Below are 55,160 nucleotides of genomic sequence, written 5' to 3' on the forward strand. Positions count from 1 at the left end.
GACCTTGGCTTTAGGCATACGACTACTCCGCCGCCACCAGGGCGGCGCCCTGAACATGCGGCTTGCCCGCGCGATAGCTGGTGATCCGGTCCTCAACTTCATGGCGGAAGTTGCGGAACAGGCCCTGGATGGGCCAGGCCGCGGCGTCGCCGAGGCCGCAGATGGTGTGGCCCTCGACCTGGGAGGCGACGTCGAGCAGCATGTCGATCTCGCGCATCTCGGCCTCGCCGGTGACCATGCGTTCCATCACCCGCCACATCCAGCCGGTGCCTTCGCGGCACGGCGTGCACTGGCCGCAGCTCTCGTGCTTGAAGAAGCGGCTGACCCGGGCGATCACGCGGACCAGGTCGGTGTCCTCATCGAAGAGGATCATGGTGGCCGTGCCCAGGCGCGACTGCACGCGGGGCAGGTCGTCGAAGTCCATCAGGACGGTCTCGGCCTGTTCGCGGGTGATCATCGGCATGGAGACCCCGCCGGGGATCACCGCCTTGAGCTTGCCCCAACCGCCGCGCACGCCGCCGAAGTGGTCCTCGATCAGCTGGCGCATGGGAATGGACATGGCCTCTTCGACCACGCTGGGCTTGTTCACGTGGCCCGAGGCCGCCATCAGCTTGGTGCCGGCGTTCTTCGGGCGGCCGAAGCTGGAGAACCAGCCCGCGCCACGGCGCAGGATGGTGCCAACGACGGCGATGGACTCGACGTTGTTGATGGTGGTCGGGCAGCCATAGATGCCGGCGCCGGCCGGGAACGGGGGCTTCAGGCGCGGCTGGCCCTTCTTGCCCTCCAGGCTCTCCATCAGGGCGGTCTCGTCGCCGCAGATATAGGCCCCGCCGCCATGGGTGACGTGGAGGTCGAAATCCCAGCCGTTGAGGTTGTCCTTGCCGATCAGCTTGGCCGCATAGGCCTGCTTGATGGCGGCTTCCAGACGCTCGCGCTCGGCGACGTATTCGCCGCGGATGTAGATGTAGGCAGTGTGGGCGCGGATCGCGTAGCTGGCGATCATGCAGCCTTCGATCAGCAGGTGCGGATCGTTGCGGATGATCTCGCGGTCCTTGCAGGCGCCGGGTTCGGACTCATCGGCGTTGACCACCAGATAGTGCGGCCGCTCGCTGAACTGCTGCGGCATCAGGGTCCACTTGAAGCCGGTGACGAAGCCCCCGCCCCCACGACCACGCAGGCCGCTCTCGCGGACCTGCTCGCAGACCCACTCGTGGCTCTGACCCAGCATCTCGCGGGTCAAGTTCCAGCAGCCGCGCGCCTTCGCACCTTCCAGGCCCCAGTCTTGGAGCCCGTAGATGTTGGTGAAGATGCGGTCCTTGTCTTCCAGAATGCCGACCAAGACCCCCTACACTCCCCTTTTCGCGGACCGGACGCCCGTGATGAACCATATCTGCGCGCCGAACCCGATCAGGAGCGCGACGCCGAATACAAACAGCAGCCAGGACTGGCTGAACCGGAAGGCGCAGATGATCGCCGCGATGGCCACGAAGACGCTGGCCGCGGAAACCGCGACCATGACCGTGAACCGGCGCCTGGCGATCTCGGCCTCAGTCATGCAACGGGCGCCTTGGCCTTGCCCTTGGGCGCGGCGTTCGGCAGCTTCTTGATCCCCTTGGGGGCCGAGCCGTCATAGAGCTTGGGGTCGTTCAGCGTCGAGTTGCCGCCCAGGACCGAACTGCCCTGGCGGCCGATCTCCGAACCCGGAGGCGGCGTCTTGCCGGCGGCGAAATCGTCCAGCAGCTTCTCGAAGCCGGCCACCGTCAGGTCTTCGTAATAGCGGTCGTTGATGGCGGCCATCGGCGCGTTGGAGCAGGCGCCCAGGCACTCGACTTCCTGCCAGTAGAACTTGCCGTCCGCCGAGCGATGGCTGTCGGGACCAAAGCGCTTGCGGCAGACCTCCAACAGGGCCTCCGAGCCGCGCGACTGGCAGGCCGTGGTGCCGCAGACCTGGACCAGGGCGACCGTGCCCACCGGCTCCAGCATGAACATCGTATAGAAGGTGGCGACCTCGTAGACCCGGATGGTGGCCATCTTCAGCAGGTCGGCGACGGCGCGGATGGCGGGTTCGGAAACCCAGCCCTCCTGCTTCTGCACCAGCCACAGGATCGGGATCACCGCCGACTGTTGCCGGCCGTCCGGATATTTCGAGATCCACCACTGGGCCTGCTTCATCGTCTCCTTGGAGAAGGCGAAGCTGGCGGGTTGATCGGGGGAAAGGCGTCGAACGCTCACGGTCAGAGCCTCACTTCACGAAATCGACCCGGACGATCTTGGCGTCCGAGATGGTGTAGATGGCCGCGACCTCGAATTGGTCGCCGCCGGGCTTTCGGATGACCAGCTCGTGGTCGATCACCGTGTGGCCGATGGTCATCCGGGCCAGCAGCTGGACCTTGTTCTCCGGGAAGTCGGCGAACACCTGGGCGTACTTGGCGCGGAAGGCGTCGATGCCGGACATGGTCACCGCCCCGTTCAGGTCGGCGACGATCACGTCGTCGGAGAAGAACGAGCAGTAGGCCTCCAGATCCTGGGCGTTGTAGGCGTCCAGCTGAGCCTCGGCGACGTCGAAGGGCGAGATGCAGGCGGGCGCGCTCATCGGTCCACCTCGCCGAAGACGATGTCGAGGGAGCCGATGATCGCCGAGACGTCGGCGAGCATGTGGCCCTTGGCCATCCAGTCCATGGCCGCCAGGTGCGGATAGCCCGGCGCGCGGATCTTGCAGCGATAGGGCTTGTTGCCGCCGTCGCTCACCAGGAACACGCCGAACTCGCCCTTGGGCGCCTCGACGGCCGCGTAGACCTCGCCTTCCGGGGTGCGGAAGCCTTCGGTGTAGAGCTTGAAGTGATGGATCAGCGCTTCCATCGAGCGCTTCATCTCGCCCCGGCGCGGCGGCGAGACCTTGTTGTCCTCGGTCATCACGGGGCCAGGCGTTTTGCGAAGCCGTTCAACGCACTGGCGGATGATCTTGGTGGATTCACGCATCTCCTGCATGCGGCAGAGGTAGCGGTCGTAGCAGTCGCCGTTGAGACCCAGCGGGATCTCGAACTCCATCTCGTCGTAGCACTCGTAGGGCTGGCTGCGGCGAAGGTCCCAGGCGATGCCGGAGCCGCGCACCATCACGCCGGAGAAGCCCCAGTCGATGGCCTCCTGGCGGGTCACCTTGCCGATGTCGACATTGCGCTGCTTGAAGATGCGGTTGCCGGTGATCAGCTTGTCGATGTCGCTGAGCGGACGGTCGAAGGCCACGGCCCAGTCGTCGATATCGTTGATCAGGGCCTCGGGCAGGTCCTGGTGGACCCCGCCGGGGCGGAAATAGTTGGCGTGCAGCCGCGCGCCGCAGGCCCGCTCATAGAAGACCATCAGCTTTTCGCGCTCTTCGAAGCCCCACAGAGGCGGGGTGAGCGCGCCGACGTCCATCGCCTGGGTCGTGACGTTGAGCAGGTGGTTCAGAACCCGGCCGATTTCCGAGTACATCACCCGGATCAGCTGGCCGCGGATCGGCACGTCCAGGCCCAGCAGCTTCTCGATGGCCAGGCAGAAGGCGTGTTCCTGGTTCATCGGCGCGACGTAGTCGAGCCGGTCGAAGTACGGGATATTCTGGAGGTAGGTCCGATACTCCATCAGCTTTTCGGTGCCGCGATGCAGCAGGCCGATGTGCGGGTCGACCCGCTCCACGACCTCGCCGTCCAGCTCCAGGACCAGGCGCAGAACGCCGTGGGCCGCCGGGTGCTGCGGGCCGAAGTTGATGTTGAACTTGCGAACCGGAATCTCGGCTTCCGAGAGCGGCGTCATGGAGGCGTCGTCAGCCATCTACTTCGGAGCTCCCGGATGCGGACCGCCGGTCCCGGGGGACTTTTCATCGCCCGGCAGGATGTAGTCGGCCCCTTCCCAGGGCGAGAGGAAGTCCCAGTTGCGGAACTCCACCGACTTCACCGGCTCATAGACCACGCGCTTGAGTTCGTCGTCGTAGCGCAGCTCGACATAGCCGGTCATCGGGAAGTCCTTGCGCAGCGGATGCCCATGGAATCCGTAGTCGGTCAGGATGCGGCGCAGGTCGGGATGGCCCTCGAAGAAGATCCCGTACATGTCGAAGGCTTCGCGTTCATACCAATCGGCGCAGGGATAGACCCCGATCACGCTGGGAACGGCGGTGTCCTCGTCGGTCTGGATCTTCAGGCGCAGGCGCTGATTCTTAGTCAGGGACAGTAGGTGATAGACCACGTCGAAGCGCATCGGGCGCTCCGGATAGTCGACACCGCAAAGGTCGATGAGCTGGGCGAAGCCGAACTTGTCGCGCAGCAGGCTCAGGGCCTGGACCACGCGACCGGCCGGAGCCGTCAGGGTCAGCTCATCAAAGGCGATGGAGAAGCCGGCCACGGCGCCGGCGCTGTCGGCCACGGCCTGCTGGCCGAGCGCTTCCAGGGTGTGGATCGTGACAGGCCAGGTCATCGCTCGATGGTCCCGGTGCGGCGGATCTTCTTCTGAAGTTGCAGCACGCCGTAGACCAGGGCCTCGGCGGTCGGCGGGCAGCCGGGGACGTAGATGTCCACGGGCACGATCCGGTCGCAGCCGCGCACCACGGAATAGCTGAAATAGTAGTAGCCGCCGCCATTGGCGCAGGAGCCCATGGAGATGACGTAGCGCGGCTCCGGCATCTGGTCGTAGACCTTGCGCAGGGCCGGGGCCATCTTGTTGCAGAGCGTGCCGGCGACGATCATCACGTCGGACTGGCGCGGGCTGGCGCGCGGCGCGAATCCGTAGCGCTCCAGGTCGTAGCGCGGCATCGAGGCGTGCATCATCTCGACGGCGCAGCAGGCCAGGCCGAAGGTCATCCACATCAGCGAGCCGGTGCGCGCCCAGGTGATCAGGTCGTCGGCGGCCGCGGTGATGAAGCCCTTGTCGGCGAGCTCGGAGGAGACGCCGTCGAAGAAGGGGTCGTGCAGCTTGGGGTTATAGCCCTCGACGGTCGTGCGACCGGCCGAAAGCGCGGGGGCGGAACCCGCGGGAACGATTACTCCCATTCCAGGGCGCCCTTCTTCCATTCGTAGATGAAGCCGACGGTCAGCACGCCCAGGAAGGACATCATCGACCAGAAGGAGAACTGGGCCACGTCCTGCGGCAGGTTCATGAGCGAGACCGCCCAGGGGAACAGGAAGGCCACCTCAAGGTCGAAGATGATGAAGAGGATCGAGACCAGGTAGAACCTGACGTCGAACTTCATGCGCGCATCGTCGAAGGCGTTGAAGCCGCACTCGTAGGACGAGAGCTTTTCGGGGTCCGGCGCCTTGGGGGCGAGAACCGCCGAGGCGAGGATGAAGACGACCCCCAGAACCGCCGCGATGCCTAGGAAGATCACGATGGGGAGGTACTGCAGAAGGAACGCGTTCATGGAATCCTCGAAGGAGTCGCGCCCTTCTAGACCACGAATGGAACCGATTCAAACCGCACAATGACGCTGGCGCCGCACCCGCGAAAAAGACCGATGTTCGAGATGCGAATGCCTCTCAGGAGCGCGGAAAACCCACGCGAATGCTGTGGCCTGGCGCGCGGGAGGCTGCGTCCGGTCGGAGGGCCAGCAATGTGGGGGGAGAAGTGGCGCGAATGACGGGACTCGAACCCGCGACCTCCGGCGTGACAGGCCGGCGCTCTAACCAACTGAGCTACATCCGCATGTGGGCCGTGTGGGCCCGCGAGGGGCGTCTGATAGGTCCCGACCGGAATCGTGTCAACGGGCGAGTTCGATAAGTCGCACTTCACCCTGTGAATAATCCCGTGGCCGCCGCCCGGCCGGGGTCCCGGATCAGTCCGTGGTGTCGTCGATTTCGGCGTCAGGGCCGTTCTTCTTCATGGATTCGATGGCGTTCTTGGCCGAGGCCTTGGCGGAATAACCCTCGGTGGAGAACATGATCTCGCCATTGGGCGCCTTGAACTTCACGCGGAACTCGCCCGCCTTATCCTTCGAGATCTCGAACTTGTAGGGCATGTCGTCACTCCATCGCGCTTGAGTCAGCTATTCGACGCGGAAGGTTAGACCTGAGTCGTGACCGCCGCCACCCGGTCTCAGACCAGGAAAGAGCCGCGATCCTCCGACAGGGTGTTCTGGTTCACAGCGTCGGCGATCCGTTCGGCGCGCTGAATCGGGTGGGTCATATTGGTGGCCTTGCGGGCCAGGACGTAGGCGGCGATCAGTCTGGCCTCGTCGGCGGTCTTCCAGTTGGTGGGGTCCGTGGCGCCGATCCTGGCGATGGCCGCCGCCAGGGTGCCCGGCACATGGCCCGGCCGGTTGACGTGCTCGTCCAGCACCAGGGCCACCCCCTGCTCGGAGGTGAACCAGCGGCGGACCGCGAAACCGGCCGCCTTGGCGTCCAGGAACCGAGCCATGCGGCCGGCGGCGAAGCTCAACTCGCAGGCCCGCATGTCGTGATGGTGCCCCGCGCGCCAGAACCGGTAGGCCCAGGTCGGCCGGCGCAGCTGAAGCTTCCGCGCCGCGGTGTCGAGCACCACGCCATTCAGCACCAGATAGCCTGTCGTCGGCGCGGGCCCCGAGGTCTTCACATCCAGGCCGTAGCGGCCGAAGCAGTCCTGGAAGGCGCTGGGCGAGGTCCGCTTCAGCACCGCGAGCAAGGCCGGCAGCTCCCCCGGATCGGTGGCCGGGCCGCAGGTCCACTGGAAGACGCCGAAGGACATGTAGCTGTTGTCGTAGGAGTTGATCGCCTCCAGCAGCCCCTCATTGGCCGAGATGGCGCGGACCACTCGCACCGCCGAGGGCTTGAGGTCGGCTGGCGGCGGATTGCCCGCCAGCCAAGCGGCCAAGGAGGTCCGGCCTATGGTGTAGAAGCCGCCCTTGTGGACCGAGGCGAAGGCCCGTCCGTCCGGCGCGATGGCCTTGGACCCCACGACGGTCACCGGGTGGGCCGGGTCGTCGGGCATCGGCGGCGGCGCCGGGGCCGGAGCGGAGGGCATGACGACCGCCACGGTCTGGGCGAGGAACTGACTGGCGACCCAACCGCTGCGGACCGGCGCCCGCAGGGTGGTGATCCGCGTCCAGCCCGCCGTGGACTCGAACATCTCGACCCGGACGCCCTTGTCCAGGCTGGGGGCGACGGCCGCCCCATCCGGTCCGTCCCGCAGGCGCAAGCCCTGCACCGTCACAACGCCTTGGGTCATGCCGCCCTCCCTGCTCAACACATAGTTGAACATTGGGACGGAACGCCTGGCAACTGTCTAGCTTGGCGCGCGCAAGGTCTTGAGCGCCGTCGCCCAGCGCGCCAGTTCGCTCAGCATGGCGCCAGCGGCCTTGTCCTGCAGTTCCGGCGGCTGGAAGCCCGAGTCCGTCAGGTATTGGTTGAACATCGGCAGGGCGACCCCCTCGGGGATCGGCATCACCTTCACGCTGGTGAGAAGCAGCTTTTCCATCTGCACCGCCCGCAGCCCGCCCGAGGCGCCGCCGTAGCTGATGAAGGCCGCGGGCTTGTAGGCCCACTCCTGGACCAGGTAGTTGACCGCGTTGGTGAAGGACGGCGGCGGCCCGTAATTGTACTCCGGCGTCACGAACACGAAGGCGTCGGCGGCGTCGACGCTCTTGCTCCAGGCCTTGGTGTGGTCGTGGGCGTAGTCGCGCAGGCGGGGATGCTTGGGCTCGTCGAAAACCGGCAGGTTGAAGCTCGCCAAATCCACCAGCTCGGCGTCAAAGCCGTCGTGGCCCTGGGCGATGGCGTCGAACCATTGCGCGATCTTCGGACCCAGCCGGGTCGGCCGGGTGCTGCAGATGATGGTGTGGAGCTTGAGCGACATGGGACCTCACGGGAACGAACGCGTGGCCCCCATATAGCCCCCGAGCCCCCTACCCCGCCATCTCGCGTTCCCGCGACAGCAGGAAGTCCTGCGGGTCGGGCGCCAGGGTGGCGCGCCAGTAGTCCACCAGGGCGAAGGGCCAGTTCTGGCTGACCCGGCCCTTCTCGTTCTTGTACCAGCTGGTCACCTGCGGCGCCCCCCAGGCCATCAGCCTGTTGCCCGCGTCGACCTTGATGTTGAAGGCGTCGTGGACCTCCGCCTTGGGCTCCATGGCATTGGCCCCGGTCTCGGCCAGCAGCTTCAGGCAGCCCAGGATGTAGCGGACGCTGCACTCGGAGAAGAAGATGATCGAGCCGTTGACGACGATATTGGTATTGGGGCCGTAGATCATGAAAAGGTTGGGGAAACCGGGGGTGGTCATGCCCAGATAGGCGCGCGCGTCGCCATCCCAGGTGTCGTGCAGATCGGCCCCGCCGCGACCCTTGATCTTCATCGGATAGAGGAATCGGCTGGCGTGGAAGCCGGTGCCGTAGATGATCACGTCGAACTCGCGCGCCGTCCCGTCGGCGGTGACGATGCCGGTCTCGGTGATCTCGGCCAGGGCGTCGGTGACCAGCTCGACATTCGGGCGCTTGAGCGCGGCGATCCAGACCCCGTTGTCCAAGAGGGCGCGCTTGCCTCCCACCGGATAGGTGGGGATCACCTTCTCGGCCAGGTCGGGACGATCGGCGGCCTGCATGCGCAAGGCCTCGGCCACCATGGCGCGGAACATGGCGTTGGCTGCGCTGACCGCGGTTTCGTCGCCCTGCCAGGCGGGGTCAGCCCGCACACCGTCCAGCAGACCGTCGGTGACCATCCAGAACAGGAAGAACCTGTACCATTTGTCGTAGTTGGGGATGTGCTCCAGCAGCCAGTTCATCCCGGCCGGCACGTCCTCATGATAGTGCGCCGTGGGGAAGCCCCAGGGCGGGGTGCGCTGGAAGACCGTCAGGCTTGCCACCTTGCCGACGATCTCCGGCACGAACTGGAAGGCGCTGGCCCCGGCGCCGATCACCGCCACCCGCTTGCCGGTCAGGTCGATGTCATGGCGCCACTGGGCGGAGTGGAAGGCCGGGCCCTTGAAGCGGTCCCTGCCCTTCACATCGGGCAGGCGCGGGCGATTGAGCTGGCCCACAGCGGTGATCACCGAGGTCGCTTCGACCTGTTCGGTCCCCCTGGCGGTCTTCAGCGTGACCTTCCAGACCGCGCGGGCCTCGTCCCAGACCATCTCCTCGACGCTGGTCTCGAAGGCGATCTTCTTGCGCAGGTCGTAGCGGTCGGCGACGCCGCGGAAATAGTCCAGCAGCACCGGCTGGGTGGAGAAGTGCTGCGGCCAGTTGTGGTTCGGCTCAAAGGAATAGGAATAGATGTGGTTGGAGCTGTCGACCCGGCAGCCGGGATAGGTGTTCTCGAGCCAGGTGCCGCCGACATCGGCGTTCTTTTCGACGATCTCGAAGTCGACCCCGGCCTGGGTCAGCCTGATGCCGGTCAACAGGCCCGACATGCCCGCCCCGATCACCAGCACATGCATGCGTCGGGCGGCGGCCTTCAGGACCGGCGTGGTCCACTGCGGGTCCTTGCTGGACTGGCCGCCGATGGCCAGCTCGTCATTCAGGAAGTCGGCATAGTTCTCGGGGATGTCGGCGCCGGCCACGAAGCTCATCATCCGGCGCAGGGCGGCGGGGTCGGGGGTGATGGTGGGCGGCGAGCCCTTGGCGACCCAGTCGAGGATGGCGGCCTTGGCCTCGGCGCGGAACCTGGCCTGCTCGGCCTCCGGCACCCCGGTCTCGCCGCGCGACAGCGGCGTGTAGGTGGGAGTCCATTCCTGGCGCAGCCAGTGCAGATCGCCGGTCATCTGGACAAGGGCGGCGGCCAGGGCCGGCTGATGCGCCGCCTCCAGCGCCTGGTCGAGCGCACTCAGATCAAGCTTGGCCATGGTTTCCTGCCCTGATTTATCGTTGTTCTTGCAGGCAGACTACGCCTCTTGGCGTCCGGCGAAAGGGGCGCCCCGACGTCAGGTCGCGGCGCTTTGCGCCCGGGCGATCGCGGCCGCCAAGGCCGGGGGCAGCCCGCGGCCCGACGCTTCAAGATTGTCCAGCAGATGGGCCATCCGTGTGGTCCCGGTGACGGCGCAGGCGACATCGGGGTTGGCCAGGACGTAGGCCAGGGCCGCCTGCGCGCCGCTGATGTCGGGCTGCCGGTGCAGAAAGCCGAAGCGCCGCCCCGCCAGCACCTCGGCGCGATGGTTCTTCAGGGCGCGCAGGGCGTACCAGAGGTCGCGCGGCGCTCGAAGCTTCAGGACCTGGCCCCCGGTATGGCCCATGGCCAGGGGCATGCCCGCCAGCACCCCCTTCCCCGCCGCCGCCGCGCGGGCGATCAGCGGGCCGCGCTCCGGCCGCAGGACGTTGTAGTCCACCATCACCACGTCGAACTGCGGCAGGCCCGCCACGTGGTCGATAACGGCGGGATCGAAGCTGTTGACCCCCAAGGCCTGGACCAAGCCCCGCGCCTTCAGGCCCTCCAGGGCCGCCAGCAGGTCGTCGGTCAGGTCGGCGACGGCGGGACCATGAAGTTGCAGCAGCGGCAGGCGCTCCAGCCCCAGGTTGGCCAGGCTTCGCAGGACGCTGGCCTCGATGGCGGCCGGCGACATGTCGCGCACGATCCGGCGGCCGTCGTGGGCGGTGCCGGCCTTGGTGGCGATCACCAGGCCGTCGAGATCACGCCCCCGTAAGGCCCGCCCCAGCCGCGGCTCGGCGGCGCCGCCGGAATAGCTGGCGCCGGTGTCGAGGAAGGTGACGCCGCGGTCGAGGGCCGCATGCACCAGGGCGACGGCCTGGCCCTCGTCAAACGCCCTCTGACCCCACCAGCTGGCGCAGCCGAAGCCGATCTCCGAAACGGTCAGGCCGGTCTTGCCGAGGGGGCGGTAGAGCATGGGCTCACTTTGGTGCGGCGGAAGGACCTGTCCTGCGAAGCTCGTAGAGCGAAGCAGGATGGTGGGCGGCGAGGGGTTCGAACCCCCGACCCCCTGGGTGTAAACCAGGTGCTCTGACCAGCTGAGCTAGCCGCCCGTAGAAGTGGGGCGCGTCGGGGGGGCTTCCACTTAACCCTGACGCGCCCTTGGAGGCGGTTCTTAGCGCCCTCCCCGGCGCGCAGAAACCCCCATATGAAAAGGGCGGCCGCCTCCCCGGCGACCGCCCCTTCGGAATAGCTGTTGAGCCTGAGCGGCTTAGTTCAGCGAGCTCTTCAGGCCTTCGCCGACCCGGAAGCGCGCGGTCTTGGACGCGGGACGCTGCACGGTTTCGCCGGTGCGCGGATTGCGCGCCGTACCCGCCGCGCGGTTGACCGGCACGAAGCTGCCGAAGCCGACAAGCCGGACTTCTTCGCCGCTCTTCAGCGAGGCGGTGACGGAGTCGATGAAGGCTTCCAGCGCGTCTTTCGCCTGCGCCTTGTTGAGGCCCGCCTTCTCGGCGATCGCCGTGACGAGTTCGGCCTTGGTCATGTGGTGTTCTCCCAGCCCGTTATACGTCCGCGGACCCCCCGCGGTGTTCGCGAGATTACTTCGCGTCAGGGGATTATGGCGGTCTCGCGGCAGGCGTCAAACGAAGGCGGCGCGGGAATACCCCGCGCCGCCCAATTATTTGCAGTTAATACGGGATTCAGTGCGTCAAAACCGCCTCTGGATCGCTGTCATCGGCCACGACGGGGATCGCGGGCGCCGCCGGCTCTGTCCACTCGATCGGCACGAGCGGCTGGGTCAGGGCATGCGACAGCACCTGGTCGATGTTGAAGACCGGGATGATTTCCAGCCCGTTCTTCACGCTGTCGGGCACATCGGCGAGGTCCTTCATGTTCTCTTCGGGGACCAGCACGGTCTTGACCCCGGAGCGCAGGGCCGCCAGCAGCTTTTCCTTCAGCCCACCGATGGCCGTCACCCGGCCGCGCAGGGTGACCTCGCCGGTCATGGCGATGTCCTTGCGGATCGGGATACCGGTCAGCACCGAGACGATGGCCGTGGCCATGGCCGCGCCGGCCGACGGACCGTCCTTGGGGGTCGCGCCGTCCGGAACGTGGATGTGGACGTCGGTCTTCTCGAAGACCGGCGGTTCGATCCCGAAGTGCACCGCCCGGCTGCGGACATAGGAGTGCGCCGCCGAGATGGATTCCTTCATCACGTCCTTCAGGTTGCCCGTGATGGACATGCGGCCCTTACCCGGCATCTTGACCGCCTCGATGGTCAGGATGTCGCCGCCGAAGTCGGTATAGGCCAGGCCGGTGATGATCCCGACCTGGTCCTCCGCGTCGGTCTCGCCGTAGCGGTACTTCTTGACCCCGGCGTACTTGGCCAGGCGCTCGTCATCGACAGTGATGGCCAGCAGCTTCTCGCGGCCCAGGTCCCGGACGGTCTTGCGCGCCAGGTTGCCCAGTTCCCGCTCCAGCGACCGCACCCCGGCTTCCCGGGTGTAGTAGCGGATCAGGTCGCGGATGGTGTCGTCGGGGACGACGAACTCCACCGGCGTCAGGCCGTGGTCCTTGGTCAGCTTGGGCAGCAGGTGGCGCTTGGCGATCTCCAGCTTCTCTTCCTCGGTGTAGCCGGGGATGCGGATGATCTCCATGCGGTCCAGCAGGGGCTGGGGCATGTTCAGGCTGTTGGCCGTGGTGACGAACATCACCGGCGACAGGTCGTAGTCCACCTCGAGATAGTGGTCGGCGAAGGTGGAGTTCTGCGCCGGGTCGAGCACTTCCAGCAGGGCCGAGGACGGGTCGCCGCGATAGTCGGAGCCCATCTTGTCGATCTCGTCCAACAGGAAGAAGGCGTTGGTGGACTTGGCCTTCTTCATCGACTGGATGACCTTGCCGGGCATCGAGCCGATATAGGTGCGGCGGTGACCGCGGATCTCGGCCTCGTCACGCACCCCGCCCAGGGACACGCGCACGAACTCGCGGCCGGTCGCCTCGGCGATGGACTTGCCCAGCGAGGTCTTGCCGACGCCGGGCGGGCCGACGAGGCAGAGGATCGGGCCCTTCAGGGATCCAGTCCGGGCCTGGACGGCCAGGTATTCCAGGATGCGTTCCTTGACCTTCTCAAGACCGTAGTGGTCGTGTTCCAGGACGGCCTCGGCCTTCACCAGGTCGATCGGCTTGGTCTTGGCCTTGCCCCACGGAATGGACAGCAGCCAGTCGAGGTAGTTGCGCACGACGGTGGATTCCGCCGACATCGGGCTCATGTTGCGCAGCTTCTTCAGCTCGCTGTCGGCCTTGGTGCGGGCTTCCTTGGAGAGCTTGGTCTTCTTGATGCGCTTCTCGAGTTCGATCAGCTCGTCGCGGCTGTCGTCCTGCTCGCCCAGCTCGCGCTGGATCGCCTTCATCTGCTCGTTCAGATAGTACTCGCGCTGGGTCTTCTCCATCTGGCGTTTCACGCGGTTACGGATCTTCTTTTCCGTCTGCATGACGCTGATCTCGCCCTCCATCAGGGCGTAGACCTTCTCCAGGCGCTTCACGACATTGAAGATCTCCAGAAGGTTCTGCTTCTCGGCGATCTTCACAGACAGGTGCGACGCGATGCGGTCGGCCAGCTCGCCGGGCGAGTCGACCTGCGGCATGGAGGCGAGCGCCTCCGGCGGCACCTTCTTGTTGAGCTTCACATAGTTCTCGAACTGCTCGACCACGGCGCGTGACAGCGCCTCGGCTTCGGTCGAGGCCGCGCCGTCCTCGGTGATGAAGGCGACCTCGGCTTCGTAGAACTCGGCCTGATCGGTGAATTTCGAGATGCCGGCGCGGGCCTTGCCTTCCACCAGCACCTTCACGGTGCCGTCGGGAAGCTTCAGCAGTTGCAGGACCGACGCCACCACGCCGACGTCATAGATGGCGTCCGGCGACGGATCGTCGTCGTCCTTGTCCTTCTGGGTGGCGAGCAGGATCTGTTTGCCGGGGGCCTTCATGGCCTCCTCCAGCGCGCGGACCGATTTCTCGCGGCCCACGAACAGCGGCACCGGCTGGTGCGGGAAGACAACGATGTCCCGCAGCGGAAGAATGGGCAGAGTCTTGATCTCAGACATGTGCATCTACTCCTGGTGGACCCCCTTCCAAAGCAGGGCCCGTCCCATATTCCGACCGGGTTCCCCCAGACGATGAGTCTGAGTCGGTCGGCCCGTCCGCCCGGTGTGGGCGAATTGTCGGCCATTTATGTGGACGCTTTGGCCCCCTCTACAAGCTGAGCCAGGTCGTCCGCGACAATGCGTCTGAAACAGGTGACGCCCGAGACACAGGAAATGGTGCGCCGCGGCAACAGGTGCAAGAGCCTCCAGGCGCCAGGCGCCGTGACCCGAACGGAAACGACCGCGGCTTTGGGGCCGCGGTCGTTGACGATCAGCGATGCGTTGCAGCCTAGGCGGCGCCGCCCTTGTCGCGGCGCTCGGCATAGATGACCAGGGGCTGGGCCCGGCCTTCGACGACCTCGGCGTTGACCACAATTTCCTCGACGCCGTCATAGGTCGGCAGCTCGTACATGGTCTCGAGCAGGATGCCTTCCAGGATGGACCGCAGGCCGCGCGCGCCGGTCTTGCGGATGATGGCCTTGCGGGCCACCGCGTTGAGGGCGTCGTCGGTGAAGGTCAGGCCGACATTCTCCATGTCGAACAGACGCTGGTACTGTTTCACAAAGGCGTTCTTCGGCTCGGTGAGGATCTTCACCAGGGCCGGCTCGTCCAGATCGTCCAGGGTCGCGATGACCGGCAGACGGCCGACGAATTCCGGGATCAGGCCAAAGCGCAGCAGGTCGTCGGGCTCCACCTGACGGAAGATCTGACCCGTGCGGCGATCGTCGGGGTCCGACACCTTGGCGCCGAAGCCGATCGAGGTGCCTTGGCCGCGGGCCGAGATGATCTTTTCCAGGCCGGCGAAGGCGCCGCCGCAGATGAACAGGATGTTGGTGGTGTCGACCTGCAGGAACTCCTGCTGGGGATGCTTGCGCCCGCCCTGCGGCGGCACGGAGGCGACGGTGCCTTCCATGATCTTCAGCAGGGCCTGCTGCACGCCCTCGCCCGACACGTCGCGGGTGATGGACGGGTTGTCCGACTTGCGGCTGATCTTGTCGACCTCGTCGATATAGACGATGCCGCGCTGCGCCCGCTCGACATTGTAGTCGGCAGCCTGAAGCAGCTTCAGGATGATATTTTCGACATCTTCCCCGACATAGCCCGCTTCGGTGAGCGTGGTGGCGTCGGCGACGGTGAAGGGCACGTCGATGATTCGGGCGAGGGTTTGCGCCAGCAGGGTCTTGCCGGTGCCGGTCGGACCGATGAGCAGGATGTTGGCCTTGCCCAGTTCGACGTCGTTATTCTTCGAGGCGTGGTTGAGGCGCTTGTAGTGATTGTGAACCGCAACCGCGAGCACCTTCTTGGCGTGATCTTGGCCGATCACGTAATCGTCGAGGACTTCGCGGATTTCCTTGGGGGTCGGCACACCATCCTTGGACTTCACGAAGGAGATTTTGTGCTCCTCGCGAATGATATCCATGCACAGTTCTACGCACTCATCACAGATGAACACGGTAGGGCCCGCGATAAGCTTGCGGACCTCATGCTGACTCTTGCCGCAGAATGAGCAGTAGAGCGTGCTCTTGGAGTCCCCGCTGGCGGCCTTGGTCATGGTCGTTTCTCACTCTTTCGACGATCGGCCGGCTGGCCGGGACGTCCGTCCCCGGAGGCGTTCCTGACGCCATCGATGCAGGATACGCGCCGCAGGTTGTCTAATCCTTGACATTCCCCGATCCGACCAAGGATCACAAGCCTTTGGGGGACATCGCGACATTTGGCGGTCGGGGCGCCCGATGGCGGGCCAGTCCGAATCCCTAGATGGGTGTGCGCCAGTTCGGGACAAGCCTTCGGTTCCGGGCGCCGCGAAACGCCTCGCCCCCCAAGGCCCGCGCTGCGCCTGCCGATTGCTCCCGATAGACACGCGCCCTCAGGGGCGCGAGGGGGTGGCCATGGCGAAAAAGTCTCTGCGCGGCGGCGGCGCACCTTCCAACGAAATGCTCGACGATCAGATCGAGGACGCGGGCGTTGTGGCGTTCGACTTCGACGGCACCATCACCGTCCGCGACAGTTTCACCGAGTTCCTCAAATGGCGCGTGGATCAGGGCCGCTATATGGCGGGGATGACCCGGCTGGTCCCCGCGGCGATCTCCTATCTCGGTCACCGCAACCGCGGACGCATCAAGGCCGCGGCCGTTCGTGAGTTCCTGAAGGGCATGACCCGCGACGAGCTGGAGACCCAGGCCCGCGCCTTCGCCGAGGTCGCAGCTCCCAGCCTGCTGCGGCCCGACGCCCTGCAAACCTGGCGGCGCTGGCGGCAACGCCACGCAAAGCTGGTGATCGTCAGCGCCTCGCCCGACATGATCGTGGCGCCCTTCGCCCGGGGCCTGGGGGCCGATGCCCTGATCGCCACCGAACTGGCCTTCGATACTGACGATCGGGTGACCGGCGGCTTCCTGGGGTCAAATTGCCGCGGGCCGGAAAAGGTGCGACGCCTGCGAGCGATGTTCGGACCCGACTTCACCCTGAAAGCCGCCTATGGCGACACCAGCGGCGACCGCGAGATGTTGAAGCTCGCCGATCACCGCGGCTATCGTGTCTTCAAGGAACGTCCCTGAAGGTCTGACGCCAAGTGAAACACGCCGGTGAGATAGCCCTGGATCAGCTGGAACCCCTGTTGGCCCGCGTCCGCGCGCTGCCCGGCCTGACCGAGAAGAAGCGCGGGGTCTTCTACCGCAAGTCCCGCGCCTTCCTGCATTTCCACGAGGACCCCGAGGGCCTGTTCGGCGACGTCCGCGCCGCCGACGACAGGGATTTTGACCGCTTCGACGTGACGCAGGACGGCGACGCCCTGATCGCGGCCGCACAGGCCCGGCTCAGGGCTTAGCCGACCAAGGCTTGGTCTGACCTATGATGGTCAGGGGGCGATCGCTGCGGACGGCGTCCAGCACGCCTGCGGAGATCTCATTGTTGGTGAGCCAGCGAGATCCTGTGGGCTCGGCCTTAAAGCCTAGCACCACCTGGCGCAGGTCGCAGCCCGGCAGATCCTCGGCCACCCTCTGCGCCGTCTCAAGCCGCCAGGGATGGGACGGGTCGGCCGCCGCGCTGCCCAGCACCTGGAACAACCGGCCTTCGACGCGTTCCGCCAGAAGGCGCGGCGCCTCGATCTTCAGGGTGTGAAACCAGGCGACGGCGAGGTTGATCGGCCCCGCCCGCGCGACGGCGGCGTCGAGGGCGGCCGTGAAGGCTGCGGGATCGTAGTAATCGCAGGCGAACCCGTCGGGCCCGCAGGCCTGCCGCGACAAAAACGAAAGGCGCCCGCCGTCGCCGGCGAGCGCCTCGCAAAGTCCGGAAAGCATCCCGGTCCCGCCCACCACCAGGGTGTGCGCGACCATTGGGACTAGTCTTCCGAGCGATTGGCCTGGACGAGGTCGATCAGACCCCATTCCTTGGCCTCGTCGGCGGTCATGAAGGTGTCGCGGTCGAGCTTTTCCTCGACCTCTTCGTAGGACCGGCCGGTGTGCTTGGCGTAGATCTCGTTCAGCCGGCGCTTCGTCTTGATGATGTCCTCGGCGTGACGCTCGATATCCGAGGCCTTGCCGGAGTAACCGCCAGAGGGTTGGTGGACCATGATGCGGGCGTTGGGCAGGGAAATCCGCTGACCCGCCTCACCGGCCATCAGCAGGAAGGACCCCATCGAGGCCGCCATGCCCATGCACAGGGTGACCACGGGGCTCTTGATGTATTGCATGGTGTCGTAGATCGCGAGACCCGAGGTCACCACGCCGCCCGGCGAGTTGATGTACATCTGAATCTCTTTCTTGGGGTTCTCGGCCTCAAGATAGAGCAGCTGGGCGCAGATCAGCGCCGACATCCCGTCCTCGACGGGACCGTTCAGGAAGATGACCCGCTCCTTGAGGAGGCGGGAGAAGATATCGAATGCACGCTCGCCGCGGCTGGTCTGCTCGACCACCATCGGGACAAGGTTCAGGGCGGTCGTCGGCGGATCAAACATTGGGAGGCAGCCCTTCTCGATGTGAACGACTCTCGAACGCGAGCCGTGTACCCGTTGGATATCGCGTGCCGGTGTGGCCTGCGCAAGGTGACCAATAGCCCCGATAGCTCTTAAGAGTTGGCGAAATTGGTTTGGCGAGGCCTCAGTTCGGTCTCGCGGCGTCCAGAGCGGCGGCCAGGGCGCCGATTCCGTAGGGCTTGGTGAGCAGGGTGAGCCCCTCCGCGGCGGCGGCCGCGACGCCTGGGCTGAAGCCCGTGGTCAGCAACACCGGCAGGCTGGGCCAACGCCGGCCGATCTCGCGGGCGAGCGCAATGCCATCCATCTCGCCCGGCATCACCAGGTCCGAAAACACGATGTCGAAGGCTGGATTGGCCTCCAGGGCGGCGACAGCGCCCGCCGCGCAGTCGACGCGGGTGACGTTGTAGCCCAGTTCGGTGAGCATGCCCGAGACCAGGGTGGCGACACCCTCGTCATCCTCCACCAGCAACAGGTCGCCCTGCGCGCCCGGCGGCCGGGTGACCGGCGACGGGTCCGGGGTCACCAGCGGCAAGGGCTCCTCGGTCCGCGGCAGCAGCAGGAGAATGGTCGATCCCCGACCGACCTCACTCTGGATCCGGACGTCGCCGCCGGAGGCGCGGCTGAACCCGTAGACCTGGCTGAGCCCCAGGCCCGTGCCCTTGCCGACCGCCTTGGTGGTGAAGAAGGGCTCGAACACCCGCGACAGGGTCTCCGGGGTCATGCCGCTGCCGGTGTCGGCGACCCGCAGGACCAGGTGGTCTCCCGGCAGGGTGGCGTCGGACCCCGCCGGCCGGTTGGAGCCGCTGATGGTGATGGCGCCGCCGCCTGGCATGGCGTCACGAGCGTTCACCGCCAGGTTCAGGATCGCCAACTCGAACTCGGATGGATCGACGTGAACGCGCCACAGATCCGGCGGCAGGTCCACAATCACCGAGATGTCCTCCCCCAGCGAGCGATCCAGCAGCAGGCGCATGCCCTCCAGCTGGGCGGTCACATCGATCACCTCCGGCCGCAGCGAGGTGCGGCGCGAGAAGGCCAGAAGCTGGCGGGTCAGGCTGGCGCCGCGGTCCACGGCCTGGCGCATGCCGTCGATCAGCATCTTGCGCCGTTCGGGCTTGTCGGTGCGCTCCATCAGGTCCAGGCCGCTGGAGGCGATCATCAGGATGTTGTTGAAGTCATGCGCCACCCCGCCGGTAAGCTGGCCCATGGCCTCCATGCGCTGGCTCTGCCGCAGGGCGCTCTCGGCGCGCTCGCGCTCGTGCATCTCCTCCTGGAGGTTGCGGTTGGCGTCGGCCAGGTCGCTGTTGGTGCGGGTCAGAACCGCGTGCGCCGCGGCCAGCACGCCGACCACCAGCAGGGCCATGACCAGCAGCAGCCCCAGGCCGACATAGCGCGACAGCCGCCGGGCGATGGGGTCGGTGTCGATGCGCAGGGCGACCAGGCCCAGGCGTTGTCCGGCCTCCGACACCGGAGTCACCACCACCAGGTGGCTCCCCACGAAGGCGGGCGGGTGAAGCGCCACGGTCGGATCGGCGTGGCGGCCTGGATCTCGGGCGTAGTCGGCCACCAGGGCGCCGGCCTCGTTGTAAACTCCGGCCGAGACCACCTGCGAGTTGACCCGCAGCGCCTCGACATACTCCTGCGCCGCCGGACGGTCGTCAAAGGCCAGCGCGGCGGTGACGGTGGCGGCCAGAATCTCACCCTGGGCCGTGGCCTCGCGGACCTTCTGGGCGCGGTAGGTCTGCTCGTCATAAACCCCGATCGCCAGGCCGCTGAGCACCAGCAGGATCGCGCCGATGGCGGCGATGGCGGGGATCAGGCTCCAGCGGATCTGCAGCTTGTCCAGAAGCGCCATGCCTACCTCCCCGCCCGGGCGTCGAGCGCCAGGCTGAGCAGCTTCGAACTGATGGTCAGGCCGTTTTCGGCGGCGGCCCGGGAATCGATCGTGAATCGGACCCGGTTCTCCCGCAGGACGAAGTTGACGACGGCACCCGCCCCGGCGGCCTGGTCGGTGACGGTCAGCACCGGCGCCCCATGGGCGCTTTGCAGGGCCTCGGCGGCACCCAGCGCGCGGGGCGCCGACAGATAGAGCACGTGACAGCCGGTCGCCTTCTCGGCCTTGGCCAGCCGGTGAACAACGATGGCCCGCGCGCCGATCTTCTGGCCCCGCACGGCCTGGTCCAGGACAGCCCCGAACGGGTCGCCGCCCAGCAGGCACAACACAACCGGCTGGGTCGGTGAGGCGAAGGCGCCCGCCGGCCACTCCACGAAGGGCACGAGCTTGTAGAGATAGGTGGCCTTGACCGGCGCCTCCAGACTCCCCGCCGCGCCGGCGGCGCCCACCGTCGTGAGGGCAAGGACAGCGGCGCTCAACACCACAGGCGCCCACTTCACCTCAGAATCCCCAGCGCAGGCTGGCGCGTATGGCGCGCGGAATCTCACGACGGGCGACCGAGCCGTTCACGAACTCCACGTGCTGATCCTGGAGCAGGTTCTCTCCGACCACCGCGAGCTCGACCTGATCGGTCACCCGCCAGGCCAGCCGCGCGCCCAGTTCGGTATAGGCCGCGACCGCCGGGCTCCTCAGGCGGTCGACGCTGCGAAGGTCGAGATCCAGATCCACGGTGGGGGTGAGGCTCATGTGGGACCGCAGCGAGAGCTGGAGGTCCGGATCGTTCCCGGCGAAGTCCACGCCGAAGATGTCCCGGCTGGCCGGATCGAGGGACAGGTCCTTGCGCAGGGCGTTGACCCCGGCGCTCAGCCGCCAACCTTCCCGCACCTGCCAGGCGGCCCAGGCCTCGACACCATAGGTCTCCCCGCGCATGCCGTTGCGGATCACCAGGGGGAAGACCGCCGCCGTGCTGGCCTCGGCGGTCCGCAGGTTGTCGTAGACGTTGTAATAGGCCGAGACCGACAGCGAGAGGTTGGCGGCGGGCTGTCCGCGATAGCCCAGCTCATAGGCGATCAGGGTCTCGGAAGCGAAGTCGGGGCCGCCGGCGATCAGGCCGGGATTGATCAGGTCGCGGTCGAAGCGCGAGGGGGTCCGCACACCACGGGAGACCGCCCCCCAGATCAGGGCATGATCGCTCGGGCGCCAGGCCAGCCGCGCGTTGGGCATGTATTCCAGGCCCGTATAGCTGTTGTGCTCCAGCTTCAGACCAAGGGTGAGGGTTAGGTCGTCGCGCAGGGCGATCTCGTCCTGGAGGAACAGATTTCCGAGCCGGGTCGTGCGGCTGGCGGGATCGAGGAACGAGGTGCGGAAGGCGCCGCGGAAATCGTCCTGGTTCTGCCGATAGCCGCCGCCCACCACGAGGGTGTGGCCGCCCCGCGACGCCAGGGCGTACTGCAGATCCAGATTGTAGACCTCCAGGCTATCGCTGATGCCCGAGGTGATGGTCCGGTGGTCGCGGGCGTAATAGGCGGTAGCCTCCAGGACGCCGCCGTCCCGGCTACGGACCCAGCGGCCCAGAAGGTTTCCGCCCCCGATGACGCCCTCGGCCCGGGCTCCGGCCACCGGGTCGCTGGAGCCGTCATAGACGTCACCCTGCAGGCTGACGCTGTCGCCCTCCCCGCCCCAGTCGAGCTTGAACCCGGCCTGGGCCCGGTCCCAGCTGTCGCGTCCGCCACCGCCGGCGGGGGTACGGCTGTCGCCATAGTCGGCGGCCATGCCGTAGATGCGGAAGGCGCCGGTCTCCCCCAGCCGCCCGCCGTAGCGCAGGTTGGCGACGGAGTCGTTGGACCCGGTGGTCAGGTTGACCAATCCGCCCTGGGTGTCGGCGGCCTTGCGGGTGATGACGTTGATGACGCCGTTGACGGCATTGGCGCCCCACAGCACGCCCCCCGGCCCGCTGATCACCTCGATGCGCTCGACATCGTCGAGCATGACCCCCTGGGCGTCCCAGAACACGCCCGAATAGAGGGAGGTGTAGACGCTGCGTCCGTCCACCAGCACCTGCAGCTTGTTGGACGTGCCGGTCGAATGATTGAAGCCGCGCGCCGAAATTCCGTAACCCGAGGCGTTCATCCGCGCGACCTGGAGATTGGGGGCCAGGCGCAACGCCTCGGGCAGGCTGTCGGCGCCGGAGAGCCGGATATCGTCGCTGCCGATGACATAGATGGCGGCGGGTGCGGCGCTCAGCGCCTCGGGGCGCTTGGAGACCGAGGTGATCTCCACATTGGCCAGTTCCTCCAGCGACAGCCGGGAAAGATCGCTGAGCGCGCCGGCGTCGGAAACGTCGGCCCAGGCTGGAGCTGCGATGAACAGCGCTGAGCCCGCGCAGAGCGCCAGGGCTCGGCCGCTGATCTGACCAAAGGATGGCATTCGGCGCCCCCGCCCCACTGCGAACCAAGCGGCTCAAGGGTGACCCACCCCGGCGACAGGCGTCCTGAGGACGCCGCAACCCTCCGCAATGAACCGAAACGCAAACCCCCCAAACCGGTTCCACAACGAAAAAGGGCGCCCCGTGGGGCGCCCTCGATCTCGTCCTTGGGGTCGGCTTAGGCGCCGTAGCCCGCGGGCATGTCGTCTTCCTTCAGCAGGTCGTCCTTGGAGACCTTCTGATCCTTCACCTTGGCCTGTTCGATGATCAGGTCGACGACCTTGTCCTCGAAGATCGGGGCCCGGAGCTGGGCCTGGGCGGCGGGGTTCTGGCGGAAGAAGTCGAAGATCTGCTGGGCCTGCGGGCCATAGCGCATGGCTTCGGCGCGCATGGCCTCGGCCAGCTCCTGGTCGGTGATCTGGACGTTGTTCACGCGACCGATCTCGGCCAGGACCAGACCCAGGCGCACGCGGCGCTCGGCGATCTTGCGGTACTCGGTCTGCAGGACGTCGTCGGCCTTTTCCAGGTCTTCCGGCGGCAGCGTGCCGCGTTCCTTGTCGGACTGCACCTGGCCCCAGATCTGGGCGAATTCAGCCTCGACCATCTTGGGCGGCAGCGGGAAGTCGTGCTTTTCGTCCAGCACGTCCAGCAGGGCGCGCTTCAGCTTGAAGCGCGAGGCGCCGGCGTACTGGCTTTCCAGGTTGGTCTTCAGCAGCTCACGCAGCTTTTCCAGGCTTTCGACGCCCAGGCGCTCGGCCAGGCTGTCGTCGGCCTTGGACTCCACCGGAGCCTTCACTTCCTTCACCGTGGTCTCGAACTCGGCGTCCTTGCCGGCGAGATTCGGAGCCTGATACTCGGCCGGGAAGGTCACCTTGACCATGACCTTGTCGTCCGGCTTGGCGCCGACCAGCTGCTCTTCGAAGCCCGGAATGAAGCTGCCCGAGCCCAGCACCAGCTCGGTGTCGACGCCCGTGCCGCCTTCGAAGGCGACGCCGTCCGCGCGGCCGATGAAGTCGATGACGACCATGTCGCCGTCCTTGGCCTTCAGCGACTTGCCGGTGCGGGTCTCATAGGTGCGGTTCTGCTTGGCCAGCTCGTCGACGGCCTCGTTCACCTCGGCGTCGGTGGGCTCATAGATGGGGCGCTTCAGCGAGATCTTCGTCAGGTCGGTGGGCTCGAACTCGGGCATCACCTCGATGGCGATGTCATAGGCCAGGTCGGCCTTGCCATCGATGACCTGGTTCATGTCGCCGTTCGGCGTCAGGTCGGGCTCGCCGGCGGGGCGCAGCTTGTTCTCTTCGAGCACCTTCTGGGTGGTTTCGTTGAGGGTCTGCTCCACCACTTCGCTCATGATGGACTTGCCATAGAGCTTGCGGACGTGGGCCTGCGGCACCTTGCCGGGGCGGAAGCCCTTGATGTTGAGGGTGGGGGTGATCTCGGCGATCTTTGCGTCCAGGCGCTCGACCAGGTCCGACATCGGGACGGTGACGCTGAAAACCTTGCTCAGGCCTTCACCAGACTTCTCAACGATCTGCATCGACATTCTTGGATTTTCCGGACACGGCGCGGGTCGTGCGCCTTTCAGGTCCGCCTCGGCTGAATAGGTAAGCGCCGCCAGGGCTGGCGGCGAGCGGGCGACCTTATGTCATTTCACGGCGCGCACTCCAAGTCCAAAGAGGGCTCTGCGCGCCCTCACCCCACCCGGCGCACCAACAGGTTGGTCCAACCCTCGGTCCCGCGGCCCGGACGCACGTCGTAACTGATGGTGATGGCGAGGGTTTCCAGGCCCCCGACCTGCGCGATCAGGGCCCGGCCGGCCGGCTCGTCCAGATCGGTGAACAGTCGGCCGGGCGTCTGCCGCTCGCCGCTGCCGAGCTTGAACGACAGCTCCCAGACCCCGCCGGGGACCAGGGCCGACCGCAGCCTGCGCAGGATGTCGGGCAGGTCGTGACGGGGGACGTGCAGCAGCGAGGCGTTCGCCCAGATCCCGTCGAAGGCCTCGCGCCACGCCACCTCGGCGAAGTCGAGGCGCAGAACCGCCAGGCCCGTGTGGGCCGACGCCTTGGCCACCATGGCCGGCGAGCCGTCGAAGGCGGTGACCTGGAAGCCGAGCTGCCGGAAGGCCAGGGCGTCACGCCCCGAACCGCAACCGGCGTCCAGCACCCGACCGCCCTGCGGCAGGGCCTCGACGAAGCGCTTGCGGCCCGCCGAGAGGTCGACAAATGCGGTGTCGGCGAAGAACCGCTCGGCGTTCTCATCATAGTAGCTGGTGGACAAACCCGCCTCCCCGCGTCTTGCGCTCAAGGCTCCGTGTACGGCGGCGTCAGGTCAAGACGCCAGCCTGCGGTCCCGCAGGACCCTTCCCTGGGAAACCCTTTCCGGGAAAGGGAATGCGTCCCCGCCATGGTCGACGATTTGCTTGCCCATTTCCGGCGTCCAGCTATAGACGCCTCAGTTCTGCGGCTATGGCGGAATTGGTAGACGCACCTGGTTTAGGTCCAGACGCCGAGAGGCGTGGGGGTTCGAGTCCCTCTAGCCGCACCATCCGCTCAACGCCGTGTCGCAGCCTGGAATTCGCTTGCGGACAGGCGCGGCATCGACAAGTTGAAGCAGATGACCGACCGACCCGACGCGCCTGACCCGGCCACGCAGCTTGAGCTCGGGCTGCAGCAGTTGCGCGCCGGCCGGAACGCCGAAGCGGCGATCACCCTCCGGGACCTGATCGAAACCTCGCCCGACCCGGTGGAGGCGCTCGTCGCCCTCGGGTCGGCGGAGATGGCGCTCAACCAATGGGCCGCCGCCGAGACCCATTTTCGCCGCGCGCTTGATCTGCAGCCGCATCATCCGCCGGCCTTCCGGAACCTCGGGGTCCTGCTGGGCGCCAGTGAGCGGCACGCCGAGGCCCTGGCGCTCGCCGACGCGACCCTGGCGGCCGAGCCGGCTCACACCCAGGCGCTGCTCGCCCGCGGCAACGCCCTGACCGGCTTGTCGCGGCTGGAGGACGCCCTGCTGAGCTACCAGGCCGCCGCCGGGTTCGAGGAGGTGACCTACGAGGCCCTCACCAAGCTGGGCCTCACCTATGCCGCCCTGCATCAGCCCGAGGCGGCGCTGCGGAGCTTCGACCAGGCCATCGCCCGCGAGCCCAACCTGGCCCTGGCCGTCTTCCGGCGCAGCATCGTTCGCCTGCTGCTGCGCGACTTCTCCGGCGGCTGGGACGACTACGAGGCGCGCCTGAACGTCTCGGTTTTTGTCGCCGCCTCCATGGCCTTCTATCAGCCGGTCATGGGCCGGGTGGCGCGGCGCATGGCCCGCGAGGATGTTGCGCGGGCCAATATCCTGCTGCTGGGCGAACAGGGCCTCGGCGACCAGGTGATGTTCGCCAGCATGATCCCCGATCTCGCCGCAACGGCCGCCCGGCTGACCTGCGTCTGCGACCTGCGGCTGGCGCGGCTGTTTTCCGCATCCTTCGAGGGGGTGTCCTTTCAGGGACTTGGAAACCCGCCCGTCCTGGCCGTCCCCCCGGACGCCACCCTGCTGGCCATGGGCAGCCTGGGACGGCTCTACCGACGCGGCGAGGCGGATTTCCCCGGGACACCGTATCTGAGGGCGAGCCCGGCGGTGATCGAAGCCTGGGCCGCCCGCCTGGGGCCGCGCCCCAAGGGTCTGCGCATCGGTCTCTCCTGGCGTGGCGGCGTGCCCAGCACCGGCAGAAGCCAGCGCTCACTGGGGTTGGCGCAGCTGGCGCCGGTGCTCGACCTGCCCGACTGCGAGTTCGTGAGCCTGCAGTATGGCGATGTAGCCACCGAGCTGGCGGCGCTGAACGCCGGCCGCGGCGTCCCGGTGCGGGCCTTCGATCCCGCCGAGACCCACGACTTCGAGGATCTGGCCGGCCTCATCGCCAACCTGGATGTGGTGGTGTCGGTGCAGACGGCCGCGGTGCATCTCGCGGGCGCCATGGGAACCGACTGCCTGACCCTGCTGCCGCATAACCCGGAGTGGCGCTACACCGCGTCCGGCTCAGCCATGCCCTGGTATCGGTCGGTTGAGCTCTACCGCCAGCCGGAGCCGGGCGCGTGGGAGCCCGTCGTCCGTGAGGTGGCCCAGGCGCTGCGTCTCCGACTGGCCGACCGCTAAGCAGAGCGGCCGGCCGGGGGGCCTCAGGCCGCCAGTTCCAGGGCCAACGGTATCAGAGAGGTCAGCAACAGCACCGCCATGGTGACGTTGAAGGCTCTCAGCACCCGGGGCCGATCCAGGAAGCGCCGCAGGCCGACACCGAAGGCGGTCCAGACCGTCACCGACGGCGCGTTAACCGCCATGAACACCAGCGCCACCAGAAGAACGTTGAGATTGTAGTGCTCGGCCGGGGCGTAGGTGGTGATGGCGCCCACCGCCATCGCCCAGGCCTTGGGGTTCACCCACTGGAACGCCGCGGCCTGCCAGAAGGTCTGCGGCCGTCCGCCGGCCTGACCGCCGGCCATGCCCTTGGACGTGGCGATCTTCCAGGCCAGCCAGATCATGTAGGCGCCGCCTGCCACCGCCAGCACGTCGTGCAGCCATGGGAAGGCGATGAACAGCCCGCCGAGGCCAAGGCCCACCGCCAGCACCATCACCCCAAACCCGATCGCCACGCCGCTGAGGTGCGGCACGGTCGCCCGGAAGCCGAAATTGGCGCCCGAGGCCATCAGCATGGTGTTGTTCGGGCCAGGCGTGATCGAGTTGACGAAGGCGAACAGGGCCAGGGCCAGCATCAGTTGCGGAGTCAGCGACGTCATCGGCTTTCCTTTGGAGTAGCCAGAAGACGGACGGGGGGGTGCGCGAAACCAGAAAACCCCTCGCCGCGTCGGGAGGGGTTTGGATCGGTCGAACCTAGATCGCACGCCCCTCGCGCACAGCTACGCGCCAGGCCATGAAGGCCTGGGCGTTAATAGCGAGGGCTGCGCAGGAGCGGGTCACGTGTGCGGGAATCCTAGAGAACGCCGGCCTCGTAGCACGCAGGGCCAAGCTTGACCACGGGACTAACGGGCGTCGTAGAGCCGGCGCAGGACGGCGGGCGCCAGGTTGGGCAGATCCTCGGCGATCAGGCCCGGACCGTGCAGGTCGGCGGCGTCGGCGTGGATCCACGCCGCCGCGCAGGCGGCCTCGAAGCTCTCCATGCCCTGGGCGATCAGCGCGCCGATGAAGCCGGCCAGCACATCTCCGGACCCGGCGGTGGCCAGCCAGGGCGAACCGTTGGTGTTCACGGCCGTGCGGCCGTCCGGCGCGGCGATCACGGTGTCGGGGCCTTTCAGCAGGACGACGGCGTCGGCCTTCCTGGCGGCCCGGCGCGCGGCGGTGATGCGCTCGGGCGCGTCCTTGATGAGGCCGGGAAACAGCCGCTCGAACTCGCCGGGATGCGGGGTCAGCACATCGTCCACGTCGAGAACGGAGAACAGCTCCTCCGGGTCGTCTCGGAAGACGGTGATGGCGTCGGCGTCGATCACCAGGGCCGCCCCGGTTCGGGCCAGGGCCAGGACGTTGAGCAGGGTCGTCTCATTGACCCCGGCGGCGGGACCGATGACGGCGGCGTCGACGTCGGCGGCGAGTTGTTCCAGCTCCACCTCGGTGTCGAAGCCCCGCAGCATCACGGCTTCCAGGTGGGCGGCGTTGACCGCCAGCGCCTCGGTGGGCGACAGCAGGGTCACCACCCCGGCCCCCATCCGCAGGCCTGCGCGGGCCGAGAGCCGGGCGGCCCCGGTGTTCCAGGCCTCCCCGCTCACCACCACCAGGCGGCCTCGGGAATGCTTATGGGCGCCGGCGTCCGGCCAGGGGAACCGCGGCAGCCAGAGCTCCGGGGTGTTCTCCAGCAGGGTCGCGCCTTCGGTGGCGAGCCCGATGTCGGCCACCACGATATCGCCGCAACGGCCGGCGCCCGGCTCGAGCACATGGGCCGGCTTCTTGGCGTGGAAGGTGACGGTGAGCGCGGCGCAGAAGGCGACGTCTCCAAGGATGCGGCCAGTGTCGCCGGCCAGGCCGCTCGGCAGGTCGATGGCCACGACGCGGTCGGGAATGCGCTCGCAGGCCCGCGCCAGGCGCGCGGCCTCGCCGTCCAACGGCTTGCTGAGGCCCGCGCCGAAAAGGGCGTCGACGAAGAGCTCAGCTGTTCGGGGCGCCTCGCCGGCCTCGAAGGTGTCGCCGCGCCATTGCGCCGCGGCGGCCCTGGCGTCGGCGGTCGCGGGCGGCGCCAGCCGCTCGACCCAGACCTCCCAGCCACGCTCGGCCAGGATGCGGGCCACGACATAGCCGTCGCCGCCGTTGTTGCCGGGGCCGCAGAGCACGGCGGTCGGGCGCGGCGCATGGCGCTCGCAGATGGCGTCAGCCACGGCCAGGCCGGCGCGGGCCATCAGCTCGACGCCGCTGGTCCCCGCGGCGATCGCGGCGGCGTCGGCCGCCGCGATCTCGCTGACGGTGAGGATAGGCCGCACGCGATTGCTCCTGGAACTCTAGAGGACGCCTGTGGAGGCTTCTCGCCCCTGCTCCACCAGGACCAGGGTCTTCCCGTCCGTCTCAAGCACGCTGATGGAGGCGTGATCGGGACGGAAGACCAGAACGCGCTCGTCGCCCGCAAGCTGCGACATCACCGCGTTGATCGCCACATAGTGACTGAAGACCGCCGTCCCGGCCCGCGCATTCAGCGAGGCGGCCACGTCCTGGCGCCAGGCGTCATAGTCCAGGTCGCCCTTCACGTCCTTCCAGAGACCCTGGAAGACCTCACGCAACCACGGCGGCCGCTGCTCGGCGGTCAGGCCCTTGGGGGTGGGAATCTCCCCCACGAAGGGGTCGATCTCGATTTCGACGCCCAGCGCCTGCGCCGTCGGCATGGCGGTCTCCCGGCAGCGGCGCAGGGGAGAACTCACCACCTTGGTGGGGCGCTCAGCCTCAGGCAGGGCCAACAGCACGTCGCGGGCGGCCTCGGCCTGGGCCTGGCCGGCGGCGTCCAGGCCCGGATCGTCATCGGCCTCGCCCCAGACGGCGGCGGGCTTGCCGTGGCGGATCAGGTAAAGTCGCGACATGGGAAATCTCAGTCTGGAATGAACAGGTTCTTCTGGCCGTCTTCGGTGCGGCTGACGGTCCCCGTGCGCCCCACCCCTTCGCGTGATTCGAGGTCGCGCAGAGTGGCCTCGTCGCTGGGGGTGACGGCGACGAAACGGCGCCCCTTGGAATCGCGGCCGACCACGATGCCCATCATGTAGCCCTCCCGACCGTGAACCACCGTGTACGTCTCAATAGTGGCGGCGCCTTGCGGCTGTTCGATGACGGCCGGGTGCGGCAGGGCGTCGATCTGGTCCTGGATCACCTTCGGGTCCTGCCGCTCGAAGGGCTTGGCCGGCCGCTTTGTCGAGTAGACACCGGTGGACTGCTTGGTGAGGAACCAGCCATTGGCGGTGACCAGGCCCCAGTCGCCGGGGTTGTCCCGCAGCCGCTGCATCATCACGGCGATGGAGTGCATGGCGTAGTTGTTGCCGGGCCCGCCCATGTAGGGCAGCCCACCGGTTACGGTGAGGCCGCGCGGGTCGTCCAGCTTCAGCCCCAGCTCCTCGGCGCCGATCTCCACGGCGACGGGGAAGCAGGAATAGAGGTCGATGTGGCCGATGTCGTCGAGGCTGACGCCGGCCATCTCCAGGGCCCGCTGGCCGGTCAGGCGCATGGCGGGGCTGGAATGGTAGTTCTGCCGGTCGATGGGGAACCACAGGTCGTAGGCGTCGGCGCAGCCGTGCAGATAGACAAGTTTATCTTCTGAAACGCCCAGTTCGCGCGCTTTCTTCAGGCTGCAGACGAGCACGCCCGCCGCCTGGTCGACCTCCATGATGGCGTTCAGGTACTTGGTGTAGGGGAAGCCCACCATGCGGTTGCGCTCGGTGACCGTGATCAGTTCCTCCGAGGATCGCGCCACCGGGAACCAGGCGTCGGGGTTCTTGGCGGCCACCGCGCTGAACGGCGCGAACAGATCGCCCATCTGCTTCTGGTGGTCGGGGATGGAGCGGCCGTCGCGGCCGCGCAGGGCGTTCTCGAACAGCGGGTAGACATTGATCGGCCGTCCCAGGCCGTGCTTGTTCTCGTAGGGCGTCGAGCCCGGACGCGGGTCGCCGATCCGCTCCGGCTCCGGCAGGTCCTCGGCGTCGTCCCAGTCCTCGAAGCCCAGGCCCTTGGTGAGGCGCTTGGTGGCCGAGCCCAGGAACTCACAGCCCACCACCAGGGTCAGGTCGTTGTCCCCGCGGGCGATCCGCTCGCAGGCCACATTGATCAGCTGCTGCGGGCTGTTGCCGCCCATGTGGGAATAGACCGCCCAGCGGGGGTCGGCGCCGAGGCGCGCCGCCAGGGTGGCCGGGGGATTGGTGGAGTGCGGCACCAGCCGGCCGCCGCCGGGCGCATCGATGGTGAAGCCCACCACCGCAAGGCCGTCGATGGCCGTCAGCGCCTCGGCGCCCAGGCCGGCGTCGGCCGCCGCCCGATCCGCCGCAATCTTCAGCAACTGGGTCGGGGACGGCGATGCGCCCGCCTCACCACGATAGGTGAATTGGCCCGCTCCGATGAGCACTGGGGTCCTGTCGTCCATCTCACACGCCTCCGCCCGAACTTGAGCGGCGATCCTAGGCGCCGGAAGCCCGCGGACAAAGGCGATTTCGCTGGTGGTTATTTCTTGCGCAGCCTCTGCCAAGAAAATAGACATCTGCGGATTCCCATCCGCCACCGCGCATCCCTCGGCGGGCGCCCCCTTGTCGCCCCGCGCCGGAGCGTGCTCGTAGCCGGCAGCCGCTGGGGCGGCGCTGTTTGAGTACCAAGTCGGGCCATGAAGAAAATCGAAGCGATTATTAAGCCGTTCAAGCTCGACGAGGTGAAGGAAGCCCTTCAGGAACTCGGCGTTCAGGGCATGACGGTGCTCGAAGCCAAGGGCTATGGCCGCCAGAAGGGCCAGACCGAGCTCTATCGCGGCGCCGAGTACGTCGTGGACTTCCTGCCCAAGATCAAAATCGAGGTCGTCATCGCCGACGATCAGCTGGAACGCGTGCTGGAATCGATCATCGGCGCGGCGCGCACCGGTCGCATCGGCGACGGCAAGATCTTCGTTTCGGAAATCACCGACGTGCTGCGGATTCGGACTGGGGAGACCGGCGCCGCGGCCGTCTAAGACTTTAGCCTATCGAGACATCTGCAAGGGGATTACGACTATGGCGACCGCCAAGGATATTCTGCACGAAATCAAAGAGAAGGACGTGAAATACGTCGACGTGCGCTTCACCGACATCCGCGGGAAGATGCAACACGTCACCTTCGACATCGACCTGGTGGACGATGACTTCCTGAATGACGGCACCATGTTCGACGGCTCGTCGATCGCCGGCTGGAAGGCCATCAACGAAAGCGACATGAAGCTGCGTCCGGACCTGGACAGCGCCTACATCGACCCCTTCTACCAGCAGACGACGCTTTGCCTGTTCTGCGACGTCGTGAACCCCGACACCGGCACCCCCTACGACCGCGACCCGCGCTCCATCGCCAAGGCCGCCCTGAACTTCGTGAAGGCCTCGGGCATCGGCGACACGGTGTTCTTCGGCCCCGAAGCCGAGTTCTTCATCTTCGACGACGTGAAGTGGTCGGTACAGCCGAACAACACCGGCTATTCCTATGACTCCATCGAACTTCCGGGCAACTCCGCCAAGGAATACGCCGAAGGCAACATGGGTCACCGTCCGGGTCCGAAGGGCGGCTACTTCCCCGTGAATCCGATCGACTCGGCCCAGGACCTGCGCGGCGAAATGCTGGCGGTGATGGGCGAGCTCGGCATGAAGCCGGAAAAGCACCACCACGAGGTGGCCCCGGCCCAGCACGAGCTTGGCCTGAAGTTCGACACCATGATCGTCATGGCCGACCGTCTGCAGCTCTACAAGTACGTCATCCACAACGTGGCCGCGGCCTACGGCAAGACGGCCACCTTCATGGCCAAGCCGATGTTCGGCGACAACGGCTCGGGCATGCACGTGCACCAGTCGATCTGGGGCGACGGCAAGCCGCTGTTCGCCGGCGACAAGTACGCCGGCCTGTCGCAGATGTGCCTCTGGTACATCGGCGGCATCATCAAGCACGCCAAGGCCATCAACGCCTTCTCCAACTCCACCACCAACAGCTACAAGCGTCTGGTGCCCGGCTACGAAGCCCCGGTGAAACTGGCCTACTCGGCCCGCAACCGCTCGGCCTCGATCCGCATCCCGCACGTGGACAGCCCCAAGGGCAAGCGTCTGGAAGCCCGCTTCCCCGACCCCATGGGCAACCCCTACCTGACCTTCACCGCCCTGCTGATGGCCGGCATCGACGGCATCATCAACCAGATCGATCCGGGCGCGCCGCAGGACAAGAACCTCTACGACCTGCCGCCGCGTGAGCAGAAGAAGGTCCCGGAAGTCTGCGGCTCCCTGAAGGAAGCCCTGGAAAACCTCGACAAGGACCGCGGCTTCCTGAAGGCCGGCGGCGTGATGACCGACGAGTTCATCGACGCGTACATCGAGCTGAAGATGGAAGAGGTCATGCGCCTGGCCCTCCACCCGCACCCGGTGGAATTCGAGATGTACTACAAGTGCTAGTCAGCGCTCCGCGCTAGACCATACGCGAAGGGCCGGAGAGCGATCTCCGGCCCTTTTGCTTTGCCTGCGTTGCGGCTATCACCCCGCCCAAGGGCTCAAGGCCCAACCGTTCCTCAAGGCCCAGACATGTCCGACACGCCCCCCGACCGCCTCGCGATCAGCCCCAACAGCCCCTACTACGACGCCGCCTGCCTCGAGCGCGGCGTGGGCGTGCGCTTCAAGGGCGTCGAGAAGACCAATGTTGATGAGTACTGCGTCAGCGAGGGTTGGGTCCGGCTGTCGGTCGGCGCCACCGTCGACCGCAAGGGCAACGCCATGACCGTGAAGCTGCAGGGTCCGGTGGAGCCCTACTTCCGCGACACCCCCGAGGCGTGACCCCTCCGCCCCGCTTCGCGCGGCTGGTCCTCGTCACCCCCGACGGCGCCCTGGTGGGCGCCCTCCCCGCCCTGCCCGTCGCCACGCCTTGGTGGCAGGACGTCGCCCCGGTGATCGAGGCTGTGCGCGCGGCGCATGGGGTCGAGATCACGGTGCTGCGGGCGCTGGAGATTGCCCCCAACCCCAAGTCGGTAAAGGTGACCTACCTGGCGGAGACGCCCGAGCCGGTCGCCGCGGCCGAACCGTGGGACGGCGAGCTGGACGAGCAGCCGCTGCGCAACAGCTACGCCAAACTGGGTGGCCCCGCGGCGGACCTCGCCTGGGCCAAGGCCATCCTCGCCGACCAAGGCCTGACGCCGGCGGGCTCGCCGCGCCAGGTGCGCACCTGGAACCTGTCCAGCCTCTGGGCCATCCCGGTCGTGGGCCAGACGGTCTGGCTGAAGGCCATTCCGCCCTTCTTCGCCCACGAGGCGCCGCTGATCGCCGCCTTGGCGGGCGAAGCCGTGCCCAAACTGCTCGGCCAGGACGGCGGCCGCTTCCTGATGGCGGAGCTGCCGGGCCAGGACCTGTACGAGGCCGAGATCGACCAGCTGTTCGCGATGGTGGACCTGCTGGTGGGCCTCCAGGCCAAGTGGGTCGGCCGCGAGGCGGACCTCTTCGCGCTTGGCCTGCCCGACTGGCGCGCGCCGGCCCTGACCGCCGCCATCTCGCAGGTTTTCGAGCGCACCGCCCCCGAGCTCTCCACCAAGAACCGCGGGGCGCTGACCGCCTTCATCGCCGACCTGCCGCGCCGCTTCGCCGACCTGGCCGCCTGCGGCCTGCCCGACACCCTGGTTCATGGCGACTTCCACCCCGGCAACCTGCGGGGCGACGGCGCGCGACTGGCGCTGATGGACTGGGGCGACAGCGGGGTGGGTCATCCCCTGCTGGACTCGTCGGCCTTCCTGGATCGCGTGCCGGCCGAGGCCCTGGACGCCGTGCGCGCCGTGTGGCTCGCCCACTGGCGCGAGGCCGTCCCCGGCTCCGATCCCGCCAAGGCGCTCGCCCTGCTGGCCCCCATCGCGGCGGCCCGCCAGGCGGTGATCTATCGGGGCTTCCTCGATAGTATCGAGCCGGCCGAGCACCCTTATCACGCCGCCGATCCGGCCGACTGGCTGACGCGGACGGCGCTACTGGTGCGGGCTGAGCCTAGAGTCGACTCGCCGCGCTGACGGCGTCCAGCAGCACCATCTGGGCGATGGAGTCCTTGCCCGAGGTGAGCGGCGCAGGCCCGCCGCGGCAGGCCTCGACGAAGGCGCGGAGCTGGAAATCGTAGGTGGGGTCGCGGCTGAAGGTCTCGCGGCGCGGTTCGGCGCCGGCGATCTTCACCTCCAGCAGGTGCCCCATCTGCGGGGCCAGGGGATTGATCGCCTTCAGCGCACCCAGGGTCCCAGTGACCTCGAGCAGGGCAATGGGCGTGTCCTCCACCATCGAACCGCTGATCCGGGCCACCGCCCCGTTTGGAAAGAGAAGTTCGGCTTCGGTGGAATGATCCACCCCGCCGCGCCCGAAGACCGCGCCCGCCCGCACCACCGTCGGCTCGGCCCAGGCCGCCGTGCGGACCCAGTGCAGGGGATAGGCGCCGATATCCAGCAGCGATCCACCGCCCAGCTCGCGCTCGTAGCGGATCTCGCTCCCGTCATCGACGAGCCTGGTCTGGAACACGGCGGAGAGTTCGCGCACCTCGCCCAGCTCGCCCGACCCGATGATCTCCAGCAGCCGGGCGAACAGCGGGTGATAGCGGTAGTGGAAGGCCTCCATCAGCACCTTGCCGCTGGTGTCCGCCGCCGCGACCATGGCGCGGGCCTCGTCGGCGTTCATCGCGAAGGGCTTCTCGCACAGGACATGCTTGCCGGCCTGCAGCGCGGCGATGGAGAGGTCGGCGTGCCGCGAGGGCGTCAGGGCGTTGTAGACGGCGTCGATGTCGGGCCGGGCGATCAGGGCCTCATAGGTCTCGCTGATCTCCGGAACGCCGTGCAGGTCGGCGAAGGCCCGAGCGCGGGCCGGATCGCGCGCGGCGACGGCGACCACGGTGGCGACGCCGGTGGCCTTGGCCGGCAGGATCATGGCGGCCGGCGCGATCTTGGCCGCCCCGAGGATGCCGATACGCATAGGCGCCTGTTGGCTCGTCATAGGCTTGTCCCCAACCTTGGTGCGTCAACGCGGCGCGTGCATTGCTTTAGCCGGTGGGGCGATTCATACCGAGGCCCCATCGAATCGATCCAGTTTCCCAACCATGTCCAACAAGCCCGTTCCCCAGGCTTCCCTCTTCGACGACGCCCTCAATCCCGCCCCGGCCGCGCCGCTGGCCGAGAGCCATGAACCGCGCCCCGATCCGGCGATCACCGGGGGCTATTCGGCCAAGGACATCGAGGTCCTCGAAGGGCTGGAGCCGGTCCGCAAGCGCCCTGGCATGTATATCGGCGGCACCGACGAGCGCGCCCTGCACCACCTGTTCGCCGAGGTGCTGGACAACTCCATGGACGAGGCCGTCGCCGGCCACGCCAAGATCATCGAGGTGATGCTCGACGCCGACGGCATGCTGACGGTGAAGGACGACGGCCGCGGCATCCCCGTCGACCCGCACCCCAAGCATCCGGGCAAGTCGGCCCTGGAAGTGATCATGACCGTCCTGCACTCGGGCGGGAAGTTCTCCGGCAAGGCCTACGAGACCTCCGGCGGCCTTCACGGCGTCGGCATCTCCGTCGTCAACGCCCTGTCCGAGCGCGTCGAGGTGACCGCCTTCAAGGACGGGTTCGAATGGCGTCAGGCCTTCACCCGCGGCAAGGCCATCGGCGGCATCGAGAAGCTGGGCGCCACCAAGAAGCACGGCACCAACATCGCGTTCTCGCCCGACCCGGTCATCTTCGGCGAGGGCGTGGCCTTCAAGCCGGCCCGCCTCTACCGGATGGCGCGGTCGAAGGCCTACCTGTTCGGTGGGGTCGAGATCCGCTGGAAATGCGATCCGTCGCGCATCCAGGACCAGACCCCGGCCGAGGCCACGTTCCGCTTCCCCAACGGCCTGGCCGACTTCCTGGCTGAGCGGGTCAAGGGCATCGAGACCGTCACCCCCGAGCCCTTCGCTGGGCGCTACGAGCGCAAGGGCGAGGCCGGCAAGGTTGAGTGGGCGGTCACCTGGACGCCCGCCGGGTTCGGCGAGGCCGACAGCTTCATGCAGTCCTACTGCAACACCGTTCCCACCCCGGAGGGCGGCACCCACGAGGTCGGTCTGCGCGCGGCCCTGACCCGGGGCCTGAAGGCCTATGCCGAACTGACCGGCGAGAAGCGGGGCGGGATCATCACCGCCGACGACGTGGTCTCCCAGGCCGGTTGCCTGGTCAGCGTCTTTGTCTCCAATCCGGAATTCCAGGGCCAGACCAAGGAGCGGCTGTCCTCCAGCGACGCCCAGCGCCTGGTGGAAAACGCCCTGCGCGACCCCTTCGACCACTGGCTCACCGCCCAGCCCAAGGCCGCCAGCGCGCTGCTGGAGTTCGTGGTCGAGCGCGCCGAGGAACGCCTCAAGCGCCGCCGCGACAAGGACGTGGCGCGCGCCTCGGCAACGCGAAAGTTACGCCTGCCCGGCAAGCTGGCGGACTGTTCGGCCAACGCCATCGATGGGGCCGAGATCTTCCTGGTCGAAGGCGACAGCGCCGGCGGCTCGGCCAAGCAGGCCCGCGACCGCCGCACCCAGGCCATCCTGCCCCTGCGCGGCAAAATCCTGAACGTGGCCTCGGCCACGCTCGACAAGATGGGGGCCAACAAGGAGCTCTCGGACCTGATGCTGGCGCTCGGCGTCCAGGCGGGCTCCAGGTTCAAGGAAGAGGACCTGCGCTACGAGCGCGTGGTGATCATGACCGACGCCGACGTGGACGGCGCCCACATCGCCAGCCTGCTGATCACCTTCTTCTACCGGACCATGCCCGACATGATCCGGTCGGGGCGACTGTATCTGGCCCTACCCCCGCTCTACCGGATGAGCCACGGCGGCAAGACGATCTATGCCCGCGACGACGCCCATCGCGAGGAGCTGCTGGCCACCGAGTTCAAGGGCAAGAAGCCGGAAATCGGGCGCTTCAAGGGCCTGGGCGAGATGATGCCGGCCCAGCTCAAGGAAACCACCATGGACCCCAAGAAGCGGATCCTGGCGCGCGTCACCCTGCCCCGCTCCGAGGAGGCCGTGGAGGACCTGGTGGAGGCGCTGATGGGCCGTAAACCGGAGCTTCGCTTCCGCTTCATCCAGGAGAACGCCGAGTTCGCCGCCGCCGACCTGGACTGGACCTAGAGGCGCTTAGCTGAACCACACGTCGCGGAACGCGTTGACTTGAAGGCGGTAGCCCCTATCTTCCGCCGCGCGCAACGATCGCCGTCCGCGCCGCCCGGGTTTCGCATTGCCTCGTTTTAGGGCGCGTTCCCGCCCACATTGCAACTGATGACCGAATTTTCTGAACTGGGCCTATCGCCCGCTACGCTCCAGGCCGTGGCCGACACCGGCTACACCACCGCCACGCCGATCCAGGCCGAGGCCATCCCCGTCGCCCTACAGGGTCGCGACGTGCTCGGGATCGCCCAGACCGGCACGGGCAAGACCGCCGCCTTCACCCTGCCGATGATCGATCGACTGGCCGCCGGCCGGTCCAAGGCGCGCATGCCGCGCGCCCTCGTCATCGCGCCGACCCGCGAACTGGCCGACCAGGTTTCGCTATCCTTCGAGAAATACGCCAAGGGCCAGAAGCAGAAGCTCTCCTGGGCCCTGCTGATCGGCGGGGTCTCCTTCGGGGACCAGGAAGCCAAGCTGGACCGGGGCGTCGACGTCCTGATCGCCACGCCGGGCCGCCTGTTGGACCATTTCGAGCGCGGCAAGCTGCTGATGACCGGGGTGCAGATCCTGGTGGTCGACGAAGCCGACCGCATGCTCGACATGGGCTTCATCCCCGACATCGAGCGCATCTTCAAGCTGACGCCCGCCAAGAAGCAGACCCTGTTCTTCTCGGCCACCATGCCGCCGGAAATCACCCGGCTCACCAAGCAGTTCCTCAATGATCCGGTCCGGATCGAGGCGACGCGCCCGGCCACCACCGCCGACACCATCACCCAGTACCTGGTCCGCCTCCCAACCGCCGACGCCAAGGCCAAGCGTACCGCTCTGCGGATGCTGATCGGCGCCGACGACGTGCGTAACGGCATCGTCTTCTGCAACCGCAAGTCCGAAGTCGATGTCGTCGCCAAGTCCCTGAAGACGCACGGCTTCGACGCCGCGCCGATCCATGGCGACCTGGACCAGGCGACCCGGATGCGCACGCTGGAAGCCTTCCGCAAGGGCGAGCTGAAGCTGCTCTGCGCCTCCGACGTGGCCGCTCGCGGCCTGGACGTGCCGGACGTCAGCCACGTCTTCAACTACGACGTCCCCCATCACGCCGACGACTATGTCCACCGCATCGGCCGCACCGGCCGGGCCGGCAAGCTGGGCAAGACCTACATGATCGTCACGCCGGCCGATGCGAAGAACATCGACAAGGTGCTGAAGCTCATCGGCAAGGCGCCGGAAGAGATCGTTCTCGAAGGCGTCGACTTCGCCTCCATCAAGGACGAGAAGCGCAGCGACAGCCGCAGCGGCGGTCGTGACCGCGGCCGGGGCGGCGAACGCTCGTCGGGCCGTGGGGACCGCGATCGCGACCGTGAGCGTCCGCGCGCGCCGCACGGTGAGGTCGCGTCTTTGGAACCCTTCGTCGCCGATCCGGACGCCGTCCGCGCGCCGAAACCTGAACCGGTGGCCGGAGAGGCCAAGGCCGAACGCGCGCCCCGCGCGCGGGGCCGCAACCGTGGCCGCGCCAACCCGGACGCCGAATCGGCGCCCGCCGAGGCCGTGGCGCAGCCGACGGAAGCCCGTCCCGAGCGTGAACCTCGCCCAGCGCGGGAAGCGCGTCCTGAACGTGAAGCGCGCCCAGAGCGTGAGTCCCGCCCCGAGCGCGAGCCGCGGGCCGAACGCAACGATCGTCCGGCGCGTACGGACCGTCCCGACCGCGCGCCGCGCGCCGAGGCCGCCGAGCGTCCGGAACGCACGGAGCGTCCGCGCCGCGAACGTGAGGAGCGCCCCCGCGCCGCCGCCTCTGAGTCGCGCCCCTCGCGCGAACGCGACCGCGATCGTCCGCGCCGCGAGGAACGGGACGACGGCGACCGCGTGGTGGGCTTCGGCAACGACATGCCAGCCTTCCTGAAGGTCGCGCCCACCCGCCCTCCGAGTGACGACTAGCCGACACAACCCGCGAAAACGAGCGGCGCTTTAACGGCTCGTTTGGCTATATCGGATATCTTCGTTTGCAGATCAGCTCGCATCCACCTGGGGGCGGATACGAGCTGAACATTCGGGGATGACCGCATGACCGCTGGGATCGAAGTCAAGCTGCGCGGGCCGGACGCCTATATCCTGGCGCGCAAGGCTCTCTCGGCCATGGAACAGCATCAGATCTGGCCTACGGCGGTCAATTTCGAGCTGTGGACCCATTGCGTCGGAGATCCCGATGGCGAGCTGGCCCGCGAGATCACCCGCATCATCTCCACCGGTGAGGCCTTCACCGACAACCTGAGCGATGAACTGGCGGCGGTCTATCTGCCCAAGGCGCGCCTCAACGAACAGATTCGCGACGCCGGCGACGCCCTGACCAAGGAATTGGCCAGCGTCTCCCAGGCCATCGAGACCGCCCAGAAGTCCAGCGTCGCCTACGGCCAGACCCTGGCCACGGCGTCGAAGTCGCTGAGCGAGCAGGACGATGTGACCGGGGTGAGGTCGATGATCGACACCCTCGCCACCGCCACCAAGCGCGTCCAGAAGGAAAACAAGTCGCTGGAGAAGCGTCTCAGCGACTCGACGGCCGAGGTGGCCCGCCTGCGCGATCATCTCGAGCAGGTGCGCCGCGACGCCACCACCGACGGCTTGACCAACCTGGCCAACCGCAAGGCCTTCGACGATGAGCTGGAGCGCGCCTGCGCCCAGGCAGACGCCAAGGGCGAGAGCCTGGCGCTGGCGGTCATCGACATCGACCACTTCAAGAACTTCAACGACACGTGGGGCCACCAGACCGGCGACCAGGTCATCCGCTACGTCGCCAGCGTAATCGGTGGCCGCGGAGCCTCGCCCAGATTCGCCGCCCGCTACGGCGGCGAGGAATTCGCCCTGATCTTCCCGCGGGAGAGCGGCGATATCGCCATCGCCACCCTGGAGGACATCCGTGAGGAAGTGTCTTCGCGGATGCTCAAGCGCCGGTCCACCGACGAAGACCTCGGAACCATCACCGTCTCCGCTGGCCTGGCCGAACGCCTGCCCGGCGAGAGCGCTCACAACTTTGTGGAGCGCGCCGACGGGGCGCTCTATGCCTCCAAGCGCGGTGGCCGCAACCGGGTCAGCCGCGCCGAGAGGATCGCGGCCGCCGCCTAGTCCGGCGGACGGCGCTTTTCCCCTAGCCTGACGCCGGGGTATCCTCCCTTAGATCGCGCGCAACGACGCCTGGGAGGAAACGATGGCCTATACGAAACTCAAGACGTCCGTGCAGGACGGCATCGGCCTGATCACCATGGCCGATCCGGGAACCCTGAACGCCGCCGGCCTCGACCTGATGGACGAGTTGCAGCAGGCCTTCGACACCTTCGCCAAACCTGACTCCGGCGTCCGCTGCGTCGTTCTGACCGGCGAGGGGCGCGGCTTCTGCTCGGGCGCCAATCTATCGGGCCGTGGCGGCCCGCAGGCGCCCGCCCCTGATCCTGAGGGCCCCGACGCCGGCGCGGCGCTGGAGAGCGTCTACAATCCCTTCATGAAGGGCTTGCGGGACTATCCCATGCCCATCGTCACCGCCGTGAACGGCGTGGCAGCCGGGGTTGGTTGTTCGCTGGCGCTGATGGGCGACATCATCGTGGCCGCTGAAAGCGCCTATTTCCTGCAGGCCTTCCGCCGCATCGGCCTGGTGCCGGACGGCGGATCGACCTACCTGCTGCCCCGCCTGATCGGCAAGGCGCGCGCCATGGAGATGGCCCTGTTGGGCGAACGCCTGCCGGCCAAGACCGCGCTGGACTGGGGCCTGATCAACCGCTGCGTGGCCGACGACGCCCTGTTGGCCACGGCCATGGAACTGGCCACGGCGCTGGCCACCGGCCCCTGGGCCCTGGGTTCGATCCGCAAGCTGATCTGGGAGAGCCTGGACGCCGAATGGTCCGACCAGCTCCACGCCGAGCGCACGGCCCAGAAACACGCCGGCCGGACCGAGGATTCCCGCGAGGGCGTGCTGGCCTTCCTGCAGAAGCGTCCCGCCGCCTTCACCGGCCGCTAGGGGGTTGCTCACCGTCCATCACCTGAACAACTCCCGCTCGCAACGGGTGCTGTGGCTGCTTGAGGAGTTGGGAACACCCTATGAAATCAAGTTCTACCAGCGTGATCCTGCCACCATGCTGGCGCCGCCGGAGCTGAAGGCGGTCCACCCCCTGGGCAAGTCGCCGGTGATCACCGTGGACGGCGGCGTGCTGGCCGAGACCGGCGCCATCGTCGACTACATCGTCGCCCGCTATGGCGGCGGCAAGCTGATCCCGCCCCCCAGGACGCCCGAGCGACTGGCCTGGAACTACTGGCTGCACGCCGCCGAGGGGTCGGCCATGCCGCCGCTGCTGCTGAAGCTGGTGTTCAGCGCCCTCCCCGCCCGGGCTCCGGGTCTGCTTCGCGGACTGGTGAAGTCCATCGCCGCACGGGCCGAGGCTGGCTTCATCGACCCGCAGCTGACCACCCTGTTCGACTACTGGGAGGGCGTGCTCAGCCGAACCGAGTGGTTCGCTGGCCCCGAGTTCACCGCCGCCGATGTCATGATGAGCTTCCCCATCGAGGCCGCTGCCGACCGGGCCGGCGCGCTGAACGGCCGACCGCGGCTAGCGGCGTTCCTGCAAAAGATCCACGCCCGGCCGGCCTACAGGCGCGCCCTGGAGAAGGGCGGCCCCTACGCCTATGGGTGAGCCACCTGGCTGATGACGGCCGCGGCCGTCGCGGGCGGAGCCTGTTCGATGCGGCGGTAGACCCGGCAGTCGTCGGTGCGAAACACCAGGCCGACACCGAACAGGTCGCGGCGCAGGATGGCGTGGTCGCCGAAGTCGTGCAGGCCCTGCAGCAGCCGACTGATCTCCTGCTCGCTATACTCCTGGCGCGGTGGAATTTTCGACCACAGGACCCAGAGGGCCAGGATCTGGTCGCCGCGCCGGGCCGGCCAGCGCAACAGACGGCCGGCGGCGTCGAAACAGCGGACCGTTCGCGCCACGGCCTTGTGGTCCACGGGGTCGGCTGGGGGCTGGGGCGGCGCGGGCGAGCTTTCAGGCTCGGCCCGCAGGTGCTGGAAATTCCGGTGGCCGGCCGAGCGGGCCAGCATGTTCAGCAACTCAACGTGGCCCGGCACGCCCTCGTGGTTCACCAGTTGGGCGCGCAACGCCTTGGCGAAGCCGGAGACGTCCTGAGTCTGCAGGGCGATGGTGGTTCTCGACATGATCTATCCCTTACGTGCCGGGATGAACGGTGATCGCCCTTCCGATCTGGCACGGGGAGTGTGTCAGTCGATGCCTGTCGCAGCAGGTTTAGCAAACCCTCGCGGGCGGCGATGCCTCGGTGAACTGCGGACCGTGGGATTGCGAATAGGGGCGGTGGCGCGGGCCGTCAAGCGGCGGCGTCCGTGGAGCGGACGCCGCCGTGAGGGCCTCAGGCCAGGTCGAGGCGGTCTGCGTTCATGACCTTGGTCCAGGCGGCAATGAAGTCGCGAACGAACTTGGCCTTGGAGTCAGCGCAGGCATAGACCTCCGCCTGGGCTCGCAGTTCGGCATGGGATCCGAAGATCAGATCGACGCGGGTCGCGGTCCACTTCGGCGCCTTGGTGTGACGATCCACGCCCCGGAAGGCGTTGTCCGAGCCCGCCGGCTGCCACTCTGTGCCCATGTCCAGCAGGTTGACGAAGAAGTCCGTCGTGAGCTGGCCCGGACGGTTGGTGAAGACACCGTCCCTGGAGCCCGCAGCATTGGCGCCCAGGACCCGCAGGCCACCCACCAGCACGGTCATCTCCGGCGCGCTGAGCCGCAGCAGTTGCGCCCGATCGACCAGGGCCTCTTCCGGAGCCATGAACTGCTCGCCGCGTCGGTAGTTGCGGAAGCCATCGGAGGTGGGCTCCAGCGGCGCGAAGGAGGCCGCGTCGGTCTGCTCCGCCGAGGCGTCCATGCGGCCCGGCGCGAACGGGACCTCGACCTCCGTGCCCGCATCCTTGGCGGCTTTTTCCACCGCGGCGCCGCCCGCCAGCACGATGAGGTCGGCCAGGGAGACCTTCTTGCCGCCGCCTGCCTGGGCGTTGAACTCGCTCTGAATGGCTTCCAGGGCCGACAGGACCGGGGCCAGGTCGGCGGGGTTGTTCACCTCCCAGTCCTTCTGCGGCGACAGGCGGATGCGCGCGCCATTGGCGCCGCCGCGCTTGTCTGACCCGCGGAAGGTCGAGGCCGAGGCCCAGGCGGCGGAGACCAGCTGCGGCACCGAGAGGCCCGATGCCAGCACCTTGGCCTTCAGCGCCGCGATGTCCGCCGCGTCGATCAGCGGGTGATCGACGGCGGGGATCGGGTCCTGCCAGATCAGCGTCGCCTGCGGCACAAGCGGGCCGAGATAGCGGCCGATCGGACCCATGTCGCGGTGGGTCAGCTTGAACCAGGCGCGGGCGAAGGCGGCGGCGAACTGATCCGGGTTCTCCAGGAACCGGCGAGAGATCTTCTCGTAGGCCGGGTCGAACCGCAGGGCGAGGTCCGAGGTCAGCATCTTGGGCACGTGCCGCCGGGCGCCGTCAAAGGCGTCGGGGATTTCGGCCGGGGCGTTCTTGGCGCGCCATTGCTTCGCCCCCGCCGGACTCTCCTCCAGCTCCCACTCGAACCCGAAGAGGTTCTCGAAGAAGTGGTTGCTCCACTGGGTCGGGGTCTGGCTCCAGGTGACCTCAGGCCCGCCAGTGATGGCGTCGGCGCCGAAGCCGGTCCCGTGCTTGCTGCGCCAGCCGAGGCCCTGGTCCTCGATCGCGCCGCCTTCCGGCTCCGGACCGATGAGGGAGGGATCGCCGGCGCCGTGGGTCTTGCCGAAGGTGTGGCCGCCGGCGATCAGTGCGACGGTCTCCTCGTCATTCATCGCCATGCGGGCGAAGGTGTCGCGGATGTCCCGCGCCGAGGCGACAGGATCGGGATTGCCGCCCGGCCCCTCCGGATTGACGTAGATCAGGCCCATCTGCACCGCGCCGAGGGCGGTGTGAAGCTGGCGCTCGCCGCTGTAGCGTTCGTCGCCCAGCCAGGAGCCTTCAGGCCCCCAGAACAGCTGTTCCGGCTCCCAGGTGTCGGCCCGGCCGCCGCCGAAGCCGAAGGTCTTGAAGCCCATGGACTCCAGGGCGACATTGCCCACCAGGACATAGAGGTCCGCCCAGGAGATCTTGGCGCCGTACTTCTGCTTGATCGGCCACAGCAGGCGGCGCGCCTTGTCCAGGTTGGCGTTGTCGGGCCAGCTGTTCAGCGGCGCGAAGCGCTGCTGTCCGCCGCCCGCCCCGCCCCGGCCGTCGGTGACGCGGTAGGTGCCGGCGCTGTGCCAGGCCAGGCGGATGAAGAGCCCGCCATAGTGGCCGAAGTCGGCGGGCCACCAGTCCTGGGAGTCGGTCATCAGGGCGCGCAGGTCGGCGATCAACGCGTCGAGGTCTAGGCTCTTGAATTCCTCGGCGTAGTCGAAGGCCTCGCCCATGGGATTGGACCGCGGCGAATGCTGGTTCAGACCTTCAAGGCGCAGGTTCTGCGGCCACCAGTCGCTGTTTTGGCGGCGTTTGGCTCCGTGACCCATCGGGCATTGTCCGGGGGCGTTATCCTCGACCTTGGCGTCCATGTCGGTCTCCCTTGCGTTGGAATTTTCCGGTCCCGAACCCACGGCTCGGCGACAACTCCACTGCGCTCAGAGAGACCTTCTTTTATGAATTGGTAAAATCGATTGTTCTGATCGACGTCATCGAAAAATACGATCGAGCCAACACCCCTAGGCGTCGAGCACCTTGCCCGGTTCGATCGTCACGCTCTCGCCGCAGCCGCAGGCGTCGGTCTGGTTCGGGTTGCGGAAGGTGAACTTGGCCGAGAGCTTGCTCGTCTCATAGTCGATCTCCGTGCCGATCAGGAACAGCACGGCCTTCGGGTCGATCAGGATGGTGACGCCCTTGTCCTCCACCACCTCGTCCAGGGGCGCGGCGACCTCGGCATACTCGATGACGTACTCCGACCCGGCGCAGCCGCCGTTCTTCACACCGACGCGCAGGCCCGCATAGGGGACCTCGGCGCGGCCCATGATCTCGCGCACCCGGTCGGCGGCGGCGTCGGTCAGGGTGACGACCTTGGGCCGCGGGCGGCGAACGCGGGGGGCGGCAGGGGTCAGGTTGAGATCGTTCATGTCATCTATATGGGTCAGAACATGTTCAATGAAAGCTTCGCCTCGTCGGACATCCGCGAGGGATCCCACGGCGGGTCGAAGACCAGGTCGACCTTTACCTGGCCGATGCCGGGGATTTGCCTGACCGCGTCCTCCACCCAGCCCGGCATCTCGCCGGCCACCGGGCAGCCCGGGGCGGTCAGGGTCATGTCGATGGCCACGTCCTTGGTGTCGGAGACGTCGACCTTGTAGATCAGGCCCAGCTCGTAGATGTCGACCGGGATCTCGGGATCGAACACGGTCTTCAGCTGCTCGATCAGCTGGTCGGTGATCACGTCCAGCTCGTGCTGGCTGATCGGCGTGGTCGAGACGGGGGTGGCGTCGTCCATGGGTCAGGCTCTACGCGAAAAAGGCTTGGGTACGGTTGAGGGCGTCGACGAAGGCGTCGGCCTCCCCTTCCGTATTATATAGGGCGAAGGAGGCGCGGGCGCTCGAGGTGACGCCAAAGCGCCGCATCAGGGGTTCCGCGCAATGGGATCCGGCCCGCACGGCCACGCCGTAGCGGTCGAGGATCTGGGCCACGTCATGGGCGTGGGCCCCGTCCACGGTGAAGGACAGGATCGCGCCCTTGCCGGGCGCGTCGCCGATCACCTTCAGCCAGTTGGCGCCGGCCAGGCCTTCGCGGACGCGGGCATAGAGTTTGTGTTCGTGGGCGGCGATGGCGGCGCGGTCCAGCTTGGCGAACCAGTCGATGGCGGCGCCCAGGCCGATGGCCTCCAGGATCGGCGGCGTGCCGGCCTCGAAGCGGTGGGGCGGGTCGGCATATCTGATCTCATCCAAGGAGACCGAGCTGATCATCTCACCGCCCCCCTGATAGGGCGGCAGGGCCGCCAGACGTTCGGCCTTGCCGTAGAGGATGCCGATGCCGGTGGGGCCATAGAGCTTGTGGCCAGAGAAGACGTAGAAGTCGACGTCCAGGGCCTTCACGTCGATGGGCTGGTGAACGATGGCCTGACAGCCGTCCAGCAGGACCAGCGCGCCCACGTCGTGAGCCATGGCGATGATCTGCGCCACCGGGTTCACCGTGCCCAGGACATTGGACATGTGGGTGAGGGCCACGACCTTGGTCTTGGGCGTGAGCAGGTCGGGGATTGCGGCCACGTCCAGCTGGCCATCATCGAGCACGGGCACGAACTTGAGGACCACGCCCTGACGCTCGCGCAGGAAGTGCCACGGCACGATATTGGCGTGGTGCTCCATCTCGGTGAGCAGGATCTCGTCGCCGGCCTTCAGGCTCGCGCCAAGGCCCGAGGCCACAAGGTTGATGGCTTCCGTCCCACCCTTGGTGAAGACGATTTCGGCCAGATCTGCGTGGATGAAGTCGGCGGCGCTTTGGCGGGCCTTTTCATAGGCTTCCGTCGTTTCATTGGCGAGCGTGTGGAGTCCACGGTGCACATTCGAATAGGAATACTCCATGGCGTGGACCATGGCGTCGATGACGGCGCGGGGCTTCTGGGCGGAGGCGGCGCTATCCAGATAGACCAGCGGCTTGCCGTTCACCTGGCGGGCCAGGATCGGGAATTGACTGCGGATCGCTTCGACGTCAAAGGCCATACTCAGCCCCTCAGCCGTTCTGCGGCCCAGGCGCGGGCGATGTCGCGGACAGGCTCGAACCCGATGCGGTCGGCCACGGCGCCGACAAAGGCCTCGATCAACAGGGCGCGGGCCTCGGTCTCGGGCAGGCCGCGCTGGCGCATGTAGAACAGCGCCTCCTCGTCCAAAGCGCCGATCGTATTGCCGTGGGCGCACTGCACGTCGTCGGCGAAGATCAGCAGCTCGGGCTTGGCGTCGATCTCGGCCTTGTCGGACAGGATCAGCGCATTGTGGCGCATGCGGGCGTCGGTGCGATCGGCGCCCTCCTCCACCACGATGCGGCCCTGGAAGATGCCGCGCGACTGGTCGCGGACCACCCCGCGGGTGAACTGGTCGGTAGCGCCGTCGACGCCCTGGTGCAGGACCACGGTGGTCAGGTCGGCGTGGCGCTTTTCTTCCAGCAGGTAGAGGCCGTCGAGACGCAGCTTGGCGTTCGCGCCGGGGTGGGTGACCTGGGTCTCGATCCGCTGGCGGCGCGCGCCGTTGGTGATGACCGTCTGGCCGTATTCCGCACCCGGCGCGAGAGTCACCTGAGCCTGGCTGACATTGACGCCCTCGGCGCCATCAGCCGCCAGGACGACGCGTTCCACGGCGGCTCCGGCGCCGAGGACGATGCTCAGGGCGGTGTCGGTGACGTAGGCGCTGGCGTCGCCCTCATAGCTTTCGAGCAGTCGCAGCTTGGCGCCCGCGCCGACGCGAATCGCAACCTTGCCGCTGAGCGCGCCGCCGTCGCGGGACAGGACGCGCAGGGCGACGGCCAGTTTGCTGTCGGCCGGAACGTCGATGGAGACGCTCTCATGGCCCCCGGCCACCACTTGGCGCTGATCGGCCAGGGCGTCGAAGGGGCCCTGCGTCAGGCCGGAGAGGTCCAGGGCCGGAGCCGTCGCCGGCAGGACGCGCAGCAGGCCGCGCAGGTCGGTCCATTTCCAGTCTTCGTCACGCTTGCCGGGCAGCAGGCTGACGTCGCCGGATCTCAGGGCGGCGCTAAGGCTCAAGCGGCCCTCGCATACTTGTCGTAGCCTTCGCGCTCGAGCTCGAGCGCCAGGTCGGGTCCGCCGGTGGCGGCGATGCGGCCGCCCGCCAGGACGTGGACCTTGTCGGGTTTGATGTAGTCCAGCAGGCGCTGGTAGTGGGTGATCACCAGCATGCCGCGGTCGGGCGAGCGCATGGCGTTCACGCCTTCGGAGACGATCTTCAGGGCGTCGATATCGAGGCCAGAATCGGTCTCGTCGAGGATCAGGAAGCGCGGGGCCAGCATGGCCATCTGGAAGATCTCCATCCGCTTCTTCTCACCGCCGGAGAAGCCCACGTTCAGGGCCCGCTTCAGCATCTCGAAGTCGATCTTCAGGGCCGCCGCGTGTTCACGGGCCAGCTTCAGGAACGCCGGCGCGGTGATCTCGGCCTCACCGCGCGCCTTGCGCTGGGCGTTCATGGCGGTGCGGATGAAGGTGAGCGCCGGGACCCCCGGGATCTCCAGCGGATACTGGAAGGACAGGAAGACACCCTTGGCGGCGCGCTCGTTGGGGTCGAGGGCCAGCAGGTCCTCCCCGTCCAGGGTCGCGGTCCCGCCGGTGACATCGTAGCCCGAGCGGCCGGTCAGCACGTAGGACAGCGTCGACTTGCCGGCGCCGTTGGGGCCCATGATGGCGTGAACCTCGCCCGCGGGCACGTCCAGCGACAGACCCTTGAGGATCTCCTTGCCGTCAACCTCGGCGCGCAGGTTCTCGATATGCAGCATCAAACGGTCTCGTCGGCGAGGTACTGGGCCAGCACGACCAGGGCCTGTTCGACGCTGTCGACGAACTCCTGCTTGGTCGGCGCGGCGGTGATGGTGGTGGCCGAGCGCTTGTCGGCGGCGGTGACGTTGATCTGGGCATCCTCGAAATAGGCGCGCAGGCGGAAGTCGGTGTGCTCCAGCATGACCGTGTAGCGGGTGTGCTCCAGGGTCAGCTTCTTCTCGGCCAGGAAGCCGGGATCGGCGGCCAGGATCTCGTAGAGCTGCAGGGAGCGGGCCTCGTCGGCCTCCTGGCGGGCGCGCTCGGCGTCGTCGCGGGCGCGGCGCTCGGTCTCGCGTTTCAGACGTTCGGCGTCAAAGACTTGCCTGAAGGACATGGCGGAGATCCGTTGCGAAGTGGGCAGGGTCATCCGACGGACCCTTCGAGGGAGATGGCGACGAGCTTCTGGGCTTCCACGGCGAACTCCATGGGCAGCTCCTGCAGCACGTCCTTGACGAAGCCGTTGACCAGCAGCTGGACGGCCTCTTCCTGGGAGAGGCCGCGCTGCATGGCGTAGAACAGCTGGTCTTCCGAGAGCTTGGTGGTGGTGGCCTCGTGCTCGAAGACGCAGCTGCCATTGCGGGCCTCGATATAGGGCACGGTGTGGGCGGCGCAGGTCTTGCCGATCAGCAGGCTGTCGCACTGGGTGAAGTTGCGCGCGCCCTTGGCCTTGGGGTGAGCCGAGACCAGGCCACGATAGGTGTTGGAGGACTTCCCCGCCGAGATCCCCTTGGAGATCACGCGAGATCGGGTGTTGGCGCCCAGGTGGATCATCTTGGTGCCGGTGTCGGCCTGCTGGCGGCCATTGGTGATGGCGATGGAATAGAACTCGCCCACCGAGCCCTCGCCGCGCAGGACGCAGGACGGGTACTTCCAGGTGATGGCCGAGCCGGTCTCGACCTGGGTCCAGGAGACCTTGGAGCGGTCGCCCCGGCAGTCGGCGCGCTTGGTGACGAAGTTGTAGATGCCGCCCTTGCCGGTCACGGGATCGCCCGGATACCAGTTCTGAACGGTGGAGTACTTGATCTCCGCGTCGTCCATCAACACCAGCTCGACCACGGCGGCGTGCAGCTGGTTCTCGTCGCGCATGGGGGCGGTGCAGCCCTCCAGGTAGGAGACGTAGGCGCCCTTGTCGGCGATGATCAGGGTGCGCTCGAACTGGCCGGAGTTCTCCGCATTGATGCGGAAATAGGTCGACAGCTCCATCGGGCAGCGGACGCCCGGCGGCACATAGACGAAGCTGCCATCGGAGAACACCGCGGCGTTCAGGCAGGCGTAGTAGTTGTCCGACACCGGTACGACCGAGCCGAGGTACTGCTTCACCAGTTCCGGATGCTCGCGGATCGCCTCGCTCATGGAGCAGAAGATCACGCCGACCTGGGCCAGTTCCTTCTTGAAGGTGGTGACCACCGAGACGCTGTCGAACACCGCGTCCACGGCGTAGCGCGGCGCGCCCTCGACACCGGCCAGGACGGCCTGTTCCTTCAGGGAGATGCCGAGCTTTTCGTAGACGGCCAGGATCTCGGGATCGACCTCGTCAAGGCTCTTGGGGCCCTTCTTCTCGGACGGGGCGGCGTAATAGTAGCTGTCCTGATAGTCGATGCGCGGGAAATGGACCTTGGCCCACTCCGGCTCGTCCATGGCCAGCCAGCGCTCAAAGGCGTCCAGGCGCCATGCCAGCATCCATTCCGGCTCATTCTTCTTGGCCGAGATGAAGCGCACGATGTCGGCGTTCAGCCCCTTGGGCGCGAAGTCCTGGGCGATGTCGGTGGAAAAGCCGTGCTGGTATTTCTCCAGGGCTTCAACATGTTCGATGGTCTGCTTGACGGCGGCCATGATGGTGCTCCTAAGCCGCCGGCGCGCGGCGACGGGCCGCGTGTCGGGAATGGATGTCGCTCCAGGCCGCGACGAAGGCGGCCCAGTCGGTCTCGTTGGTGGCCCAGCCGCCGCTGACCCGGATGGCGCAGGCGGCCAGGTCGGTCAGGCCCATGGCGGTCAGCACGTGACTGGCCTTCACCTTGCCAGAGGAACAGGCCGAGCCGGCGCTGACCATGACACCCATCAAGTCGAGACCCATGACCTGCAGGTCCGCGCCCTGGCCACGGGCCGCCACGCAGAGGGTGTTGGCCAGCCTTGGAACATCCTCGCCGATCACCACCGCGCCCTCTGCGGCCAGGCAGGTGGCGGCCAGGTCGCGCCAGGTCGATTGCTGCTGGAAGGCGTCCAGGTCGCGCAGGGCGGCGCGGGCCGCGGCGCCGAACCCGGCGATGCCCGCGACGTTCTCGGTGCCGGCGCGGCGTCCCCGCTCCTGCCCGCCGCCGTGCTGGCGGCGCACGAGCGTCGCCCGGGGGCCAAAGGTCAGAGCACCGACACCTTGAGGTCCACCCAGCTTGTGCGCTGAGACCGCGAGGGTATCGGCGCCGCGCGCGCGGCTGTCGACGGCGATCTTGCCGGCCGCCTGGATGGCGTCGACGTGCAGCCAGCCTTCGGCCTGCCGCACGATCACCGCGGCTTCCGCCACGGGTTGGATGACACCGGTTTCGTTGTTGGCCAGCATCAAGGCGATGAAGGGCTTGCCGTCGGCGGCGTCCCAGGCGTCGAGGCGCGCCTTCAGCCAGGCCAGGTCGGCGACGCCCTGCGTCGTGACCGGCAGGACCTCGACGGCCACACCGCTGGCCTTGGCGGTCTCCAGCACGCTGTCATGCTCGATGGCGCTGACGATCAGGCGTTTCGATCCCGTGGCCACGGCGCTTTCGATGGCCAGCGCATTGGCCTCGGTGCCGCCGCCGGTGAAGACCACGGTGGAGGCCGGGCCGCCGATCAGCGCCGCGACATCTTCACGGGCCTGCTCGACGATGGCGCGGGCGGCGCGGCCGACGGCGTGGACCGAGGACGGATTGCCACCGGTTTCCAGGGCCCGCGTCATGGCCACGATGGCTTCAGGACGAACCGGGGCGGTGGCGTTGTAATCGAGATAGACGCCGCTCATGCCGCCACCCGCGCCGCGCCCAGGCGGCCGGTGACGACGTCGGCCAGGGTGACCGAGGCCAGGTAGCCTTCGATCTGGCGGCCCATCTCTTCCCACAGGTCGTGGGTCAGGCAGCGCTCGCCCTTCAGCATGCAGCCCTTGCCCTTGGTGGAGCAGCGGGTGGCGCGCAGGGGTTCGTCCACGGCCATGACGATGTCGGCGATGTTGGTGGTCTCGGCGGTGCGGGCCAGCAGGTAGCCGCCACCGGGGCCGCGCAGGCTCTTCACCAGGCCACGGCGGCGCAGGCGGGCGAAGAGCTGTTCCAGATAGGAGAGCGAAATCTGCTGACGCGCGGCGATCTCGGCCAGGGACACGGCGCGCTCGCCCTCCTCGCCGCAGCCCTGACGGCGCGCGAGATCGGCCATTGCCATCACGGCGTAGCGGCCTTTGGTGCTGAGGCGCATGGGCGGGCGAAATCCGGTTGCGAATTTTCGAGCGTTTGACAAGGCCCCTGTGCTAAAGCCGCCGCCTTGCGCGGGGCCATATCCCAGAAGCTCGTTCGTGGGCGTGATCTAGGAAGACCAAGCGCGTGAGTCAACTATTCGACGTGAGGATGGCATGCCTGAAGTGGTTCTGACCGGCGCGGCCGGCCGCATCGAAGGCCGGTACTCGGCGGGCAAGAGTGAAACGGCGCCGATCGCGCTGATCCTGCACCCGCACCCGCGTGCTGGCGGCCAGATGAACCACCCGGTGGCGGTTCAGCTCTTCCACCTGTTCATGAAGCGCGGCTTCTCGACCCTGCGCTTCAACTTCCGCGGCGTGGGCCGCAGCCAAGGCGAGTTCGATAGCGGTATCGGCGAACTGGCCGACGCGGCCACGGCCCTGGACTGGCTGCAGACCACCAACCCGGCCGCCTCTCAGTGCTGGGTCGCCGGCTATTCCTTCGGGGCCTGGGTCGGCATGCAGCTCTTGATGCGCCGCCCGGAGACGGACGGCTTCATCTCGGTCTCCCCGCCCACCAACATGTACGACTTCAGCTTCCTGGCCCCCTGCCCGGCCTCGGGCCTGATCCTGCACGGCGGGGCAGACACCGTGGTGCCGCCGGTGGAAGTCGAGCGCGTGGTCTCCAAGCTGCGCACCCAGAAGGGCATCGTCATCGACCACGAGGTGATCGAGGGCGCGACCCACTTCTGGGCCGAGAACCTGCCCGACGTCGAACAGCGCGTCGGGACCTATCTCGACAAGCGCATCGAAGCCGACCCGATCTAGGGTTCCTAATAGAGCAGGTGCGGCTGGCGCTCGGTCAGCCAGGCCTGCTCGTCAGGGACCGTGATGGCGTCGAGGTCCGCGGCCGTGGACGCCGGATTGTCCACCCATTCCCGCAGCAGCGGCCCGCCGTTGATGACGTCGATGGCCAGCTTGCCGAGCTCGTACTCGTACGGGAAATCCCGCCACAACGGGTAGTCGGGATAGAGCCTGCGGATGGCCTTGAAGGCCAGGGCCTGGACCCGCCACGGCTTGAAGGCCTCGTGATCGTAGGCCGGCCCCTCGGTATGGATCTGCACGCCGTTGCAGAGCTTGCCCACATGCTTGTGGAAGGTCGGCTCGAACCAGCACTCCCGCAGGATGCAGCCCTCCAGCCATTGCGGCGCGAAAGCCTTCATTTGCTCCAGTACCGCGCGGGCGTCGATATCCGGGGCGCCGAACAGTTCCAGGGGCCGGGTGGTGCCGCGTCCCTCCGACAGGGTCGCGCCCTCCAGCATCACCGTGCCGGCATAGGCCCGCGCCATCCAGAGATTCGGGGCGTTGGGGCTGGGATTGACCCAGACGCGCTCGGCGAGCGGCCAGCCGTGCCCTGGCGCCGCCTCAGGCGCCCAGCCCTCCATCTCGATCACCCGGTACTTCACGTCGAGGTCGAAGGTCTTGATGAACCAGTGGCCCAGCTCGCCCAAGGTCAGGCCGTGGCGCATGGGCATGGCGCCGGCGCCGACGAAGCTCTCCCAGCCCGCCCTCAGGGTCAGGCCTTCCACCGGGCGGCCGGCGGGGTTGGGGCGGTCCAGCACCCAGACTTCCTTGCCGTGGGCGGCGGCGGCCTCGAGCATGTACCGCAGGGTGGTGACGAAGGTGTAGATGCGGCAGCCGAGGTCCTGCAGGTCGATCAGCACCACGTCGAAGGTGCTCATCATCTGGCCGGTGGGGCGGCGCACCTCGCCATAGAGGCTGAACACCGGGATGCCGAGCACCGGGTCGTCGAAGTCCGGGCTCTCCACCATATTGTCCTGCTTGTCGCCGCGCAGGCCATGCTGGGGTCCGAAGGCCGAGGAGAGCTGAATTTCCTCGCAGGCGGCCAGGGCGTCGAGGGCATGGGTCAGGTCGTGGGTCACCGAGGCCGGGTGGGCCACGAGCCCCACGCGGCGCCCCTTCAAGGGCGCGCGCAGTTCCGGGTCGGCGAGGAGTCGATCGAGGCCAAATTTCATGCGCGCTCTGCTGGCGTGAGGAATTGAGAAAAGCCGTCGGCGTGATGGAAGTCCGCGCGGCCGGAGGGATGGGCCAGGGCCCAGTAGGATTTCTGCCCGTCGATCTGCTCGATCACCGCCGACAGGGCCAGACGCCAAGCGGCGTCGGGGCTCAGCCCGGGCAAGCCGGCCAGGGTCAGGGTGGCGGTCAGGGTGTGGCGATCGGGCGTCGAGGCGGAATGGATGCGCGGATCACCTGCCCCACCCGCGACTTCCATGTCCTGCCGATAGCCATGGAACCGGTAGGCCGCCCACTGGCCGGAGGGCGCCAGGTTGAACTCGTAGTATCCCGCCTCCCCGCCCTCGCCCACGAAGGCCTCCAGGCAGGTGTGCCGCCATAGCTCGTCGGTTCGCGCGGCGGGCGCCGCGGGCGGCAGCGCCAAAGCCGCGATATCGCCGCTGACCACATAGGTCAGGGCCAGCACGCCGGGCGCCGGCCAGGTGATCTCCACCTCGATGCCGGTGGCCGCCGTCGCGCCCTGCGAGTCTCGATGCCGTTCCAACGCTAGACGCATGCGTCCATGCTAGCGGCGCCCGCCCGCGAGGTGGAGAGCAATTCGCGACGGGGCCA

The 55,160-nt window shown here is 67.6% G+C and carries 55 protein-coding genes and 3 tRNA genes (1 of these 58 cut by a window edge); 14 read left to right on the plus strand and 44 right to left on the minus strand.

From position 1 onward, the window contains the following. The 19 genes from nuoG to clpX all read right to left on the minus strand — a co-directional run. A protein-coding gene (gene nuoG / locus Q7J39_RS17845; RefSeq protein WP_304828404.1) for an NADH-quinone oxidoreductase subunit NuoG crosses the window boundary here: on the minus strand, nt 1-18 show its 5' portion. Its footprint begins 2,025 nt before the window's first position; only the first 18 of its 2,043 coding nucleotides appear in the window; its start codon is at nt 16-18; the stop codon falls past the left edge of the window. A gap of 4 nt (nt 19-22) precedes the next feature. Next, nucleotides 23-1,339, minus strand: coding sequence for an NADH-quinone oxidoreductase subunit NuoF (nuoF, locus tag Q7J39_RS17850; RefSeq protein ID WP_304828407.1), 1,317 nt, complete (start codon nt 1,337-1,339; stop codon nt 23-25). A 6-nt stretch (nt 1,340-1,345) separates the two neighbouring features. After that, complete coding sequence (locus Q7J39_RS17855) at nt 1,346-1,555, minus strand: hypothetical protein (RefSeq protein WP_304828410.1); 210 nt, start codon at nt 1,553-1,555, stop codon at nt 1,346-1,348. Continuing rightward, nucleotides 1,552-2,232 carry an NADH-quinone oxidoreductase subunit NuoE gene (nuoE, locus tag Q7J39_RS17860; protein WP_304828413.1) on the minus strand — a complete coding sequence of 227 codons (681 nt, stop codon included), beginning with the start codon at nt 2,230-2,232 and terminating at the stop codon, nt 1,552-1,554. The genes Q7J39_RS17855 and nuoE overlap by 4 nt, the downstream gene beginning before the upstream one ends. Nucleotides 2,233-2,242: 10 nt before the next feature. Next, a complete protein-coding gene (locus tag Q7J39_RS17865; RefSeq protein WP_304828416.1) occupies nt 2,243-2,593 on the minus strand; it encodes a nuclear transport factor 2 family protein in 351 nt (116 codons plus the stop codon). Next, the gene (locus Q7J39_RS17870) at nt 2,590-3,807 is read right to left on the minus strand and encodes an NADH-quinone oxidoreductase subunit D (RefSeq protein ID WP_304828419.1); all 1,218 of its coding nucleotides are present in this window, start codon (nt 3,805-3,807) and stop codon (nt 2,590-2,592) included. The genes Q7J39_RS17865 and Q7J39_RS17870 overlap by 4 nt, the downstream gene beginning before the upstream one ends. Beyond that, nucleotides 3,808-4,446: an NADH-quinone oxidoreductase subunit C gene (locus tag Q7J39_RS17875; RefSeq protein ID WP_304828422.1), complete on the minus strand. Its 639-nt coding sequence runs from the start codon at nt 4,444-4,446 to the stop codon at nt 3,808-3,810. After that, nucleotides 4,443-5,039: an NADH-quinone oxidoreductase subunit B family protein gene (locus Q7J39_RS17880; RefSeq protein WP_304828425.1), complete on the minus strand. Its 597-nt coding sequence runs from the start codon at nt 5,037-5,039 to the stop codon at nt 4,443-4,445. The genes Q7J39_RS17875 and Q7J39_RS17880 overlap by 4 nt, the downstream gene beginning before the upstream one ends. Then, a complete protein-coding gene (locus Q7J39_RS17885) occupies nt 5,009-5,386 on the minus strand; it encodes an NADH-quinone oxidoreductase subunit A (protein ID WP_304780104.1) in 378 nt (125 codons plus the stop codon). Before Q7J39_RS17885 ends, Q7J39_RS17880 begins: the two co-directional genes overlap by 31 nt. Nucleotides 5,387-5,590: 204 nt before the next feature. Then, nucleotides 5,591-5,667: transfer RNA gene (locus Q7J39_RS17890), tRNA-Asp, on the minus strand. 130 nt (nt 5,668-5,797) lie between these two features. Next, on the minus strand, nt 5,798-5,980 hold the full coding sequence (locus Q7J39_RS17895; protein WP_304828428.1) for a YegP family protein: 183 nt from the start codon (nt 5,978-5,980) through the stop codon (nt 5,798-5,800). A gap of 77 nt (nt 5,981-6,057) precedes the next feature. Continuing rightward, the gene (locus Q7J39_RS17900) at nt 6,058-7,164 is read right to left on the minus strand and encodes a hypothetical protein (protein ID WP_304828431.1); all 1,107 of its coding nucleotides are present in this window, start codon (nt 7,162-7,164) and stop codon (nt 6,058-6,060) included. A gap of 57 nt (nt 7,165-7,221) precedes the next feature. After that, complete coding sequence (locus Q7J39_RS17905) at nt 7,222-7,791, minus strand: NADPH-dependent FMN reductase (RefSeq protein WP_304828434.1); 570 nt, start codon at nt 7,789-7,791, stop codon at nt 7,222-7,224. 49 nt (nt 7,792-7,840) lie between these two features. Then, on the minus strand, nt 7,841-9,766 hold the full coding sequence (locus tag Q7J39_RS17910) for an NAD(P)/FAD-dependent oxidoreductase (RefSeq protein ID WP_304828437.1): 1,926 nt from the start codon (nt 9,764-9,766) through the stop codon (nt 7,841-7,843). Between the two features lie 78 nt (nt 9,767-9,844). Beyond that, entirely contained in the window at nt 9,845-10,762 is a 918-nt protein-coding gene (locus Q7J39_RS17915) for an aldo/keto reductase (protein ID WP_304828440.1), read from the minus strand. Between the two features lie 59 nt (nt 10,763-10,821). Then, nucleotides 10,822-10,898 (minus strand) — tRNA-Val (locus Q7J39_RS17920). A 158-nt stretch (nt 10,899-11,056) separates the two neighbouring features. Next, the gene (locus tag Q7J39_RS17925; RefSeq protein WP_293493154.1) at nt 11,057-11,329 is read right to left on the minus strand and encodes an HU family DNA-binding protein; all 273 of its coding nucleotides are present in this window, start codon (nt 11,327-11,329) and stop codon (nt 11,057-11,059) included. A gap of 157 nt (nt 11,330-11,486) precedes the next feature. Beyond that, entirely contained in the window at nt 11,487-13,886 is a 2,400-nt protein-coding gene (gene lon / locus Q7J39_RS17930; RefSeq protein WP_304828443.1) for an endopeptidase La, read from the minus strand. A 328-nt stretch (nt 13,887-14,214) separates the two neighbouring features. Beyond that, nucleotides 14,215-15,477 (minus strand): ATP-dependent Clp protease ATP-binding subunit ClpX, encoded by a 1,263-nt coding sequence (clpX, locus tag Q7J39_RS17935; RefSeq protein ID WP_304828446.1) that lies wholly within the window; start codon nt 15,475-15,477, stop codon nt 14,215-14,217. A gap of 337 nt (nt 15,478-15,814) precedes the next feature. Here clpX and Q7J39_RS17940 point away from each other — a divergent pair, with 337 nt between their 5' ends. Together Q7J39_RS17940 and Q7J39_RS17945 are read left to right on the plus strand one after the other, a co-directional pair. Continuing rightward, on the plus strand, nt 15,815-16,480 hold the full coding sequence (locus tag Q7J39_RS17940) for an HAD-IB family hydrolase (protein ID WP_304828449.1): 666 nt from the start codon (nt 15,815-15,817) through the stop codon (nt 16,478-16,480). Nucleotides 16,481-16,539: 59 nt separating this feature from the next. After that, nucleotides 16,540-16,749 carry a hypothetical protein gene (locus Q7J39_RS17945; RefSeq protein ID WP_304828452.1) on the plus strand — a complete coding sequence of 70 codons (210 nt, stop codon included), beginning with the start codon at nt 16,540-16,542 and terminating at the stop codon, nt 16,747-16,749. Here the strand turns inward: Q7J39_RS17945 and Q7J39_RS17950 are convergent. From Q7J39_RS17950 to Q7J39_RS17980, 7 genes are all read right to left on the minus strand, one after another. Then, nucleotides 16,739-17,257 carry a hypothetical protein gene (locus Q7J39_RS17950; protein WP_304828456.1) on the minus strand — a complete coding sequence of 173 codons (519 nt, stop codon included), beginning with the start codon at nt 17,255-17,257 and terminating at the stop codon, nt 16,739-16,741. The genes Q7J39_RS17945 and Q7J39_RS17950 overlap by 11 nt on opposite strands. Before the next feature lie 5 nt (nt 17,258-17,262). After that, entirely contained in the window at nt 17,263-17,877 is a 615-nt protein-coding gene (locus Q7J39_RS17955) for an ATP-dependent Clp protease proteolytic subunit (RefSeq protein WP_304780064.1), read from the minus strand. A gap of 142 nt (nt 17,878-18,019) precedes the next feature. After that, entirely contained in the window at nt 18,020-19,750 is a 1,731-nt protein-coding gene (locus tag Q7J39_RS17960) for an ATP-binding protein (RefSeq protein ID WP_304828459.1), read from the minus strand. A gap of 2 nt (nt 19,751-19,752) precedes the next feature. Beyond that, nucleotides 19,753-20,289: a YfiR family protein gene (locus Q7J39_RS17965; protein ID WP_304828462.1), complete on the minus strand. Its 537-nt coding sequence runs from the start codon at nt 20,287-20,289 to the stop codon at nt 19,753-19,755. A 1-nt stretch (nt 20,290) separates the two neighbouring features. Further along, nucleotides 20,291-22,216 carry a TonB-dependent siderophore receptor gene (locus Q7J39_RS17970; RefSeq protein WP_304828465.1) on the minus strand — a complete coding sequence of 642 codons (1,926 nt, stop codon included), beginning with the start codon at nt 22,214-22,216 and terminating at the stop codon, nt 20,291-20,293. A 176-nt stretch (nt 22,217-22,392) separates the two neighbouring features. Beyond that, nucleotides 22,393-23,751: a trigger factor gene (tig, locus tag Q7J39_RS17975; protein ID WP_304828587.1), complete on the minus strand. Its 1,359-nt coding sequence runs from the start codon at nt 23,749-23,751 to the stop codon at nt 22,393-22,395. Between the two features lie 155 nt (nt 23,752-23,906). After that, the gene (locus Q7J39_RS17980) at nt 23,907-24,491 is read right to left on the minus strand and encodes a bifunctional 2-polyprenyl-6-hydroxyphenol methylase/3-demethylubiquinol 3-O-methyltransferase UbiG (protein WP_304828467.1); all 585 of its coding nucleotides are present in this window, start codon (nt 24,489-24,491) and stop codon (nt 23,907-23,909) included. Between the two features lie 182 nt (nt 24,492-24,673). Here Q7J39_RS17980 and Q7J39_RS17985 point away from each other — a divergent pair. Together Q7J39_RS17985 and Q7J39_RS17990 are read left to right on the plus strand one after the other, a co-directional pair. After that, a tRNA-Leu gene (locus tag Q7J39_RS17985) sits at nt 24,674-24,758 on the plus strand. Between the two features lie 69 nt (nt 24,759-24,827). Then, nucleotides 24,828-26,348 carry a tetratricopeptide repeat protein gene (locus Q7J39_RS17990; protein ID WP_304828471.1) on the plus strand — a complete coding sequence of 507 codons (1,521 nt, stop codon included), beginning with the start codon at nt 24,828-24,830 and terminating at the stop codon, nt 26,346-26,348. Nucleotides 26,349-26,371: 23 nt separating this feature from the next. On the opposite strand, the gene Q7J39_RS17995 is transcribed toward Q7J39_RS17990, so the two are convergent. From Q7J39_RS17995 to Q7J39_RS18010, 4 genes are all read right to left on the minus strand, one after another. Continuing rightward, nucleotides 26,372-26,986 (minus strand): LysE family translocator, encoded by a 615-nt coding sequence (locus Q7J39_RS17995; RefSeq protein WP_304828474.1) that lies wholly within the window; start codon nt 26,984-26,986, stop codon nt 26,372-26,374. 243 nt (nt 26,987-27,229) lie between these two features. Then, nucleotides 27,230-28,675 (minus strand): NAD(P)H-hydrate dehydratase, encoded by a 1,446-nt coding sequence (locus tag Q7J39_RS18000; protein WP_304828477.1) that lies wholly within the window; start codon nt 28,673-28,675, stop codon nt 27,230-27,232. An 18-nt stretch (nt 28,676-28,693) separates the two neighbouring features. Further along, a complete protein-coding gene (locus tag Q7J39_RS18005; RefSeq protein WP_304828480.1) occupies nt 28,694-29,263 on the minus strand; it encodes a histidine phosphatase family protein in 570 nt (189 codons plus the stop codon). A gap of 8 nt (nt 29,264-29,271) precedes the next feature. Continuing rightward, nucleotides 29,272-30,807 (minus strand): acetyl-CoA acetyltransferase, encoded by a 1,536-nt coding sequence (locus Q7J39_RS18010; RefSeq protein WP_304828483.1) that lies wholly within the window; start codon nt 30,805-30,807, stop codon nt 29,272-29,274. A 234-nt stretch (nt 30,808-31,041) separates the two neighbouring features. Here Q7J39_RS18010 and Q7J39_RS18015 point away from each other — a divergent pair, with 234 nt between their 5' ends. The 4 genes from Q7J39_RS18015 to Q7J39_RS18030 all read left to right on the plus strand — a co-directional run bounded on the left by Q7J39_RS18015 (nt 31,042) and on the right by Q7J39_RS18030 (nt 34,416). After that, nucleotides 31,042-31,380, plus strand: coding sequence for a P-II family nitrogen regulator (locus Q7J39_RS18015; protein WP_215340284.1), 339 nt, complete (start codon nt 31,042-31,044; stop codon nt 31,378-31,380). Between the two features lie 40 nt (nt 31,381-31,420). Beyond that, complete coding sequence (glnA, locus tag Q7J39_RS18020) at nt 31,421-32,830, plus strand: type I glutamate--ammonia ligase (RefSeq protein WP_304828488.1); 1,410 nt, start codon at nt 31,421-31,423, stop codon at nt 32,828-32,830. Between the two features lie 126 nt (nt 32,831-32,956). Beyond that, nucleotides 32,957-33,205 carry a DUF3297 family protein gene (locus Q7J39_RS18025; RefSeq protein ID WP_215340273.1) on the plus strand — a complete coding sequence of 83 codons (249 nt, stop codon included), beginning with the start codon at nt 32,957-32,959 and terminating at the stop codon, nt 33,203-33,205. Continuing rightward, a complete protein-coding gene (locus tag Q7J39_RS18030; protein WP_304828492.1) occupies nt 33,202-34,416 on the plus strand; it encodes an aminoglycoside phosphotransferase family protein in 1,215 nt (404 codons plus the stop codon). The genes Q7J39_RS18025 and Q7J39_RS18030 overlap by 4 nt, the downstream gene beginning before the upstream one ends. Here the strand turns inward: Q7J39_RS18030 and Q7J39_RS18035 are convergent. Beyond that, on the minus strand, nt 34,394-35,377 hold the full coding sequence (locus tag Q7J39_RS18035; protein WP_304828495.1) for a Gfo/Idh/MocA family protein: 984 nt from the start codon (nt 35,375-35,377) through the stop codon (nt 34,394-34,396). The genes Q7J39_RS18030 and Q7J39_RS18035 overlap by 23 nt on opposite strands. A gap of 103 nt (nt 35,378-35,480) precedes the next feature. Between Q7J39_RS18035 and parE the strand changes: the two genes are divergently transcribed. From parE to Q7J39_RS18060, 5 genes are all read left to right on the plus strand, one after another. After that, a complete protein-coding gene (gene parE, locus Q7J39_RS18040) occupies nt 35,481-37,526 on the plus strand; it encodes a DNA topoisomerase IV subunit B (protein ID WP_304828499.1) in 2,046 nt (681 codons plus the stop codon). Between the two features lie 147 nt (nt 37,527-37,673). Further along, nucleotides 37,674-39,494 carry a DEAD/DEAH box helicase gene (locus Q7J39_RS18045; RefSeq protein WP_304828502.1) on the plus strand — a complete coding sequence of 607 codons (1,821 nt, stop codon included), beginning with the start codon at nt 37,674-37,676 and terminating at the stop codon, nt 39,492-39,494. A gap of 126 nt (nt 39,495-39,620) precedes the next feature. Further along, nucleotides 39,621-40,676 carry a diguanylate cyclase gene (locus Q7J39_RS18050; RefSeq protein WP_304828505.1) on the plus strand — a complete coding sequence of 352 codons (1,056 nt, stop codon included), beginning with the start codon at nt 39,621-39,623 and terminating at the stop codon, nt 40,674-40,676. Between the two features lie 82 nt (nt 40,677-40,758). Next, nucleotides 40,759-41,562, plus strand: a complete 804-nt coding sequence (locus Q7J39_RS18055; RefSeq protein ID WP_304828510.1) for an enoyl-CoA hydratase/isomerase — start codon at nt 40,759-40,761, stop codon at nt 41,560-41,562. Nucleotides 41,563-41,566: 4 nt separating this feature from the next. Beyond that, complete coding sequence (locus Q7J39_RS18060; RefSeq protein ID WP_304828512.1) at nt 41,567-42,232, plus strand: glutathione S-transferase family protein; 666 nt, start codon at nt 41,567-41,569, stop codon at nt 42,230-42,232. Here the strand turns inward: Q7J39_RS18060 and Q7J39_RS18065 are convergent. The 11 genes from Q7J39_RS18065 to Q7J39_RS18115 form a co-directional block, all read right to left on the minus strand. After that, complete coding sequence (locus tag Q7J39_RS18065) at nt 42,223-42,753, minus strand: DUF2087 domain-containing protein (RefSeq protein ID WP_304828513.1); 531 nt, start codon at nt 42,751-42,753, stop codon at nt 42,223-42,225. The genes Q7J39_RS18060 and Q7J39_RS18065 overlap by 10 nt on opposite strands. 209 nt (nt 42,754-42,962) lie before the next feature. Further along, entirely contained in the window at nt 42,963-45,146 is a 2,184-nt protein-coding gene (katG, locus tag Q7J39_RS18070) for a catalase/peroxidase HPI (RefSeq protein ID WP_304828516.1), read from the minus strand. 147 nt (nt 45,147-45,293) lie between these two features. Further along, nucleotides 45,294-45,698 (minus strand): iron-sulfur cluster assembly accessory protein, encoded by a 405-nt coding sequence (locus tag Q7J39_RS18075; RefSeq protein ID WP_304828519.1) that lies wholly within the window; start codon nt 45,696-45,698, stop codon nt 45,294-45,296. Between the two features lie 14 nt (nt 45,699-45,712). Then, nucleotides 45,713-46,066 (minus strand): SUF system Fe-S cluster assembly protein, encoded by a 354-nt coding sequence (locus tag Q7J39_RS18080; protein WP_304828522.1) that lies wholly within the window; start codon nt 46,064-46,066, stop codon nt 45,713-45,715. 10 nt (nt 46,067-46,076) lie between these two features. Further along, nucleotides 46,077-47,291 carry an aminotransferase class V-fold PLP-dependent enzyme gene (locus Q7J39_RS18085; RefSeq protein ID WP_304828525.1) on the minus strand — a complete coding sequence of 405 codons (1,215 nt, stop codon included), beginning with the start codon at nt 47,289-47,291 and terminating at the stop codon, nt 46,077-46,079. Nucleotides 47,292-47,293: 2 nt separating this feature from the next. After that, complete coding sequence (gene sufD, locus Q7J39_RS18090; protein WP_304828528.1) at nt 47,294-48,325, minus strand: Fe-S cluster assembly protein SufD; 1,032 nt, start codon at nt 48,323-48,325, stop codon at nt 47,294-47,296. Further along, on the minus strand, nt 48,322-49,068 hold the full coding sequence (sufC, locus tag Q7J39_RS18095; protein ID WP_304828531.1) for a Fe-S cluster assembly ATPase SufC: 747 nt from the start codon (nt 49,066-49,068) through the stop codon (nt 48,322-48,324). The genes sufD and sufC overlap by 4 nt, the downstream gene beginning before the upstream one ends. After that, entirely contained in the window at nt 49,068-49,442 is a 375-nt protein-coding gene (locus Q7J39_RS18100; RefSeq protein WP_304828534.1) for a hypothetical protein, read from the minus strand. The genes sufC and Q7J39_RS18100 overlap by 1 nt, the downstream gene beginning before the upstream one ends. A 29-nt stretch (nt 49,443-49,471) precedes the next feature. After that, entirely contained in the window at nt 49,472-50,941 is a 1,470-nt protein-coding gene (gene sufB / locus Q7J39_RS18105; RefSeq protein WP_304828537.1) for a Fe-S cluster assembly protein SufB, read from the minus strand. Nucleotides 50,942-50,951: 10 nt separating this feature from the next. Next, the gene (locus Q7J39_RS18110) at nt 50,952-52,094 is read right to left on the minus strand and encodes a cysteine desulfurase family protein (protein ID WP_304828540.1); all 1,143 of its coding nucleotides are present in this window, start codon (nt 52,092-52,094) and stop codon (nt 50,952-50,954) included. Further along, a complete protein-coding gene (locus Q7J39_RS18115) occupies nt 52,091-52,537 on the minus strand; it encodes an Rrf2 family transcriptional regulator (protein WP_304828543.1) in 447 nt (148 codons plus the stop codon). Before Q7J39_RS18115 ends, Q7J39_RS18110 begins: the two co-directional genes overlap by 4 nt. Nucleotides 52,538-52,691: 154 nt before the next feature. Here Q7J39_RS18115 and Q7J39_RS18120 point away from each other — a divergent pair, with 154 nt between their 5' ends. Further along, nucleotides 52,692-53,342 (plus strand): alpha/beta hydrolase, encoded by a 651-nt coding sequence (locus Q7J39_RS18120; protein ID WP_304828546.1) that lies wholly within the window; start codon nt 52,692-52,694, stop codon nt 53,340-53,342. 5 nt (nt 53,343-53,347) lie between these two features. On the opposite strand, the gene Q7J39_RS18125 is transcribed toward Q7J39_RS18120, so the two are convergent. Further along, nucleotides 53,348-54,550 (minus strand): DUF1343 domain-containing protein, encoded by a 1,203-nt coding sequence (locus Q7J39_RS18125; protein WP_304828549.1) that lies wholly within the window; start codon nt 54,548-54,550, stop codon nt 53,348-53,350. Then, a complete protein-coding gene (locus tag Q7J39_RS18130) occupies nt 54,547-55,104 on the minus strand; it encodes a DOMON-like domain-containing protein (RefSeq protein ID WP_304828552.1) in 558 nt (185 codons plus the stop codon). Before Q7J39_RS18130 ends, Q7J39_RS18125 begins: the two co-directional genes overlap by 4 nt. Between the last annotated feature and the right edge of the window lie 56 nt (nt 55,105-55,160).

Origin of the sequence: Phenylobacterium sp. (assembly GCF_030651185.1) — a bacterium.
Lineage (GTDB): Bacteria > Pseudomonadota > Alphaproteobacteria > Caulobacterales > Caulobacteraceae > Phenylobacterium.

Excerpts from the sequence above, each read along its gene's own strand:
- sufC (WP_304828531.1), bottom strand. The coding sequence starts at position 49,068 with ATGCTGCATATCGAGAACCTGCGCGCCGAGGTTGACGGCAAGGAGATC.
- Q7J39_RS18065 (WP_304828513.1), bottom strand. The coding sequence starts at position 42,753 with ATGTCGAGAACCACCATCGCCCTGCAGACTCAGGACGTCTCCGGCTTC.
- Q7J39_RS17995 (WP_304828474.1), bottom strand. The coding sequence starts at position 26,986 with ATGACGTCGCTGACTCCGCAACTGATGCTGGCCCTGGCCCTGTTCGCC.
- Q7J39_RS18100 (WP_304828534.1), bottom strand. The coding sequence starts at position 49,442 with ATGTCCTTCAGGCAAGTCTTTGACGCCGAACGTCTGAAACGCGAGACC.
- parE (WP_304828499.1), top strand. The coding sequence starts at position 35,481 with ATGTCCAACAAGCCCGTTCCCCAGGCTTCCCTCTTCGACGACGCCCTC.
- Q7J39_RS17940 (WP_304828449.1), top strand. The coding sequence starts at position 15,815 with ATGGCGAAAAAGTCTCTGCGCGGCGGCGGCGCACCTTCCAACGAAATG.
- Q7J39_RS18125 (WP_304828549.1), bottom strand. The coding sequence starts at position 54,550 with ATGAAATTTGGCCTCGATCGACTCCTCGCCGACCCGGAACTGCGCGCG.
- Q7J39_RS17960 (WP_304828459.1), bottom strand. The coding sequence starts at position 19,750 with ATGGCGCTTCTGGACAAGCTGCAGATCCGCTGGAGCCTGATCCCCGCC.
- Q7J39_RS18005 (WP_304828480.1), bottom strand. The coding sequence starts at position 29,263 with ATGTCGCGACTTTACCTGATCCGCCACGGCAAGCCCGCCGCCGTCTGG.
- Q7J39_RS17880 (WP_304828425.1), bottom strand. The coding sequence starts at position 5,039 with ATGGAAGAAGGGCGCCCTGGAATGGGAGTAATCGTTCCCGCGGGTTCC.
- Q7J39_RS18015 (WP_215340284.1), top strand. The coding sequence starts at position 31,042 with ATGAAGAAAATCGAAGCGATTATTAAGCCGTTCAAGCTCGACGAGGTG.
- katG (WP_304828516.1), bottom strand. The coding sequence starts at position 45,146 with ATGGACGCCAAGGTCGAGGATAACGCCCCCGGACAATGCCCGATGGGT.
- Q7J39_RS18110 (WP_304828540.1), bottom strand. The coding sequence starts at position 52,094 with ATGAGCGGCGTCTATCTCGATTACAACGCCACCGCCCCGGTTCGTCCT.
- clpX (WP_304828446.1), bottom strand. The coding sequence starts at position 15,477 with ATGACCAAGGCCGCCAGCGGGGACTCCAAGAGCACGCTCTACTGCTCA.
- sufB (WP_304828537.1), bottom strand. The coding sequence starts at position 50,941 with ATGGCCGCCGTCAAGCAGACCATCGAACATGTTGAAGCCCTGGAGAAA.
- Q7J39_RS17865 (WP_304828416.1), bottom strand. The coding sequence starts at position 2,593 with ATGAGCGCGCCCGCCTGCATCTCGCCCTTCGACGTCGCCGAGGCTCAG.
- Q7J39_RS17905 (WP_304828434.1), bottom strand. The coding sequence starts at position 7,791 with ATGTCGCTCAAGCTCCACACCATCATCTGCAGCACCCGGCCGACCCGG.
- Q7J39_RS17970 (WP_304828465.1), bottom strand. The coding sequence starts at position 22,216 with ATGCCATCCTTTGGTCAGATCAGCGGCCGAGCCCTGGCGCTCTGCGCG.
- Q7J39_RS18120 (WP_304828546.1), top strand. The coding sequence starts at position 52,692 with ATGCCTGAAGTGGTTCTGACCGGCGCGGCCGGCCGCATCGAAGGCCGG.
- tig (WP_304828587.1), bottom strand. The coding sequence starts at position 23,751 with ATGCAGATCGTTGAGAAGTCTGGTGAAGGCCTGAGCAAGGTTTTCAGC.
- glnA (WP_304828488.1), top strand. The coding sequence starts at position 31,421 with ATGGCGACCGCCAAGGATATTCTGCACGAAATCAAAGAGAAGGACGTG.
- Q7J39_RS18055 (WP_304828510.1), top strand. The coding sequence starts at position 40,759 with ATGGCCTATACGAAACTCAAGACGTCCGTGCAGGACGGCATCGGCCTG.
- Q7J39_RS18010 (WP_304828483.1), bottom strand. The coding sequence starts at position 30,807 with ATGGACGACAGGACCCCAGTGCTCATCGGAGCGGGCCAATTCACCTAT.
- lon (WP_304828443.1), bottom strand. The coding sequence starts at position 13,886 with ATGTCTGAGATCAAGACTCTGCCCATTCTTCCGCTGCGGGACATCGTT.
- Q7J39_RS18080 (WP_304828522.1), bottom strand. The coding sequence starts at position 46,066 with ATGGACGACGCCACCCCCGTCTCGACCACGCCGATCAGCCAGCACGAG.
- Q7J39_RS18085 (WP_304828525.1), bottom strand. The coding sequence starts at position 47,291 with ATGGCCTTTGACGTCGAAGCGATCCGCAGTCAATTCCCGATCCTGGCC.
- Q7J39_RS18115 (WP_304828543.1), bottom strand. The coding sequence starts at position 52,537 with ATGCGCCTCAGCACCAAAGGCCGCTACGCCGTGATGGCAATGGCCGAT.
- Q7J39_RS18025 (WP_215340273.1), top strand. The coding sequence starts at position 32,957 with ATGTCCGACACGCCCCCCGACCGCCTCGCGATCAGCCCCAACAGCCCC.
- Q7J39_RS17925 (WP_293493154.1), bottom strand. The coding sequence starts at position 11,329 with ATGACCAAGGCCGAACTCGTCACGGCGATCGCCGAGAAGGCGGGCCTC.
- Q7J39_RS18045 (WP_304828502.1), top strand. The coding sequence starts at position 37,674 with ATGACCGAATTTTCTGAACTGGGCCTATCGCCCGCTACGCTCCAGGCC.
- Q7J39_RS17870 (WP_304828419.1), bottom strand. The coding sequence starts at position 3,807 with ATGGCTGACGACGCCTCCATGACGCCGCTCTCGGAAGCCGAGATTCCG.
- Q7J39_RS17900 (WP_304828431.1), bottom strand. The coding sequence starts at position 7,164 with ATGACCCAAGGCGTTGTGACGGTGCAGGGCTTGCGCCTGCGGGACGGA.
- Q7J39_RS18050 (WP_304828505.1), top strand. The coding sequence starts at position 39,621 with ATGACCGCTGGGATCGAAGTCAAGCTGCGCGGGCCGGACGCCTATATC.
- Q7J39_RS18130 (WP_304828552.1), bottom strand. The coding sequence starts at position 55,104 with ATGCGTCTAGCGTTGGAACGGCATCGAGACTCGCAGGGCGCGACGGCG.
- Q7J39_RS17875 (WP_304828422.1), bottom strand. The coding sequence starts at position 4,446 with ATGACCTGGCCTGTCACGATCCACACCCTGGAAGCGCTCGGCCAGCAG.
- Q7J39_RS18035 (WP_304828495.1), bottom strand. The coding sequence starts at position 35,377 with ATGACGAGCCAACAGGCGCCTATGCGTATCGGCATCCTCGGGGCGGCC.
- Q7J39_RS18075 (WP_304828519.1), bottom strand. The coding sequence starts at position 45,698 with ATGAACGATCTCAACCTGACCCCTGCCGCCCCCCGCGTTCGCCGCCCG.
- Q7J39_RS17910 (WP_304828437.1), bottom strand. The coding sequence starts at position 9,766 with ATGGCCAAGCTTGATCTGAGTGCGCTCGACCAGGCGCTGGAGGCGGCG.
- Q7J39_RS17885 (WP_304780104.1), bottom strand. The coding sequence starts at position 5,386 with ATGAACGCGTTCCTTCTGCAGTACCTCCCCATCGTGATCTTCCTAGGC.
- Q7J39_RS17990 (WP_304828471.1), top strand. The coding sequence starts at position 24,828 with ATGACCGACCGACCCGACGCGCCTGACCCGGCCACGCAGCTTGAGCTC.
- Q7J39_RS17895 (WP_304828428.1), bottom strand. The coding sequence starts at position 5,980 with ATGCCCTACAAGTTCGAGATCTCGAAGGATAAGGCGGGCGAGTTCCGC.
- Q7J39_RS17915 (WP_304828440.1), bottom strand. The coding sequence starts at position 10,762 with ATGCTCTACCGCCCCCTCGGCAAGACCGGCCTGACCGTTTCGGAGATC.
- Q7J39_RS17950 (WP_304828456.1), bottom strand. The coding sequence starts at position 17,257 with ATGGTCGCGCACACCCTGGTGGTGGGCGGGACCGGGATGCTTTCCGGA.
- Q7J39_RS17955 (WP_304780064.1), bottom strand. The coding sequence starts at position 17,877 with ATGTTTGATCCGCCGACGACCGCCCTGAACCTTGTCCCGATGGTGGTC.
- Q7J39_RS17855 (WP_304828410.1), bottom strand. The coding sequence starts at position 1,555 with ATGACTGAGGCCGAGATCGCCAGGCGCCGGTTCACGGTCATGGTCGCG.